This is a genomic window from Dyadobacter sp. HNCC25DJ185 (assembly GCF_056895195.1).
Genome location: NZ_JBXHAR010000001.1, coordinates 1152270 through 1209940 on the forward strand (window position 1 = coordinate 1152270; position 57671 = coordinate 1209940).

General features: G+C 47.8%; 41 protein-coding genes. 12 read left to right on the plus strand and 29 right to left on the minus strand.

From position 1 onward, the window contains the following. Positions 1 to 47: 47 nt before the first annotated feature. Together AC1XUF_RS04795 and AC1XUF_RS04800 are read left to right on the plus strand one after the other, a co-directional pair. A complete protein-coding gene (locus AC1XUF_RS04795) occupies positions 48 to 1895 on the plus strand; it encodes a chloride channel protein (protein ID WP_483340523.1) in 1848 nt (615 codons plus the stop codon). Between the two features lie 139 nt (positions 1896 to 2034). Beyond that, positions 2035 to 2469, plus strand: coding sequence for a MarR family winged helix-turn-helix transcriptional regulator (locus AC1XUF_RS04800; protein WP_483340524.1), 435 nt, complete (start codon positions 2035 to 2037; stop codon positions 2467 to 2469). A gap of 82 nt (positions 2470 to 2551) precedes the next feature. Here the strand turns inward: AC1XUF_RS04800 and AC1XUF_RS04805 are convergent, their stop codons facing one another. The 7 genes from AC1XUF_RS04805 to AC1XUF_RS04835 all read right to left on the minus strand — a co-directional run bounded on the left by AC1XUF_RS04805 (position 2552) and on the right by AC1XUF_RS04835 (position 9926). Then, on the minus strand, positions 2552 to 3388 hold the full coding sequence (locus tag AC1XUF_RS04805; RefSeq protein ID WP_483340525.1) for a DUF4097 family beta strand repeat-containing protein: 837 nt from the start codon (positions 3386 to 3388) through the stop codon (positions 2552 to 2554). Positions 3389 to 3393: 5 nt separating this feature from the next. Continuing rightward, positions 3394 to 4257: a DUF4097 family beta strand repeat-containing protein gene (locus AC1XUF_RS04810; RefSeq protein ID WP_483340526.1), complete on the minus strand. Its 864-nt coding sequence runs from the start codon at positions 4255 to 4257 to the stop codon at positions 3394 to 3396. 24 nt (positions 4258 to 4281) lie between these two features. After that, positions 4282 to 5121 (minus strand): zf-HC2 domain-containing protein, encoded by an 840-nt coding sequence (locus tag AC1XUF_RS04815; RefSeq protein ID WP_483340527.1) that lies wholly within the window; start codon positions 5119 to 5121, stop codon positions 4282 to 4284. Then, on the minus strand, positions 5108 to 5632 hold the full coding sequence (locus AC1XUF_RS04820) for an RNA polymerase sigma factor (protein ID WP_483340636.1): 525 nt from the start codon (positions 5630 to 5632) through the stop codon (positions 5108 to 5110). Before AC1XUF_RS04820 ends, AC1XUF_RS04815 begins: the two co-directional genes overlap by 14 nt. 195 nt (positions 5633 to 5827) lie before the next feature. Beyond that, complete coding sequence (locus tag AC1XUF_RS04825; protein ID WP_483340528.1) at positions 5828 to 6310, minus strand: ferritin-like domain-containing protein; 483 nt, start codon at positions 6308 to 6310, stop codon at positions 5828 to 5830. A gap of 57 nt (positions 6311 to 6367) precedes the next feature. Next, positions 6368 to 7489 carry a hypothetical protein gene (locus AC1XUF_RS04830; protein ID WP_483340529.1) on the minus strand — a complete coding sequence of 374 codons (1122 nt, stop codon included), beginning with the start codon at positions 7487 to 7489 and terminating at the stop codon, positions 6368 to 6370. Position 7490: 1 nt separating this feature from the next. Continuing rightward, positions 7491 to 9926, minus strand: a complete 2436-nt coding sequence (locus AC1XUF_RS04835; RefSeq protein WP_483340530.1) for an ABC transporter permease — start codon at positions 9924 to 9926, stop codon at positions 7491 to 7493. Positions 9927 to 10278: 352 nt separating this feature from the next. Between AC1XUF_RS04835 and AC1XUF_RS04840 the strand changes: the two genes are divergently transcribed. From AC1XUF_RS04840 to AC1XUF_RS04860, 5 genes are all read left to right on the plus strand, one after another. After that, positions 10279 to 10848, plus strand: coding sequence for a Crp/Fnr family transcriptional regulator (locus AC1XUF_RS04840; protein WP_483340531.1), 570 nt, complete (start codon positions 10279 to 10281; stop codon positions 10846 to 10848). A 76-nt stretch (positions 10849 to 10924) separates the two neighbouring features. Continuing rightward, positions 10925 to 11584 (plus strand): metal-dependent hydrolase, encoded by a 660-nt coding sequence (locus AC1XUF_RS04845; protein ID WP_483340532.1) that lies wholly within the window; start codon positions 10925 to 10927, stop codon positions 11582 to 11584. A 310-nt stretch (positions 11585 to 11894) separates the two neighbouring features. Further along, positions 11895 to 12800 carry a helix-turn-helix domain-containing protein gene (locus AC1XUF_RS04850; RefSeq protein WP_483340533.1) on the plus strand — a complete coding sequence of 302 codons (906 nt, stop codon included), beginning with the start codon at positions 11895 to 11897 and terminating at the stop codon, positions 12798 to 12800. Between the two features lie 85 nt (positions 12801 to 12885). Further along, positions 12886 to 13740, plus strand: a complete 855-nt coding sequence (locus AC1XUF_RS04855) for an oxidoreductase (protein WP_483340534.1) — start codon at positions 12886 to 12888, stop codon at positions 13738 to 13740. A 48-nt stretch (positions 13741 to 13788) separates the two neighbouring features. Continuing rightward, the gene (locus AC1XUF_RS04860; protein ID WP_483340535.1) at positions 13789 to 14472 is read left to right on the plus strand and encodes an NAD-dependent epimerase/dehydratase family protein; all 684 of its coding nucleotides are present in this window, start codon (positions 13789 to 13791) and stop codon (positions 14470 to 14472) included. Between the two features lie 4 nt (positions 14473 to 14476). On the opposite strand, the gene AC1XUF_RS04865 is transcribed toward AC1XUF_RS04860, so the two are convergent. The 6 genes from AC1XUF_RS04865 to AC1XUF_RS04890 all read right to left on the minus strand — a co-directional run bounded on the left by AC1XUF_RS04865 (position 14477) and on the right by AC1XUF_RS04890 (position 21160). Beyond that, complete coding sequence (locus AC1XUF_RS04865) at positions 14477 to 15115, minus strand: hypothetical protein (RefSeq protein ID WP_483340536.1); 639 nt, start codon at positions 15113 to 15115, stop codon at positions 14477 to 14479. 182 nt (positions 15116 to 15297) lie between these two features. After that, the gene (locus AC1XUF_RS04870; RefSeq protein WP_483340537.1) at positions 15298 to 15513 is read right to left on the minus strand and encodes a DUF5618 family protein; all 216 of its coding nucleotides are present in this window, start codon (positions 15511 to 15513) and stop codon (positions 15298 to 15300) included. Continuing rightward, positions 15432 to 15635: a hypothetical protein gene (locus tag AC1XUF_RS04875; RefSeq protein WP_483340639.1), complete on the minus strand. Its 204-nt coding sequence runs from the start codon at positions 15633 to 15635 to the stop codon at positions 15432 to 15434. Before AC1XUF_RS04875 ends, AC1XUF_RS04870 begins: the two co-directional genes overlap by 82 nt. 91 nt (positions 15636 to 15726) lie before the next feature. Beyond that, complete coding sequence (locus AC1XUF_RS04880) at positions 15727 to 18882, minus strand: efflux RND transporter permease subunit (RefSeq protein WP_483340538.1); 3156 nt, start codon at positions 18880 to 18882, stop codon at positions 15727 to 15729. Between the two features lie 6 nt (positions 18883 to 18888). Next, the gene (locus tag AC1XUF_RS04885) at positions 18889 to 19899 is read right to left on the minus strand and encodes an efflux RND transporter periplasmic adaptor subunit (protein WP_483340539.1); all 1011 of its coding nucleotides are present in this window, start codon (positions 19897 to 19899) and stop codon (positions 18889 to 18891) included. 1 nt (position 19900) lies between these two features. After that, positions 19901 to 21160 carry a TolC family protein gene (locus AC1XUF_RS04890; protein ID WP_483340540.1) on the minus strand — a complete coding sequence of 420 codons (1260 nt, stop codon included), beginning with the start codon at positions 21158 to 21160 and terminating at the stop codon, positions 19901 to 19903. Positions 21161 to 21379: 219 nt separating this feature from the next. Here AC1XUF_RS04890 and AC1XUF_RS04895 point away from each other — a divergent pair, with 219 nt between their 5' ends. From AC1XUF_RS04895 to AC1XUF_RS04910, 4 genes are read left to right on the plus strand one after another with little or no spacing between them, the layout of a single operon-like run. Then, positions 21380 to 22744: an ATP-binding protein gene (locus tag AC1XUF_RS04895; RefSeq protein ID WP_483340541.1), complete on the plus strand. Its 1365-nt coding sequence runs from the start codon at positions 21380 to 21382 to the stop codon at positions 22742 to 22744. A 43-nt stretch (positions 22745 to 22787) separates the two neighbouring features. Next, a complete protein-coding gene (locus tag AC1XUF_RS04900) occupies positions 22788 to 23162 on the plus strand; it encodes a response regulator (protein WP_483340542.1) in 375 nt (124 codons plus the stop codon). Then, on the plus strand, positions 23159 to 24205 hold the full coding sequence (locus AC1XUF_RS04905) for an adenylate/guanylate cyclase domain-containing protein (protein WP_483340543.1): 1047 nt from the start codon (positions 23159 to 23161) through the stop codon (positions 24203 to 24205). Before AC1XUF_RS04900 ends, AC1XUF_RS04905 begins: the two co-directional genes overlap by 4 nt. 2 nt (positions 24206 to 24207) lie before the next feature. Further along, a complete protein-coding gene (locus AC1XUF_RS04910; protein WP_483340544.1) occupies positions 24208 to 24777 on the plus strand; it encodes an HD domain-containing protein in 570 nt (189 codons plus the stop codon). On the opposite strand, the gene AC1XUF_RS04915 is transcribed toward AC1XUF_RS04910, so the two are convergent. From AC1XUF_RS04915 to polA, 13 genes are all read right to left on the minus strand, one after another. Further along, on the minus strand, positions 24769 to 28005 hold the full coding sequence (locus AC1XUF_RS04915) for a cyclic nucleotide-binding domain-containing protein (RefSeq protein WP_483340545.1): 3237 nt from the start codon (positions 28003 to 28005) through the stop codon (positions 24769 to 24771). The two genes, AC1XUF_RS04910 and AC1XUF_RS04915, sit on opposite strands and share 9 nt — an antisense overlap. Positions 28006 to 28147: 142 nt before the next feature. After that, positions 28148 to 30424 (minus strand): cation:proton antiporter, encoded by a 2277-nt coding sequence (locus AC1XUF_RS04920; protein WP_483340546.1) that lies wholly within the window; start codon positions 30422 to 30424, stop codon positions 28148 to 28150. Between the two features lie 79 nt (positions 30425 to 30503). After that, positions 30504 to 31988, minus strand: coding sequence for a mandelate racemase/muconate lactonizing enzyme family protein (locus AC1XUF_RS04925; RefSeq protein WP_483340547.1), 1485 nt, complete (start codon positions 31986 to 31988; stop codon positions 30504 to 30506). 105 nt (positions 31989 to 32093) lie between these two features. Next, positions 32094 to 33026 carry an RraA family protein gene (locus tag AC1XUF_RS04930; RefSeq protein WP_483340548.1) on the minus strand — a complete coding sequence of 311 codons (933 nt, stop codon included), beginning with the start codon at positions 33024 to 33026 and terminating at the stop codon, positions 32094 to 32096. Between the two features lie 27 nt (positions 33027 to 33053). After that, positions 33054 to 34586 carry a SusD/RagB family nutrient-binding outer membrane lipoprotein gene (locus tag AC1XUF_RS04935; RefSeq protein ID WP_483340549.1) on the minus strand — a complete coding sequence of 511 codons (1533 nt, stop codon included), beginning with the start codon at positions 34584 to 34586 and terminating at the stop codon, positions 33054 to 33056. Positions 34587 to 34607: 21 nt separating this feature from the next. After that, positions 34608 to 38066: a SusC/RagA family TonB-linked outer membrane protein gene (locus AC1XUF_RS04940; RefSeq protein WP_483340550.1), complete on the minus strand. Its 3459-nt coding sequence runs from the start codon at positions 38064 to 38066 to the stop codon at positions 34608 to 34610. Between the two features lie 169 nt (positions 38067 to 38235). Beyond that, a complete protein-coding gene (locus AC1XUF_RS04945) occupies positions 38236 to 39327 on the minus strand; it encodes a FecR family protein (protein WP_483340551.1) in 1092 nt (363 codons plus the stop codon). Positions 39328 to 39459: 132 nt separating this feature from the next. Further along, a complete protein-coding gene (locus AC1XUF_RS04950; RefSeq protein ID WP_483340552.1) occupies positions 39460 to 40074 on the minus strand; it encodes an RNA polymerase sigma factor in 615 nt (204 codons plus the stop codon). A 153-nt stretch (positions 40075 to 40227) separates the two neighbouring features. Beyond that, positions 40228 to 42219: a plastocyanin/azurin family copper-binding protein gene (locus tag AC1XUF_RS04955; protein WP_483340553.1), complete on the minus strand. Its 1992-nt coding sequence runs from the start codon at positions 42217 to 42219 to the stop codon at positions 40228 to 40230. 37 nt (positions 42220 to 42256) lie between these two features. Then, positions 42257 to 43984 carry a 3-keto-alpha-glucoside-1,2-lyase-like domain-containing protein gene (locus tag AC1XUF_RS04960; RefSeq protein WP_483340554.1) on the minus strand — a complete coding sequence of 576 codons (1728 nt, stop codon included), beginning with the start codon at positions 43982 to 43984 and terminating at the stop codon, positions 42257 to 42259. 248 nt (positions 43985 to 44232) lie between these two features. Then, the gene (locus tag AC1XUF_RS04965; RefSeq protein ID WP_483340555.1) at positions 44233 to 45816 is read right to left on the minus strand and encodes a SusD/RagB family nutrient-binding outer membrane lipoprotein; all 1584 of its coding nucleotides are present in this window, start codon (positions 45814 to 45816) and stop codon (positions 44233 to 44235) included. Positions 45817 to 45836: 20 nt separating this feature from the next. Further along, positions 45837 to 49187 (minus strand): SusC/RagA family TonB-linked outer membrane protein, encoded by a 3351-nt coding sequence (locus tag AC1XUF_RS04970; protein ID WP_483340556.1) that lies wholly within the window; start codon positions 49185 to 49187, stop codon positions 45837 to 45839. Positions 49188 to 49647: 460 nt separating this feature from the next. Further along, positions 49648 to 52521: a DNA polymerase I gene (gene polA, locus AC1XUF_RS04975; protein ID WP_483340557.1), complete on the minus strand. Its 2874-nt coding sequence runs from the start codon at positions 52519 to 52521 to the stop codon at positions 49648 to 49650. Between the two features lie 377 nt (positions 52522 to 52898). On the opposite strand from polA, the gene AC1XUF_RS04980 reads away from it, so the two are divergent. Beyond that, positions 52899 to 55043, plus strand: a complete 2145-nt coding sequence (locus AC1XUF_RS04980; protein WP_483340558.1) for a S9 family peptidase — start codon at positions 52899 to 52901, stop codon at positions 55041 to 55043. A 102-nt stretch (positions 55044 to 55145) separates the two neighbouring features. Here the strand turns inward: AC1XUF_RS04980 and AC1XUF_RS04985 are convergent, their stop codons facing one another. The 3 genes from AC1XUF_RS04985 to AC1XUF_RS04995 form a co-directional block, all read right to left on the minus strand. Then, positions 55146 to 56432: an O-acetylhomoserine aminocarboxypropyltransferase/cysteine synthase family protein gene (locus tag AC1XUF_RS04985; RefSeq protein WP_483340559.1), complete on the minus strand. Its 1287-nt coding sequence runs from the start codon at positions 56430 to 56432 to the stop codon at positions 55146 to 55148. A 114-nt stretch (positions 56433 to 56546) separates the two neighbouring features. Next, positions 56547 to 57086: an NADPH-dependent FMN reductase gene (locus tag AC1XUF_RS04990; protein ID WP_483340560.1), complete on the minus strand. Its 540-nt coding sequence runs from the start codon at positions 57084 to 57086 to the stop codon at positions 56547 to 56549. 54 nt (positions 57087 to 57140) lie between these two features. Next, positions 57141 to 57665 (minus strand): DinB family protein, encoded by a 525-nt coding sequence (locus tag AC1XUF_RS04995; RefSeq protein WP_483340561.1) that lies wholly within the window; start codon positions 57663 to 57665, stop codon positions 57141 to 57143. Positions 57666 to 57671 lie beyond the last annotated feature (6 nt).

Sequence of the window (57671 nt, forward strand, 5' to 3'; positions counted from 1 at the left end):
GTGAAATCTGCAAGTGTTTCGTGTAATCTACTCAAAAACAGCATATTGTGAATAAATATCACATCAAGAAATACTATAACTTCTTAAAGTTCAGAAAAGATTTCACCCGGTACAGCCTGAATAAGTTCAGAAGCTATGAAATCGTATTATTCTGGCTCAAAAGCATTTTAAACCGCACGCAGTTTTTGATCTTGTCCGGTGTTCTCGTGGGTACCACCTGCGGCCTGGCGGGTGTTTTGCTCAAATCGCTCGTGCACTACATCCACTATGTGATCACCCATAAAGTGCATTTCGAGGAGCAGGTTTTATTTTACATCCTGTTCCCATTTCTGGGTATTGTGCTGACGACGCTGGTAGTTATATTCATTTTTAAGGGGCAGGATAAAAAAGGTATCCCTGTGATTCTGTACGAGATCGCGCAGAATTCAAGCGTAGTTTCGTCGGTTAAAATGTATTCCCAGATCGTACAAAGCGCTATTACTGTCGGCTTAGGCGGTTCGGCCGGACTGGAGAGCCCGATCGCCGTTACGGGAGCGGCTATTGGTTCCAATTTTGCACAGACCTACAAGCTGGATTACCGTGAGAGAACCTTGTTGCTGGCAGCCGGGGCAACCGCCGGGATCGCCTCAGCCTTCAATGCACCGATTGCAGGGATGATGTTTGCCTTCGAGATTTTGCTGACCGGCGTTGTTTTCTCCGATTTTATCCCGCTTGTCGTAGCGGCGGTCTGTGGCAGTCTCGTTTCAAAAGTGCTGTTACAGGAGGAAGTGCTTTTTCAGTTCAAAACCAGGAATCCCTTCGACTATCATAATATACCTTTTTACCTCATCTTAGGTGTTTTGTGCGGACTTTACGCCCGTTATTTTGTATTGATCGCGCAGTATGTGGACGAGTTTTTCCATAAACTGAAACTAACCCGCATCCGGAAGGCGATGCTCGGAGGTGCCATTCTTTCCTTATTATGCGTGCTGTATCCTCCGTTATTTGGTGAGGGTTATGACACGATCAAGGCGATCACAAATGGCCAGATCCACGGTGTCGTTGAGAATTCTTTCTTCCGTTTTATCAGTTACCGTGAGTGGGTGGTACTGGTGTTTGTAGCGGTGATCTGTTTATTGAAGGCATTCTCGGCATCCATCACGATTTTCAGCGGGGGCAACGGAGGCAATTTTGGCCCTTCGCTTTTCGCGGGCGGATCGTTGGGGTATGTGTTCGCATTATTTTGCGTACAGATCGGAATACCGGATGTTCCCATCAATAATCTGGTCATTGTAGGCATGGCGGGGGTGATGAGCGGGGTTTTATATGCACCGCTTACGGCTATTTTCCTGATCGCCGAATCCACCTCTGGCTATGACCTTTTTATTCCCTTGATGATTGTTTCCATCATCTCATTTTCGATGGCCAAATGGTTTTCTGCTATCTCTCCCGACTTGCGGAAACTGGCCGACCAGGGGAAGATTTTTACCCGCGAACACGACCGCAACCTGCTCTCGTTGCTTCATATTCTCGACCTGATCGACAAGGATATTCAGGTCATCAGCATCCATGCTTCGCGTGACGAACTGGCGGAAAAATTCCGCACCGGGAAACGGAACATGATCTCGGTAATCGACGACAGCGGGAAGCTCGTCGGTATCATTTCCATGGACGACGTACGCCCGTTACTCTTTAATCCGGAAGTCTATGATCTGCTCAGTGTAAGAGGCCTTATGAAGGAACCCTCAACCGTGATCAGCGACCTGGACAGTGTCGTCAGCGTGGTCAAAAAGTTCGATGAAACGGGGGCATGGAACCTGCCCGTCGTAAAGGTTTCCGGCGAATTTGTAGGCTTCATTTCCAAGTCCGGCGTGCTGAACAGCTACCGGCAGCTTCTTAAGGCACATTCAGGATAGAAGTGCCACGTGAAACATTTTTTTAAAATTCCAAATTTTATAATTCATTGTTATTTAATTAAATACCTTTCATATATATTTGCATAATACTTGAATATTCAAGTATATATCAAGCATAGTTCAATCATTTATCAAACTTATGTCAGTCATTACTCCTTCATTAAAATTCTTCCTGAACCTGACGATGGTCCAGTCCCTGATATTCAAGCGGTTCGATACAAAACTGAGCAATCACGGGATCAGCCTGAATGAATTCATGATCCTGTTTCACCTCGGTGAAGCGCCGGACGAAAAGCTGAGAAGGGTAGACCTAGCCGAGAAAATCGGTCTGACGGCCTCCGGAATTACCCGGATGCTGTCACCTTTGGAGAAACTGGGCTTGGTGAAGAGAGAAGCCAACAGCCGGGATGCCCGCGTGAGTTACGTAAAGCTGGCCAACGCGGGAAAAAAGATTTTAAACGAAAGCTCAGCCACCGCCGAAGAGGTCACTGAGCAAATTCTGACTTCGGTAAAAACGAAAAAACTGGATGAATTTTCGAAGATGCTGCAAGAGTTAGGCGCAACGATTAAGTAAGCCCCGGGCCATAAAAAGAGGCGTTACAAGCCTGGTTTTAGCCAGGTTTGTAACGCCCTTCAGAAGCCTTGGACAGGCAGTTTTACTTCGCTTTTCTCACATAGATGTTCCCGTTCATATTCTTCATCATGATCTCGCCGCCGCCGCCGTTGACTTTGCCTTTTACCCAGTCTTCGATCGAGACTTTGTACATGCCGTCTTTCGCGGAACGGGTAGCCTGCGGCGCGCTTTTGTCCACGTCCACGTCAAAGTCGCTGTAAATTTCCCCCCTGTCGGACTTGATTTTTACGTCAAACTTGGCGGTGGCCGGCAAGGTAACATCCACATTTCCGTTCAGCGTCGAGAAGGCCATCGGGGATGTCGTGTCAACAGATTTGAAGGCAACTTTCAATGTTCCGTTGATCGTATTGGCAACTGCCGAGCCGGACACGTTTGTAAGCCTGATATCACCATTTACGTTTTTGACTTCCAGCTCGCCGTCTACATTTTCGACGACAATATCACCGTCGTTAATAGTGCTCACTTTCAGCGCGAATTTGAGGGGTACCTTAATATTCAGGTTAACCATGTTATTACCGACCCGGGAATTTATTTTCACGGTATTGTTTTGCTCGGTTACCGTAATGTCGAGTGCTGCGTTCCTGGGTGAAATCCGCTTCATGCCGCCAGCTTCGGTGTCATTGGGTTTGTCTTTCTTTTCGTCCATTTTAGCGGCTGCATCAATGATCACCTGGTTTCCGGCATAACCGGTTATATGAATGCTTCCGGTGATCAGACCGACGTTTAATGAGCCTGGTTTGGCTGGGTCTGTTAAAGGTATTGTCAGCGTTTCTTTGGATTCGTTTTGCGCCCAGAGCGGTATCTGGCTAAACGTTAATCCGACTAGTATGGCGAGGGATAAAATTGAATTGGTTTTCATTTTGCTTATGATTGTTTTTTAAGATAGATATTTCCGTTAAATGTTTCGAATTTGTAAACCGGGCCACCCTTGCCCACCCGTATCATGGCTTCGGTGCTGAGCTTATATACGGTTTTGTTTTCATGCTTTTCCTCGTTTTTGATCACCTTAGCAGGCAAGGTTTCCACGTCGTTGAAGTCAGTATAGAAACCGCCGTTAAAGGTTTTAAACCTACAGTCCGCCGATAATGCGGCGGGGTAACTGATTTTGATATCGCCATTCAGAGTCTTGAAATCTGATTCTCCCGGAGGTAATATCAGGTAATTGATCTCGACGTTTCCATTTACGGTGCGCACCTGGGCGGCACCTTTGGCATTGGATATTTTGATTGCGCCATTCACATTATGCACGCCGAGTGAACCGGTTACATCCCCGACGGTCACGTCGCCGCCATTGACGGTAGAAACGTGGAGGTTGAGCGAATAGGGGACCTTCACGGTGAAATTGAGTTCATAATGATAGTGAATTTTCGGGCCGTCCCAGTTCCTCCTATTGCGGTTTGGACGTGAGTCGTAAGGGGCTTCCATGTAGGCGATGATACTGTCTGCCTTTTGTTCAAATCCCAGCTCAAATTCTTTTTTGCCTTCATCCAGCACTTCCTGGGTCTTTGCCGAAATGGTTTTGTCGATTTCCAGCAATACTTTATCCCCGTTGTAACCTTGCACTTTGATAAAACCATTGATATTGTAAATGGCAAGTGTGCTGGCAGCTGCACTTTGAGAGAGGCTGAACTCCTTGGTGACATGCTCTTTAAATTCCAGCTTTTGCGCCGTGGCATGGGTACAGCAGAGCACTGCTCCCACCAGTAAGGGGATTGCGAAATACTTCATAGCTAATAAATGGATTTGTGGTTTTTAAGATAAATCCCTGATCGACTGTTCGATTTTATTCTTCACCAAATCGTTGAGCCCTTCTTTTTTGAGGAGTGTCCTGAGCGCCTTGATAGAGCGTTTTTCCTGCATTTTTACCATCACATCGGCCAGCTCCACTTGTACCATCGGCGAATCCTGTATCAGCAGGGATTTTACAAGCCCTTCTCTAACGGCCGGATCGCTCGTATACTGGGTCAATGCTTCAAGGGTTACCAACCTTACATTTACGTTATCATCACTGTTAAGGGTGGTAAAAAGCGCCTCTATCACACGTTCATCGGCATGAGCAATGTCGTTGGTGTAACTCACCGCCCGAAGCCTTTCGGTAGCCGATGGATTTTCAATCAGCGCAAGCATCATGGTGCTCTTCATTTGTTCCACTTCGGATGCCAATGTTTCGACTTGTTCTTTATAAGCGCTGGCTCTGGTGTGTTCAGGGCCTGTTTTGCGTCCAATCACCCATCCCAATCCCACGAGCAGCAAGCTGAATGCCACCTGGAGAGTCCACTGGGGCAGTACGAACTCCCGCATTTTCCCAATGAGGTGGTCCAGCCAAAGTAATTCGCTCTCTTTCTCAGATTCTTTGAACTGGTCCAGCATCTGGTAGAAATTAACGCGCATTCTTTCTTCTGGCTCCGGGACCCTCATTTTTCCCAGGCTTTCCCAAAGTTGCTTATCCATGGCAAATTCTTCCTGGCAGCTCACACATTCTTCCAGGTGGCTATCTACCGCCAGCCTTTCGGCTTTGTCCAGCCTGTTGTTCAGCCAGTCGGTTAATTTGTCCTTTGTATGTTCACAGCCCATTGCTCTATCTTCTTTCATTGGTAAAAAACTTTTTTTTTAACTCACCCAGTGCGCGGTGCACCCTCACTTTCACAGTCCCTTCATTGATATTCAGGACCTTGGCTATTTCGTCATATTTCAGTTCCTGAAACCGGCTCAGAATAAGTACTTCCCTGTATTCCGCGCTGAGCCCTGCCATGGCCCGGTGCAGGAAATCGTTATCCTGTTGCTTCTCAAAATGTTCGTCAGCTAACGTCCCGCCGCCGATCCGGTCGGCCAGTTCGTTGACATCATAATGGTCGCGGGCCTTATTTTTCTTAATCGAATCATTCAAAACATTTCTTGCCAAATGGTACATCCATGTCCTGAATTCACCCTCACCCGTAAATGTATGCTTGTACTTGAGCATGCGGTAAAAAACGTTCTGTACCAGGTCTTCACTCGCATCCGCTTTGTGCGTCATATGGTAAAAGAATGCAAACAAAGGCCTGTTGTAGCGCTCAAACAGCAACCCCATCTTATCGAGGTCGCCGGCTTTCACCCGGAGCATCAGTGAATTGTCTGTGAGCGTGTTCAAATGAATTGCCTGTTTGTTTGATTCTGTTGTGATAACTCGGCGTAAGTGGAAAGGTTACAGTAAATCAGGAATTTTTTTAATGGTTCACGCAATGCACTGATTGGGAAGGGGGATTGGAGCTGTTTTATTTTAGAAATCTAATAAAAAAGCCGGTTTAACCGGCTTTTTCTATGTAGTGAGTGGATACTTAGAGACGTCCCGTTGCCGGTCCCTTTCTTTTTTGATCGAATCGTGGGACGACAGGATTGCGCCTTGCTGGCTCAGAAGCAGTTGCCTGATATCTGCGGGCAGATCTTCGGATCTCAGTGCTTCTTCGTAGGCTTTTTTCGCTGCATCCTCTCCGCCCTCTGCGTTTTCAAGGACTGCCAGTCTGTTATCAAATGAAAATGCGGAGCGGATGTCCATCCATACCCGGTATAATTTCCCCGACGTCATTGTGCCTGTCTCAGGTTCGCCGCCCAACTTGGTTACCTCCCCCTTCAGGTCCAATAAGTGGCCCCGACTTTGGTCTGCCAACTGGTGAAACAAAGCCCTTAAATCATTTTCGATGTCTTTGGTCTCTTCGTACGCCTTCTCATAACCTGCGACCCGATCGTTGTTGATTACGATGAGATCGTTTAAGACCTCGATTAATTCTGAATGTTCTGCCATGACCGGTTGATGTTTGATGATGGCAGTGAACTACAATAACCATTCCTGTCTGGCCGCTCAGCGTACAATGCTGATGGAATTGGAATAAATTTCAAAATCACAGCCCTGGGCTTTGTCATGAATGACTTGTTTCGCCATTTTTTCCAGAATTTCTGTCCTCCTCGACAGCGGGGTACTGGTGTGGTTTTCCCAATACTTTTCTTCGGGGATTAAAATGATCACCACGGAATTTCCTCCGCCAAATTCCCAGTCAAAAGTGATGCGAACATCGCCTTCCCGATACAGAATTGTGCCGCCGCGCCCTTCCTGTGTATACTCTACAACGGGTATGAACTTGGATGCCAGGTCTTTTTTAAACTTGTCCAGGTCGATGCCGTTCTTTATTTCAACCCCATTCGAATCAAACAGGCGGTGCTGGCTGTCGTCTTGTAAAACCGTTACATTGCCTGGCGGATGCTCATAGTACTCGGGCACCACAGGTATTTCCAGTCTGCTAACTTCCAATTTCGGTACTTCCGGAACGACTGGCCGATCAATTAAATGAACCTCCTGGCCTTTGATCGCCCTCTTTACATTGTCCGGAGGATTTGGATATGCATAGCTCGGAAAACCCTCTGTAAACTTAATAAACCGGATCTCATGCGTCCAGCCGCCCGGCCAGTCCGCTACCATGCTGTAAAAACCAGGTTTTAATGGCAGGCTGTCCAATAACATCATGGTACTTCCATTCAGCTTCTCTTTCACCGGACATTGAATAACCGTTTCTCCGGTCGCGAGCTCGGTGAGCCGAAAAGCCCCTGCATCGTAAGCGTATTGAGGCATGTGAAATACGATCTGCTGGCAATCGGGGTAGTGGATAACCCTGACCTGTTCAGGCTTTACAATGCCCATATTCTCAGTCGCACTTTTTCCGCTCCCGGCATCTGCCTTGTCGAAATTTGAGACTTTGGTAAGTACGCATTTGCCGTAATACTCCGTATTTTCCCGACTGGTGGCTGTTGCCAATCGCCTTACAAAATCAGACGGTATCGAGCCGGAAGTGCCATTTCCGATATCCGGGACGATATACCCATCACTGTTCAGCCCGGTACCGTCTGCCGGGAGGTCGCATAGTTCCAGAATGTTTCCTGGCTGAAAAACATGGCAATGCCTGATTACTTCCAAACGGACGGTCTTCATATTATTCGGAGCGCAATGACTTTACAGGGTTCGTTAAAGCGGCTTTGACGGATTGAAATGAAACTGTAAACAATGCTACTGCAATAGATAATAATCCGGCTACTGCGAACATCCACCAGGAGATCGAAATTCGGTATTCAAAATCCTGTAACCACTTGTCCATCATGTACCAGGCCGCCGGCACCGCGATTACCATAGCTATTCCTACCAGCTTCAAAAAATCTTTGGAAAGCAGCGCCACAATGCCGGCGACCGAAGCGCCCAATACCTTTCTTACACCGATTTCTTTGGTACGCTGTTCCGCTGTGAAGGTAGCCAATCCAAATAAGCCAAGGCAGGCCACGAAAATAGTTAACCCGGCAAAAAGGCCTAGTATTTCTCCGGTTTTCTGTTCCGCTTTGTACGTGTCGTTGAACCTTTCGTCCAGGAAAGAGTAGGTAAAAGGCAGGTCGGATTTATAGCTGTTCCATTGCTTTTTCATCGAAGCAAGCAACCCGGCAACTTCCTTTGTCCTCGTTTTGATAATGAGCGAACCATATCCCTGGTTCAACGTCATCACAAGCGGGCTGATTTTCTCGTGCATAGACCTGAAATGGAAGTCTTTAACGACTCCAATGACATGATAGGTCGCCTGGATCCCCTCGTTGTTCCTCCTGGTGATCTCTTTATCCAGTGCCCCATTTTTCCAATTCATGGTTTTGGCAGCAGTTTCGTTGATAATGATACCCAGAGAATCGGTACCATATTCTTTGGAGAAGTTTCTGCCCTCAACGATTTCCATGCCCAAGGTAGGGATGTAGTTATAATCTACCTCGTATCTCAGGGTTTTGACGATCCGCGACACATCATTGTCGGGATTGACCATAAAGTTATTATTATCAGAAGGACCTGCAGGGACAAAGCCCGACATGCTGATTTTCTCAATGCGTGAATCATTGGCCAGTTCGTCACGGAAGGGCTGTACATTCTTGCCCAAGGCCCAGCCGGGGACGATCAACACTTGTTCCTTGTTATAGCCCAATTTTTTATTCTGAATAAATTTCAACTGCTGATAAACGACCGTCGTTCCGACCATCAAAGTGATAGAAATAAAGAACTGGAAAACAACCAGACTGCTTCTTAGCCCAATGTTTTTACCCGAGGAGCCCAATCGGAGAGAAGCATTACCACCTTTGAGAACTGAAATCGGTTTGAAAGAAGACAGAAAAAACGCCGGGTAGCTTCCCGCGAATATGCCGACAAACAGACCGAAAAGAAGCAATCCTGGCAACAGACCGGGAATTGCGCCGAATGTCAGTTTCAGCTCTTTGCCAGAAAGATCGTTGAAAAGCGGCAGCGCGATTACACAAATAAAGGCTGCCAATATCAGTGCAATGCCGGTGAGCAAGAGCGATTCCATCAAAAATTGGCCTATCAGCTCAATCTTTTCCGAGCCCATTACTTTTCGAACCCCTACCTCCCGGGCGCGTTTGGAAGATCCCGCAGTCGACAGGTTCATGAAGTTGATACAGGCGATCAACAGCATAATAATCGCCACCGCGCTGAAAATGTATACATATTTCAGATCACCACCACCAGTGCCCAGATCGTATTGGAAATCGGAATGTAAATGGATATCGGTCAAAGGCTGTAAATAAAGACCTATATCGTTTCCTTTTTTGCGGAATTCTGCCAGTGTTAAGCCCATGGCCTGTTTCAACTGAGGACTCATGTATTTCTCGACGGTCTGGGGAAGCTTGGCCTCGAGCTTTTTGTAGTCGTATCCTTCCGGCAGCAAGAGGTAGGTGAAAAATTCCGAAACCATCCACGACTGAGATTTAGCCTCTGCCAGGGTCGACATGGATGCCAGCATATCGTACCTGAAATGGGAGTTTGCCGGTATGTCCTTCATCACACCGGTCACTTTGTACGTCCCGTCCCAATCTTTAAATTTGATTACCTCGCCTACAGCTTCTTTTTTTCCAAAGAGTTTGGCAGCCAGCGTTTCGGAAATAACGACGCTATTGGGGTTAACCAAAGCCGTTTTGGGCTGGCCTTGCCGCATGGGCAGTGTAAATATTTCAAAGAAATTGGAGTCAACAAACGCAAGCCGGTTATCGGTAAAAAGCTTTTCACCCATTAATACCAGCGGCGAGCCACCCTGACGAAGGCGTGTCGACGCCTGAACTTCGGGATAATCCGCCTTGAGTGCAGCTGCAGTAGGTGGCATCACGTGCGACTCATTCAATTTTCCGCCTTGCATAATGCCTTTGAAAACAACACGCACAATGCGGTCGGCTTTTTCGTTGAAGCGGTCGTAACTCAGCTCATCGAGTACATAAAGGCTGATGAGCATACAGGAGGCAAGACCAATTCCGAGCCCGGCAATATTAATGGCAGAAAAGGCACGGTTCCGTAAAAGGGTTCTCCAGGCGATCTTGAAATAATTTCTAATCATGATTCGGGTTGATTAATTAGGCAAAAACTGATTTTATTTTTATGGCTAACAGAATGGTACTTTGTAATACCTAGTTCTGGGTATAAAAGGTATGCCAGTTTGGAAAAGTTTCATTATCTGGCATTTATGATTGATCTTCAAAACTCGATTGTTCACTATCGAACACATTTTGTGCGTAATTGACCGGCTCGAAGGCTGAAATCCGCTTCTGTTACAACGATTCGCAGAGCCCGGGCCGGTCTGGCTTTCAGGAAATCTGTTTTGACTTGAACGGCGGAGGCCGCCAAATACTTGGACCGAAACTTGCGGTTCGGAACAGTGTCCCTAAATTTACATGTTAACAGCCTTCCCAATGAACGAGCTCGAACATTATCTCCAGACTTATTTTGATTTTGATCAGGCCGAGCTGAATAAAGTAGCTGCTTTTTTCAAGCCGGAAATAGTCAGAAAAGGAGAGTACTATCTGAAAACCGGGAAACCGTGTAATAAACTGAGCTTTATCCGGTCGGGTATTCTGAGGGTTTATGTGGGCCTGGAAGACAGGGAGGTGACACAATGGATTTCGACCCAAGGCTATTTTATCTGCGACTTGTCCAGCCTTGTTTTCGGTAAGCCGTCGCGCTGGAATATACAGGCATTAACCGATACTGCTGTTTATACCATTGATAAGGCAGATTACGATCGACTGGGCGATTATATCCCCAAATGGCCGGTTACCGAAAAGCTTTTTATTGCGCATTGCTTCACAACACTGGAAGACCGGGTGTTTTCATTTTTATCGATGACCGCGGAACAGCGGTATAACATCCTGTTTGAGAGTAACCGTGAATTATTCAATCAGGTACCGCTCCAGTACATTGCGTCTATGCTGGGCATGACACCCGAAACCATCAGCAGGATCCGCAGAAAACAGCTCAATTGATTTCTTGATATAGATCAAGTGGCCTTCGAACAGGGGTTGATACTTTTACAAAGTCATTAATCAACCAGCTTGTTATATGTTTTTAGGTCATTATGGTTTAGCATTCGGAGCGAAGAAGGTAGCTCCCAGGGTCTCGCTTCTGACACTTTTTGTGGCTGTCGAGTTTGTCGATATTTTGTGGCCGTTCTTGCTGCTTCTCAATGTAGAGCAGGTTAAAGTCCACCCTGGAATTTCGGAGGTAACCCCTTTCGAGTTTGTGCATTATCCTTACACGCACAGCCTGGTGATGGGAGCGGTCTGGGGATTGTTGTTCGCCCTGGTTTATTGGCTATTCAAGAAAGATTTGCGAAGTGCTGTGATTGTCGGATTGGCTGTACTGAGCCACTGGTTTCTGGACCTGATCGTTCACATTCCCGACCTCCCGCTGACACCCTTTGGCACAGAGAAAGTCGGGTTGGGCGTTTGGAATTCGATACCGCTGACACTTTTGATTGAAGGGATTATTTTCTTTGGCGGTATTTTTATTTACTTAAGAAACAGCCGTGCATTGAATAGTAAGGGCAATTGGGGCCTTTGGCTTCTTGTGGTGTTCTTCGTCGTTGCGAATCTCTACAACATGTTCGGCCCGCCGCCGGAAGATTCCATTCCTGTATTGTTTGTTTCCTTTACAATCCTGCAACTGATCGTCCTTTCGCTGGCCCATTTGGTTGATAAAAATCGGGAGATGTTAAGCTAACCGCTGAAATTATATCGTGAAGTCAGTTTACGAATTATTTTGTGTAGGTAATATGACTTTGCCGTCCATTTTCAACACACAATTTTTTAACCAATAAAATGACCCCGGTGGGGAAAACTGCGCGCGTAACCTGAAAGTGAGCAGAGTCAAAAACCGGATTTCCTGGGGTGTTGTTGCCAAGACAAAGTTTGGCCAACAACACCCCAATTGAATGATTTTCAAGTAGTCAGGAACGAGATTATATTGCAAGAAGTTAGCGTTAATCCTGCTGATACCAGCAATTACTATTTGAATTTCGTAACTTTGCCCTATGGCAAATATAGAATCACTCGAAGAATTTTATCAGAGCAAGTTCAACTGGCTTCCCGAAAACCTACAGCAGGATATCGGCCATTTCAACGTGTTTTCTCTCGGAAACCACCCAGGCGCCAGTGCCGTGCCGGTCCGGTACAGCAGGAGGGACTTTTATAAAATATCCTTGCTGAGAGGCAAAAATATATACCATTACGCGGATAAAAGCCTGGAAGTAGACGGGCCTGCCCTGATGTTTTTTAATCCGCAGGTCCCCTATAATTGGGAATCGGGATGCGGCGGCGACGCAACTGGCTACTTTTGTATTTTTAAGGAAGCCTTTTTTCAGGAAAGGATGCGAGGCGGGGTGGGTGAGCTCCCTATGTTTGCGATTGGCGGAAAGCCATCCTATATATTAACGGAATTGCAGGATGAACACGTTAGCCGGATCTTCCAAAAAATGCTCGCGGAAATTGATTCCGATTATCAGTATAAGTACGACCTGATCAGGAATTATGTAACAGAGCTGATCCACTATGCATTAAAAATGCAGCCTTCCGAGTCGCTATACCAGCATCCCAATGCCAATTCCAGGATCACTTCTGTTTTTACCGAGCTGCTCGAACGCCAGTTTCCGATTGAATCGCCGTCCCAAAGATTTGTAATGCGTTCTGCCAATGATTTTGCGGAACAACTTTCTGTTCATGTCAACCATCTGAACCGGGCGATCCGGGAGACAACCGGCAAAACCACCACCGCGCATATTGCCGAGCGCGTTGTCAGCGAGGCGATGGCGCTGCTCAAACATACCAACTGGAACATTTCCGAGATCAGTTATAGTCTGGGTTTCGAAGAACCGGCCCACTTCAACAACTTTTTCAAGAAACAAACCAGCCAAACCCCGTCCTCTTTCCGTATTGTTTGAATTTTGTAAGCATCTGTTTGAACGTTGCAACAGCTACCAGGGTTTCCGCAGCTAGTTTTGTCGTGTTCATAAACAGTCAAAAACAATGGAAACTCAAAAAGTATGGTTTGTAACAGGCGCTTCAAAAGGCCTGGGACGCATTTTAGTTCAGAAATTGCTGGCAAACGGGATGAAAGTGGCCGCTACCTCTCGGACAGTCAGTGATTTGCAAACTGCTGTAGGCAACGAAAGTGAATGGTTCCTCCCTTTGCAGGTTGACCTTAAAAGCGAACCCAGTGTACAGGAAGCGATAGAAAAAACGGTTGCGGCTTTCGGCCGGATAGACGTGGTCGTGAATAACGCAGGTTATGGCCTGATGGGCAGCATTGAAGAACTGACCGATGCGGAATCCAGGGAAAATTTCGAAGTGAATGTTTTCGGAACATTGAATGTCATCAGGAAATCGATGCCATACCTCCGCAAACAGCGTTCCGGGCACGTATTTAACATTTCTTCCATTGGTGGCTTTGTCGGCGATTTTCCAGGTTTTGCCATATACTGCGCTACCAAATTTGCGGTAACGGGGTTAACAGAATCGTTGGCGGCAGAAATCAGGTCATTTGGTGTAAAAGCGACGGTCGTTTCACCAGGTTATTTCAGGACCAGTTTTCTGACATCCGGTTCGATTGTGGTCCCTCAAAATGAGATCGACGATTACAAGGAAGTGCGGGAAATTCAGAAGGCGCACCAGGCAGATATCAACGGTAACCAGCCCGGCGATCCCGAGAAAGCGGCTGAAGCATTGATCCGGATTGCCGGCGAGAAAAATCCTCCGCTCAATCTTTTTCTGGGACAAGATGCATATGATCTGGCCATGACCAAAATCGAAACGGTTAGAAATGACCTGGCCAATTGGAAAGAATTGACAATTTCGACCGGGTTCGATGTGGAAAAGGCGTAATATCAATATCTTGCAGGCACTGAATCCTCAACATTACCTGGCATTAACATGGTTTTAAATGATAAAATAAGGGCCATCATTACGGGCGTTACCGGTATGGTTGGTGAAGGTGTTTTGCTGGAATGCCTGGAAGATCCGGGGGTAGAGTCGGTTTTGATCATCAATCGCAAACCTTCCGGATTCTCCCATGCTAAATTAAAAGAGATTGTCCACGCCGATTTTCTGGACATCACGCCGATCGAAGATCAGCTGTCGGGATATAATGCCTGCTATTTCTGTCTGGGTGTATCGTCAATCGGGATGAAAGAGCCGGAATACACGAAGATGACCTATACTTTGACCATGCATGTCGCGGAAATCCTCAGCAGGAAGAACCCTGATATGACGTTCTGTTATGTATCTGGTGCCAGTACAGACAGTACGGAGAGAGGCAGACAGATGTGGGCCAGGGTGAAAGGTAAAACTGAAAATGACCTGATGAAACTTCCATTCAGACAGGTTTTTGCGTTCCGTCCGGGATTTATGAAGCCTAGACCAGATGCCAAAAATGCCTTGCCATATTACAAGTATTTCAACTGGCTGTTCCCCGTCTTGAAAAAGTTTTTTCCAAATACTGCTTCAAAACTGAGCCAGCTCGGACAGGCGATGATAAAAGTCACCCGATATGGTTACGATAAGAGCATATTGGAAGTAAGAGACATTAATGCGCTCGCCGACAGGCAATATATCTAAATGCCTAGTTCCTCTTCTCATAGAAGAAGTTATCGCCTTTGAGTAGCGGATGCTCGCCCGACAGACCGTTTGCAACGGGTGTTAACTTCGTATTTTCTGTGAATATCTCGGTAATCCAAGGTTCTATTTTAAATTCGAGGTAGTTGGCTTCTGCTGTGATTGGGTACGAAGAGAGTCTTTCGGGTGTGAAATTAAAGGATAGTACGATCTCAGTTGCCTTTGCTTTCGGGACTTGTAAAACACCATCTTGATCAAATCTGGCGCGTTTTTCTCCGTCTGCCGATCTGATTGACGCTTCAAAGTGAGGAAATGCCTGCGGATTGACATCAACAATTTTGATGGTCAGCGAATCACCCGGAACGATCCGGCTGGTGACTAGCTTGAAGTCAGTTTTCGGTTTCTCGCGGCTGTTCAATACGATTGTACCCTGATCAAAACTCCAGGTGCCTGTTCCCTGGCGATCCATTGCGCCGTAAGAAAGAAATATTTCAAAAGTACGGTCAGGTTTAAGCAGGATTGCGGAAGCGGTTTCCATGACGCCCTGTAAGTGGTACTCGCCGGGGATGGAGTCCGGCGATATTTGCGCAGATACAAACGTTTTCAGAAGGAGTGGCAAAGCAAGTAAGAGAAGAAGTATTTTCATTTTCGTTAGTTTTAAGGTGTATAGCTGACGAAACCTGTACGGGAAATCCGCTTATGAAATATAGCTAAAATGACAGGCTTTGCCTGTTAATAATTATTTTAAGGTAAATGTGGCCGGCAGCAACAAAGAAAGAGGGCAGGAACAAAGCGATTTGTCCTGCCCTCTTTCAGATACTTTGTGGTTTATTTTACCAATGACCTCGTTTCTGCCCAGGCCATGATTTCTTCTGCTGTTTTGAGCCCCCATTGCGCTACCGCTGGAGTCCCGTCGTAACTCATTGAGAGGTGAAGCAAATCGTACGCACTTACAAAGTGTTTCAATACTTTTTTATCCAGGACCGATAACTGGTCTTTGTACCAGGATACTTCTTTTCGTCCTTTCTTTTTGTCACCCGGCAATGAATCCAGCGCGACAGGGACCCCGGTGTAAGCGCAGCATGACCTGCCAGCTTCACATATTTTTCATCCTGATCATAATCGCCGTCCTTGATTGCCTTTTCCGTGTAAAAGGTTTTTTGCATGAGCAGCGTAGCGTTTCGCTACCTGGATCGCATTCTTCTTTCCCATATTAGTGTGCCGGATTGGTTTTGATATCCGTCAAAAATAGGGTTTTTAACCCCTATTTTCCAGTTCAAGGGGATCGCCTGCGGCCTTTGGTTTTCTGTTTTTTTCGGCCCAGAAATAGAGCGGCGGAAGCAATACGGGAGCGAAGAGCAGTGTACTGGTAAGCCCTCCGATGATGACGGTTGCCAGCGGACGCTGTACATCGGATCCGATACCCGACGAAATGGCTGCCGGCACCAAACCGATGATCGCGACGATCAGGATGGAAAGCATGGCACGCAATTGTTCTCCCGAGGCTTCCCACACGTTACGTTCGAGGTCGTTTTTACGCAACTCCACAGCACGGTTCAGGGCTGAAACCAGCAATACACCCGCCATAACCGATATCCCGAATATGCTCACAAAACCTACACCCGCCGAAACATTGAAATAATAGCCTCTCAAAAGCAAAGCGACAATTCCCCCCGCGAGCGCAAACAGGATGCAGCTCATCGTGACCAGTGTATGGGACAGATTTTTGAAAAGCATAAAAAGGAACAGGAACACCATGACGATCGTCAGAGGGATCGTAAATGCCAGCTGCTTTCCAGCCCGCTGAAGGTTTTCGTACTGACCTCCGTAAATAATGCTGTAACCCTTCGGGACCCGTACTTTTGCATTCAGTTTTTTCTGTAGTTCGGCCACAAAACCGCCCTGGTCGCGACCACGGATATTGGTGCGTACAGTCACCATTCTCTTGCTGCCGTAGCGGTAAATGTTAGTCTGCCCTTCCATAAAGTGGATGTCCGCGAGCTGGCTCATGGGGATCAGCGCGCCGGACAGGGAAGGTACCTGTACATTTTTGATCGCGTCGATCGAATTGCGGTATTTAGGCAAAAATCGGATGACGATGTCGTACTTTTTGGTGCCGTCGTACAAGGTAGAAATGGTTTTGCCACCGATGGCCGCTTCGATCATGTTTTGAATATCGGCCACGTTGATCCCGAAACGCGCTGCGGCTTCCCGGTTGATATTAATGGCGAGTTGTTCCTGGGGCCCTTCCTGCTCAATATTCACGTTATCGGCCCCTCTGGTTGCCTTCACGATTTTTGCAATATCATTTGCCTTTTTACGCATCATATTTAAATCATCGCCGACGACAGACACAGCCAGGTCTGCCGCGCTGCCTGTAACGATTTCCATTACCTGATCAATAATGGGCTGACCAGATGAAAAAGATACCGCCGGCAACTGTGTCTGAAGATCCTGTTTGATTTTCTCTACCAGTTCCTTTTTTGAAATGGTTTTGCTCCACAAATCGTAATCTTTTAGTCCGACGAGAATTTCGTTCCGGTTGGCAGGAAACGGGTCGGTGCCATCGTCATTACGCCCGGTTTGAGTGATCACAAACGAAATTTGCGGGTATTTAGCAATAATGCTGCGGATTTTTGGCGCGTAGCTTGCGTTTTCCTGAATGGTAATACCGGACGGGAAGTTGCCACGCAGAAAAATCGATCCCTCATCCAAAGTAGGCAGGAACTCGGTACCCAGCTTCAGCCCGAAAAGCACAAGAATGGTAACAATCGTGAAGCCAGTGAGGACGGTGATCCTGTAGTGTCTGATAAAACCCGCCAATGAGCGCTTGTAGAATCTGGTCATCAGTTCAAGTACAGGGTTTTTATGGTCTTTAACTGGCTTATCGGGATCGGAGAATGCCTTATTGTAGGCAAAAGAGATCAGCACCGGAATAAATGTAAGTGCCGCCAGCATGGAGCCGATCACCGCAAACGCAAGTGTCAGGGCCATTGGCGAGAACAGCTTACCCTCAACGCGTGTCATCAGCAGGATGGGCATATAAGCCAGAATAATGATCGTTACCGAGAAAAATATTTCCCTGCCTACTTCCTGGGCGGAAATCAATGTCATCCTGACGATCCCGTGGCGCTTTTCTTCCGGCGTTGCCATGCGGTACCTGCGGATCAGGTGTTCGGCCATCACACAGGCGCCATCCACAATGATACCGAAATCAATGGCGCCCAGTGAAAGCAGGTTCGCAGGGATGCCAGTCAAACGCATCAGTATAAACGCAAATAGTAAAGAGAACGGAATGGTCAGTGCCACGACGAGCGCGCTGCGAATGCTGCCCAGGAAAAAGATCAGTAAAATGACTACAATGGATATACCTTCAAACAGCGTATGGGCCACGGTTTCGAGGGAATGATCGATCAGGAAACTACGGTCGTAGAGCGGTGCCAGATGTACTCCTTCGGGCAGTTCACTGGCTTCAAGGTCTGCCATTTTCTCTTTCAGCACCTTCAGTACCTCGCTTGGGTTTTCATATCTCCTGAGCAAAATAATGCCCTCAACGCCGCTGCTGACGTCTATTTTATCCTGGGTGATGGTGTAGCCCATCACCCCGCTGGGCGGCGGCGGTGTGATTTCCACGGTAGCTACGTCACGTACAAAAACAGGGACACCGTCGTCCGATTTTAATACGATATTCTGGATATCCTGCTCGTTTTTTATCGCGCCCAACCCCCGGATTGCGAACCCTTGCCCGCCACGCGAGATCACATTTCCACCTGTATTCTGGTTGTTGACATTGATCGCATCCACTACGTTTTCCAGCGATAAACCGTATTTAACCAGTTTTTCCGGGGATGTAATGACATGATATTGTTTCAGCGGACCTCCGAATGTGGTGACATCCGCAATACCAGGTACCTGAAGCAATGCAGGTTTGATTACCCAATCCTGCAGGTCACGAAGTTGCGTAGGACTGTAACTGGGCGGTGCTTCAACCACATATCGCAGGATTTCACCGACTGCCGTGGACAACGGCGCCAGTTCGGGCGCCACTCCGTCGGGTAATTCCGCGGACGCAATGCGCTCGGTTACTTGCTGACGGGCAAAATAATCGTCGGTGCCGTCTTTGAAAGTGAGCTGGACAACCGATAGGCCGAAAATGGTTCTGCTTCTCCTGTCCAGTACATTCGGGGTGTTTTGAAGTGCCCGTTCAATAGGAACGGTAACCTGCTGCTCTACTTCTTCCGCCGCGCGGCCGGGATACTGTGCCACCACGATTACGTTGGTGTCGGCAATATCCGGATAGGCTTCAATTTTGAGCTGGGTAAAACACCAGTATCCAATGCCCATCAGCGCAGCACTGATCGCTATCACAGCCCATCGGTTGCGCAAGCTGAAATTCAATAGGTTCGAGATCATCTTATTTTAGTATCCGAATGATAAACCTTTCAACTGCATGACGCCTTTCGTCACGACTTCATCCCCGTTTTTCAGACCGCTGAATACGATAATCCGGTCGCCGATCTGATCTCCAATGCTAACTTCGCGCCTTTCGAAACTATTAGTTCCGGCTTTGATAAATGCATAATTTTTTCCCTGGATCGTGATCAACGCATCTTTGCTGACGCTCAGGTTTTTACCCTCGCTTAAACCAAACGCGACGGTACCATACATGCCCGCTTTCAGCCTCCCGTCGTTGTTATTGACACTAACCCGGAGTTTGATCATCCTGGTGACCTGGTCCACCATGTCGGTGATATCCTCTATTTTTCCAGTGATATTTTCGTTGGGGAAAGCCGTAAAGCGGATCTTGCATTCGCTGCCTTTCTTGACTTTATTTACCTCGCTTTCGGGGATATCGCAAATCACGTAGGTTGTTCCTGCCGGTGCGCTCCGGAGTTGTTTCGGCTCAAAGCCGCCTGCCTTTAATTTGGCTTCCTGCTCAATGATCGCCGACCTTTCGGTAATGAGGTTGGTTTCTTCCATAGCAAGGGCAGTTTCCGATTCGAGCAGGTCTTTGCCCGTTGCCGCGCCGTGTTCCTGTAGGTCTTTGATCCTGGCCAACTCCGTTTTCCGCTGCCTTACATTGACGTTCTGTATCTGGTTGATCATGGTCAGATGCTGTAAAAGCTGCGAATAGGTTCCGGAAAGGTCCGGGTTGTCAAACAGCACAATATTCCCTGAAGCACCTTCCTGGGAACGAAGTACTGTCGCCGAAACGACCGCCGGGGCAGTCACGTCCGCCATCAGTGAAGTCGAGGATATTTTCTCGGTTTCAAAAAAACGGCTGCTTTCCTGCCGGGGAAATGTGATCTTCGTGCCTGAGCTGTTGACAACCGGGGTTGTGTTATCTTGTTTAGCCTGCTGATTTTCTTTGGTCTTGCAAGCTGCCACTAATGTCATGGCAAGGCAGCCGCATATGATTAAGTTCTTCATTTTATTGTGCGATTTGATTGATCAGTCCGGATGAATAAAGCAGGTCTATATAACTTTGGCGATATTGCTGCAGCAAAGTGTAGTACTGCTGCTGCGTGTCGAGCCAGCTTCTTTGCGCTTCCAGAAAGTCAATAATGGTGGTTCCACCGCGGAGGTAAGAATATTTAACACTGTTCAATATGGTCTGAGACTGGGTGAGTAACTGATTGAAATTCTGTACGTTCTGTTTTTGAGTCTGATAAGTGTTATAGGCGATCAGGATCTCGCTCTGGATCCGTGCTTCCGTTGTCTTCAAATCCTGCTCAGCCTGTTGTTTGATCACCTGCGACTTTTTGATTTCTCCCTGGTTTCTCGAAAATAACGGAATTTCAATGGTACCATAAATGCCCATGTAATGAATTTTGTTCTGGGGGTTATAGATCAGGCCCAGCTCCGGGGTAGGCAGTGCCGCCGATTTTTGAAGCTTGATGTTAGCCTCTGCTACGTCCATGGTCGATTTCATGGCCTGGATATCCGAGCGGTTTAAGAGCGCCTGTTGCACCATGCTGTCCATTTGCTGTGGGAAAGCAAAAGCAAATTGGTCGGTCGTGTCGATCTGCACCGAGTCCTGGGTGCCCATCAAAAATTTAAGATTCGTGATTTCATTCAAATAATCCCTGGTGGCCGATTTGAGCTGGATCTGGTATTGATTGGCCAGCAACTCGGTCCTCGCCAGGTCCGTGGTGGTGATCACCTGGTTTTTCAGCCGCAACCTGTTGACGTAGGCCAATGAATCAATGTTGTTCTTGGCCGTATTGAGCAGGTCCAGTTGTTTTCGCGCCGCCCAAACGTCCAGCCATTTCTGTGCTACCGACCGGAAAAGCTGCCGTTCCGTCTCAGCGTACTGTTTCTGGGTAAGCCTGACATTTTGTTCGGCGTAGTTGATCTTGTTCTGCCGTTGTACAGGCAACTGAAAGGGTTTGGTAACCTGCCACCAGATCTGACGGTTCAGGCCACTGTACCAGGAAGAATTCTCGGGAAACCGCGACGGTTGTATCAGTTGCAGGGACTGGTTGTTGAGAATAGGGTTCGGCCTCAAAGCGGCGGTGACAATGTCTGCCTGTGAGATCTCCGTATTAAACAGTTCTGTTTTTAATACCGGGTTGTTGGACTTCGCGGTTTGCAGCGCTTGTCCCAGTGTGTAGATTGTTTGGCCCCATACTGCTGGTGAATACCAGATCAGGAGGATCATCATGAGGGGCATTTTTACTTTTAACGACATGACCTGTTAGTTTAGATTACTGTCACAAAGGTTCTGTAACTGATTAAAAAGCGTATTAAAAGCAGTTTATAATTGGATTAAAAAACGGTTAGAAATAAATTAGAGAGGGCCGATAGACATGTCACGAATCGACCGCCTGTCGTAGTTATTTAACGGAAAATATTTACTTTGGTAATTATTTGGTGCTTCACAAAAACAATAGCGAATTTCTAAACCTGCATGGGATATTTTCTGGTTTCATTATTCCTGGTCCAATACATTCGTTCTACACTACAGACCAAAGCCTCGAACCCACAGCTGGATAAGAGCCTGGTCCTTTTCAGGAATATTTCAATCGCATTGATTGCTACCTATTACCTGGCCGAACAGCCGGACTGGTTTGATTGGGTCTGGTATATTTTTCTTACAGCTCAGCTTGTTTTCTGTTACCGCAGAGAGGAAGTGCAGCCGATCAGGACAATGATCCAGGGTATCATTCCATATCTGGTACTCTCGGTCGTAAATGACCTGATCAAACTGAGCGCCCCCAAATTTTACAAAGAGTATGGGGATTACTTTCAAATCGCAAGCTTTTTTGCATTTGCCTTGTGTTTTGTCCTTTGGTTTTATGCCAGGAAACAGCAGAGGGTCCTTATAAAGGAACGTGAGGACCGGATGCGCGAAGAGCAGGCAAGCAGGGCACAAAAAGAGTCCTTGGAATATCTGGTCAAAGAGCGTACCCTGGAACTGACATTGCAGAAGGAAGAACTGCAAAAGACGATCGAAGAGCTCAAATCTACTCAGAACCAGCTCATACAAAGCGAAAAAATGGCCTCGCTGGGAGAACTGACGGCTGGTATCGCGCATGAGATCCAGAACCCGCTCAATTTTGTGAATAATTTCTCGGAGGTGTCCGTAGAGCTTTGCCAGGAGCTGGAAGAGGAAATCGATAAAACAGACATTCCCGACGATGACAAAGATTATATCAAGGGCATTATCGGCGACCTCAGCCAGAACCAGCAGAAGATTACCCACCACGGCAAACGTGCCGATTCCATTGTGAAAGGGATGCTGCAGCATTCACGGGTTTCTTCGGGTGAAAAAGAGCCGGTCGAAATCAATGCATTGGCCGACGAGTATATGAGACTCGCATACCATGGCTTGCGCGCGAAAGACAAAGAATTCAATTCGGCCCTGGTAACTGATTTCGACCCTACGATCGGGAAAGTGAATGTGCTCCCTCAGGACCTGGGCAGGGTATTTCTGAACCTGTTCACCAATGCATTTTACGCTGTGGCCGAAAAGAAGCGAAAGCTGGCCGAAGAGGGCATACAAACTGATTACAAGCCAGAGGTAAAAATCAGCACAAAGAAATTCGATAACAAGCTGTACATCAGGGTTACGGACAATGGAACTGGGATGCCGGAACATGTGAAAGCCAAAATCTTTCAGCCCTTTTTTACTACAAAGCCGACAGGGCAGGGCACCGGGCTGGGCCTGTCGATGAGTTATGACATCATTACAGGAGGGCATGGCGGCACGCTGGATGTGGATTCGGTACCTGGTGAGCGCACTGAATTTAAAATAACGATACCAATCAGCTAAGTATGCTGAGTAAAACACCAACCCCCCAATAAATGAGGCCGATATGAAGATATTAGTTGTTGACGACGAGGAGGATGTGAAATCGCTGTTTGAGCAGAAGTTCAGGCGTGAGATCCGCAGCGGACAGTTCGAGTTTTCCTTTTCTTTTTCGGGAGAACAGGCATTGGCCTACCTGGCCGAGCACCAGTCGGAAGTGGTGATGATACTGTCGGACATCAATATGCCTGGCATGAGCGGTATCGAACTGCTGAAAACAATCCGGAGAGACCATCCTCAGGCTCCGCCGCAGGTCATGATGATCACGGCCTATGGGGATAGTGCCAACCATGATCAGGCCATGCAGCTTGGTGCAGATGACTTTTTAACTAAACCAGTCAACTTTGTTGAACTGAAAGAGAAATTGCTAGAGATCTTATGAAAGCCAAAATACTGGTGGTGGATGACGAAGCGGATCTTCAGCTGCTGATCAAGCAAAAATTCCGAAGGCAGATCCGGGAGCAGGAATATGAATTTTTGTTTGCGGAAAACGGGGTAAGGGCATTGGAAGTGATCGAGCTGAACCCCGACGTGGATATGGTCCTGAGCGATATTAACATGCCAGAAATGGACGGGTTAACGTTACTCGTCAGAATCGGCGAACTGAGCCCGATCCTGAAATCTGTGATTGTATCGGCTTACGGGGATATGGACAACATTCGGTCGGCGATGAACCGCGGCGCTTTTGATTTTTTAACTAAACCCATTGATTTCAAGGATCTTGAAGTAACAATGGAAAAAACGCTGCAGTATGTGGCCCAATTGAAGGAAACACTGAAAGCAGTTCGCGAAAACGATATCCTGCGGATGTATGTGGATTCATCGGTACTGCAATTTATGACGCAGGAGACGTTTGAGAAATCACTCATGACCAGTGAAAATATTGAGGGGACTGTGGTTTTTATGGACGTTTGCGGCTTTACTTCCATTTCCGAAAAAGAACCGGCAGACCTCGTTGTCAAGCTGATCAATAAATATTTTGATGTGATGGTGAAGGAGATCATTGCTCAGGGCGGCTTGGTAGACAAGTTTATGGGCGATGCCGTGATGGCCGTTTTCCGGGGGGATTATCACCTGGACAGAGCGATCGAGTCCTCATTGGCGGTCAGAAACCACATCAATAGCTTTCAGGAAGAGCTTTCGGACCAGAAGGGCTACCATCCAAATGTTTCTATAGGTATCAATTCAGGAGAAATGGTCTCCGGAAACATCGGCTCGGCCGCATTGAAACGGCTTGATTATACGGTTATAGGTGATGTGGTGAACGTGGCCCAGCGTTTGCAGGCCATTGCAAAACCTGGTCAGGTAGTGGTGGCCGAAGCAGCTTATTTGCAAATCAAGGAGGCTTTCAAGTGCAACCCGGTTGGCGAAGTAAGCCTGAAAAACAAATCCAATCCGGTTATGGTATACGAGGTTCTTGAATAAATATGCAAGTTGAATTAGCCGAAAAATACATTATTGAAGAGTTAAAGGCCCGTCTGGACCCCAATCTCTTTTACCACGGATTGCATCACACACTGGATGTTGTCAGGACAGCACTTGAGCTTGCTGCGCTGGAGAAGGTAACAGACAGCGAGTCGCTTGGCCTGATCAGGACAGCCGCGCTGTTCCACGACAGCGGTTTTATGAATACTTACAGAGGGCATGAAGAAGAAGGATGTAGGATTGCGGAGGAGGTACTGCCCGATTTCGAATATGCACCAGAACAGATAGCTGCGATTTGCGGGATGATCATGGCAACCAAGATCCCTCAAAGCCCTCAGACGCTCCTGGAACGCATCATCAGCGACGCCGACCTGGATTACCTGGGACGGGAGGACTTCGAGCCGGTCGCCGCAACCTTATTTGAGGAACTGAAGGCCCGGAATATGGTGAGCGACTCAGCCACCTGGAACCAGGTTCAGGTACGTTTTATCGAAGCGCATCTGTATTGGACCAAATCGCAAAGGAACCGACGAAACGCGTTGAAAATGCAGCATCTTGCCGCTCTAAGATAGCCGCATCTTCTCGTTCTGTACTCTGATCCGCTGGCAGAGGATGCGCAAAACATTGCGGAGGATTTCATCCCTTTCTTCCATTAATTCAAAGAAGTCTTCCTGGTCGATACGAAAAATGAGCACGTCTGTTTCGGCGACAGTGGTGGCCGACCGGGGTTCGGTATCCAGCAGGGCCAGTTCCCCGAAAATCTCTCCTTTATCGAACAAAGCCAGCTGTTTTTTGCCATCATAGATGCCCACCTGGCCGGTATAAATGATGTACATAGAATCGCCAAGGTCGCCCTTTGCAAAAATCTCCTGGCCGTCGCTGTAAGAAACTTCTTTCATGATCGGTGCGATCGAGCTCAACACATTTTCTGGCGTCTGGGCGAAGAGCTGTGTGTTTTTTAAAACGATAACCCGCTCCATTTCGGAAATCTGCTGTGTGGTTTCGATATGTTTCATGGGGATTCTGAGTGTAAATTTGAGTTCGGGACGGAGGGCCAGTTCAGCGTATTTTTCCTGCACTGCCTCTCGTACAAGTAAGGAGCGATGGTCTGTAAGTGATTCTAAAAGTACAAGGTCGCTGTCCCGGGCATGGATGTTCTTTACAGCGAGCGCAATTGTCCAGGTTGTGAAGGATCTTTCTTTCCGGGTTAAGATGTAGCTCATGATCGAAATATCGCCATCCTGCTCTTCCATATATTGGCGCAATGCCTCCCGTTTCCGCTGTATCGGTATGTCTTCAAACAATGCGTGGAGGGAAGGATAAAGCATACGGGGCAAAAGGCTCTCGATCATTTCGAGCGAATTAGCCCTTTTTTCCTTCCCTGCGTGCCGGATTCCCTTCCAGGCATTCTGGACGGCGTCCTTATCATATTGCATCATGAAAAGGTAAAACAGCCTCTGGCTTGTCAGGTCAAGCTCATATTCGAGCGCATCATTCCAAACCTGATCCTGATTTGTTTCGTCCATGCCATTCAGCAGTTGCGAGGCATGGGTCAGTTCCTTTTCGACGAAACCAGATATAACTTCCTTATAATCAGCAATGAGTGAGTAGTTGGTCAAAACTTTTAATGCCGAGAGGTGTGTAAAAGTATCAATAGAGGCAATATTTACAATACTAACGTGCTTATTCAAAAGTTTACCATGGTAAATATTTTTAATAAGGTCGAAAAGTATTTGCAGTATAAATTCATGTTTATTTTTTTCGGCCACTTTGATGAGCGTCTGTATACGGTCCCCGGCAATGTCGTTCTGCAGCCATTCCTCGATAATGCGAATACCGGAGTCCCCGGATTTGATCAGTGCTGCTACCGTTGACCGCGAGAGTGTACCGGTCAGCATGGGTTTTAATTCCCGTAACAGCTGCGCTGAGCCAACGCTGGCGGCTACCTCCAGTGCATGGTTGCGGACCTTCTCCGTGCCTGTTTTAAGGCAATTTTTTACTTGCTCCTCATAAGAAACAATACCGACTGTCAGTACACAATCCAGCGCGGCCATTTGGTAATCTTCCTGGCTGGAGGTGAACAATTTCCGCAGGGTACCGTGAATGAGCGGCAATGCTTTTGCGGATTCGAAACAGCCGAGTATGGAACCCTTTACAATGTCAAGATCATCGTGGCCCAGGAATTTGGCCAGTTGCTCGTCGGATAAGCGTGCTGTCGAACAGGCGATACGTACGGCGAGTGTCTGGCAGGCTGTGTCGGGTTCTGCTTCGACGTATTTAATGAAATGGTCGGACAGCTCCGGTTTTTCGATACCGGCCAGTGTCTGCAATGTTTTCAGCCTTACCGCAATGGCTGGATTTTGCAGGAGCATATCCACGTTTTTACGAAACAACGATACTTTGTTTCGCGAGAGCCAGTCGATCGCGTTGAGCACCTCTTCTTTCCGGTCGCTTTTCAGGTTTTCAGCGATGATGGGGAGTGCTTCGGCAGGGGAGGCCATCTCACCGCTGCGGATAAATCGTTTGCTGATCGCATTCTTCAACTCCTGCCTGTAGTGGCCATAGGCTTTCCTGAAAATAATCAAAGCCGCAATGGCAAAGAGCAGCGACAAGTCAAAAGTGAGGCTGATGTTGCTTAAATGACGTGTGTAGACGATCCAAAGCAATATCCCCGCGATGAGCATACCCATTGGCTCAAAAAGCCCTTTCGCCAGCGTATGGCCTTTCAAACGGGTTTTTGTTGACAATGGCTGGAAAAGGACCAGGAAAACCGGGTCGAAAATGGTGCGCCTGACTAGTTCGAAAAGGAGGTAGGCGGCGCAGTAGTAAACCAGCAGGGAAGGTTCGTCTTTCCTGAAATAGGAGGAGATCAGTAGTCCAAGTGATATGACAACTGTCGTGAGCGGTAAGAGGTAAAGGGTTACTTTCACACCGAAACGCTCCACTGTTTTTCCTGAAAAGATCAGTTTTACAAAAGTCGATATGACATACGTGGCTGTCAGCAGGGTACCTACAAAGCCGATTACGTCGTGCTGGCTGTGAAATTTATACTTCACATTGACAAAGAAATGGTATTCGATCCAAGTTGCAGTAGCGGCGATTGCCACCATTCCCAGGCACAGCGATGTCAGTAATTTGTTACCGCCAAAGTATTTTTGAATGATCCTGGAATCTGATTCCTGTGCCTGACGGGGACGCGAATGATGCGGATTGGGTATTTCGGTGTAACGGAAAGTCAGGATCTGGGTGTAAAAGGCCAGCGCAAAGAACACCAGAGAGATGATCAGCAGGATCATCAGCACGGAAGGAGAGTGGATAAGTACTGCCAGTACGGCTCCCAAAGCTTTGGCGGGCATATCACCGGAGCCAATGACGCTGAATAATCGTTTGCTTTGCCTGACATCGAAAACCAGCGCAGATAACCCCCAGAATTCCAGGTTGATAAGCAGATAGATAATGCGATAACCCACCATGATCGCAATGGCAGTCGCAATGCCGTGGCCAAGCCAGAGCAAACCCATGACTACCACGACCATGAGCAACGAGGAAAGCATGGTGCCCAGGCTCAATCGTTTCAGTACCAGGTGATGCTCAAAATGTTCGTAGATTTTACCCGCAGCCATCACGGCCAATGCGGCGGCGATATAGGCAATCGGCAGTGAATATTCCGGGTGATTTTCGAGCAGCAGGACGTTGGCGGAAACGTAAACAAGGGTAGTGCCGACGTTGATGAAGAAGTTATGAAAAAAGAAAAGGATGGTTTGCGGGTTGATCGAACTGGTAATTCTATTATTCTTCAAAAAGGATATCATAAGGTGGAATGCTAGCGTCGCTTATGTAAAATAAACACTTATTATTCCTTTTTTAAAACTTCCAGTCCGCCCCGGCCCTACAAAGTCTCGAAGACCTGGCAAGCGCAGGGCCGATGGGTGGCCCGTTCGCTCAACCTCGTATAATCAGTACCGACGGGGAATTGGACAGCCAGATGCTGTGTGATTCAACTGCTTTTTTCCAACTCTCGAGGCTGATCACCATCAGGTCTTGCTCCTGTAAAAATTCCTTGTCCAATGCTCTTTCGAAATGCAGCGCGATCTTTTCGGGAGCAATTTCCTGGATTGCCGTTAACGTATCATGCACATCGGCATGTTGCATTACCATTTCGGAGGGATCCATGATGTTGACGTTCAAATCGCCCACGGCGATCAGTTTTTGTGCGAAGTGAAGTAAGAATTCATCTTGTCGTGAGAACACAGGAATGAATATATTCTCAATTTTTCCCAGGTTTTTTTCAATCAGTATTCCTACCGGAACTTTTACAGATTTGATGATATGCGTGGTTTTTTCGTCGAAAACATCGGCATGGAACAATTTTTCCTTGCCGGTAATGGTGTCGAACAGCCTTTCGCGGCTGATGATCTTAGAAGTAAAGCCAAGGATTTTCCCCAAAAATGTCCCTTCGAATACGGAACGTCCGATACCGATCATGAGCATGTCGTATTCGCCGTTGTTGGCGGTTTCAATGATATCGTGCTCAATGTGCTGTGACGGCCTGAAAAGAGCGTTAAAGGAAATTCCAAGACGATGCGCCTCTTCGGTGATCGGGCGAAATGTTTCGTATTGGTATTCCTCCGTATTGACCTGGTTGAGGTAGCTGCTTGGTGAAAGATGCAATGCGGTAATGGATTGCTGATCTGCATACTTATGGACCAGTTTGTCGGATAACCTAAGCATTTTCCGGCCGCCCTGGGGACTTGCGAATGCGATCAGCATCGCAAACCTGGAAGGTTCGATCTCCCGCTCGAATTCTTCCCATTTCGTTTTTGGAAAAAATTTGTCAATGATGTCCAGTGCCGGGCCTGTCATACAGGTAGTCACCAGTGCCATGATCACCATCATAGCGAAGATTTCGGGCGACAACACCCCGATGTCATACCCAATGTTGAGCACGACCAGCTCCATCAATCCGCGGGTATTCATCAGCGAACCGATGATCAGGCTGTCGCGCCAGGATTGTTTCACAAATCTGGCTGCAATGGCGCTACCTGCAAATTTGCCCGCCACAGCAGCCAAAATGATAAAGCCTGTGACTTTCCATAGGTAGGCATCGTTCAAAAGCCCGATCTGAGTACGCAAACCAGTAAATACAAAGAACAATGGAAGCAGGAGCACCATGGAAACGTCCTCGACCTTTTCAATAAAAATATTTCTGAATTTCTGGTTGGAAGGCATCACAACTCCTGCCATAAATGCCCCGAACAAAGCATGTATGCCAATGGCTTCGGCACAATAGGCGGATAAGAGCAGGATCACAAAAAAGAGCGCAACCACTGGTTTGGTGAGGCCTTCCTTATAAGAGTAGTGGTCACCAACTCTTTTCAAAATTGGTTTCAGCACCTGCAGCATCACGAGAACGTATACAGCCGCGAGGATAATGGTGTAAATGGAACTGACAAACGACCCTGCTTTCACGATGGCAATCACAGCCGCCAGGATACACCATGCGGTGATATCGTCGGTAGCTGCACAGGTGATCACCATAGTACCGAGTTTGGTTCGCGACAGCCCTCTTTCCTGGACGATGCGTGCCAATACCGGAAAGGCAGTGATACTTAAAGCAATACCGATGAACAGTGAGAACGAAAGAAAACTGATGCCGGCAGGTGCGAACCTTTGATAGATATATAACGCCAGTCCCACACCCAATGCGAAGGGAAGGATGATGCTCGCGTGGCTGATCACGATTGCTTCCTGTGCCTTGGACTTAAGAGTTTTAAGGTCAAGCTCCATCCCGATAATGAACATGAAAAGTATCAATCCGATCTGGCTCAGAAACTGCAGGTTTCCAAGTGATGTTTTCGGAAACAGAAAAGCGGAGAATTCGGGATAAAACATGCCCAGCAGGGATGGGCCCAGGAAGATACCTGCGGCAATTTCGCCAATGACCGTGGGTTGACCGATGGATTTACATAGCAAGCCAAATAACCTGGCCGCAACAATAATGGTAATGATCTGAAGCAGGAGCGTGGCAAGGGGATGGGTAATATTGTGCTTGAAAGTATCCAGAAACTGGTCCCAGGACGATCCCTGACTTATCACGTTAGAAATATGTTTATCGGGGGTTTCAAGCAGAGTGCCCTGGTATACAAAAAAATAAAGCAGGGCGGAAAGGGCACCTATTGTAACTACATAGAAAAGTACGTTGCGTAGGTTCTTCATCATTACAGATCAGAGTGAAGAAGCAAAATACTCAAATAACGGCGACTTGGCAAGTTAAAAAACCGCCAAGCCGCCTGAAAAGCTAGCTCCAGAGCCTGTCGTGTGAACGCTTTTCGTTCCAGTCGGGGGTTGGGGCGAAGTAGGACTTGTCCTTTGGATTGAGGTGTTTTTTGACTTCCTCATCCACGAGCTCAATGCCGAGTCCGGGTGCTTCCAGGGGTACCGGCGCGTAACCTTTATCGATCAGCTTGCGGCCGTCGGTGGTTTTCACCAGGCTTTCCCACCAGGGCACGTCTACCGAGTGATGTTCTAGTGCAAGGAAGTTCTGCGTGGCAGCTGCGCAGTGGACATTGGCCATAAAGCTGACGGGCGTCCCGGCAAAGTGCATCGCCATGGCAATGCCGTGGTCCTCGGCAAAGTCGCCAATGCGTTTTGTTTCCAGTAACCCGCCAGACGATGCAAGGTCCGGGTGGATGATATCAACGGCGCGCTGCTCGATCAATGCTTTGAAGCCTTCTTTCAGGAAAATGTCCTCGCCGGTTAGGGTAGGCGTTTCCAGCGCATCGGATATCGTTTTCCATTGGTCGGTGTATTCCCAGGGCACCATATCTTCCAGCCAGGCCAGCCGGTATTTGTCCAGTGCTTTACCCAGCCTGATGCCGTTATTGAGGTCAAAATGGCCGTAATGGTCGGTAGAAAGCGGAATTTCGTATCCTACCACGCTCCGTACATCTTCCACCACTTTCGCCATTTCTTCCAATCCCTTCGGTGTGATCTGAATCGCGGTAAAGGGATGTTTGGTATTCGCATAAGAATTGTAGTCGCCGGCCCATTGGGAAAAGCCTCCGCCCCAGACCTTGTTATTGACGACACTGTTTTCATTGTTCCGGAGCATCCCAATGGAAACGTCCATTTTAAGCCAGGTGTAGCCCTGGTCTTGCGTACGAAATTTGATCTTTTGTTTGAATTCATTAAGATCATCCGATTCTGGCGTATCGGCATATAACCGCACTTTATCGCGGTAGCGACCGCCCAGCAGCTGCCAGCATGGAACTCCGTAAGCCTTTCCGCAAAGGTCCCAAAGCGCCATTTCTACGCCGCAAACCCCACCGGCCTGGCGACCATGGTAGCCAAACTGTTTGATGGATTTGAACAACATCTCGACATTACATGGATTTTGCCCCAGCAAATGACTTTTCAAGAACAATGCGTAACGCTCGTCAGCGCCATCGCGCACCTCGCCCAGGCCATATATCCCCTGGTTGGTATCAATGCGGATGATCGGTGTGCGGCCCACATTCTGCACAATGCAATACCGTAAATCCGTAATTTTCAACTCCGAAGGTTTCGAAGCACGGTTCACTTTGGAGGTAGCCTGCGCAATGGTATCCTCTGTGGACATGGACATAAAACCTCCTAACGCAATGCCGCCGACCGCGGTTTTTCGGAGAAAGTTTCTCCGGCTGTCTTTGGTGATCGGATTGTTCATTTCGGCTACCGCAGCTGCTATTTCTTGTTGCTCAAGTTGCTTGTTGGAGGCTATGATTTGTTTGAGAATGTCTTTCATCGTTTAAATTTTTTTTAAGTAATGATTTGTTTTCCTTGTCATGCTAAGCGGCCCGGCCGCCCGGTCCGCTTAGCATGACAACTTTAAGTGCCCAGCAGCCAATAATTAGTAATTCCGGTCTTTGAGGTAATCGTCCAGTTCCTTCTTCGTCATCGGCAGCTTGCCGGGGTAGTTATTTACCCAGTTCAGGAAATCCTTCTGGATCGCGTCCGACCATTTGGTATCGATCTCGCCCGGCGTGTATTTGCCTTCGCGCAGCCTTAAATGACCAAATTCATCGCGCAGGGCAGTTACTTCCGAAGTGAGCACCAGCTCTTCCACCAAATGCGCCGGAATGAAAATGGTACCGTATTTTTTTGCAAGCACCACGTCGCCAGGCAGCACTGTCGCGCGGCCGATCCGGATCGGCGTGTTGATGTTCGAAAGCATCATTTGCTGGATGTACGACGGGTCGTTTCCTTTGGTCCAGGCATTGAAACCCTTGATCTCGCTTAAACCCTCCACATCGCGCACCGAGCCATAAAAGATCACCCCGCGTTTGGATTTAGCGTAAATGGAGTTGCCGAGGTTGTCGCCGATCAAGGTTCCGTCGGCAATTTTTCCGTAGCCGTCTGCTACATACACGTCGCCTTCTTTCAGCACGTCGATCGGCCAGGAGTTGGTGCCGCCCGTCTGGACGCGTCCTTCTTTTTTGCCGGTTTCCTTCACCAGCTCTGCAAGGTCTGGGCGGAGGGGTACATACTGCGCGGTTACGACGCGGCCAGTCATGGCACTGTCGCTGTGGATCAGCTGCCAGTCGCCCTCGAACTGGTTATGATAACCTTTGTTACGCAAAACGCCCCATGCTTCTTCCATGGAAATGTTTTTGAGCCGCGCCAGGATCGCGTCGGAAACACGCGGTCGCCCGTCGGCGGAGCGTTCCCCTTTCCAGGCTGAGGTGTAAGCTTTGATCTGGTCCGGAGTGGGGGAGATGGATTGGGCCTGGGCTGTAAGGCCCAGGACAACCATCGCCCCGGCAAGCAAATTTGGTTTAAGCATAGAAGAAAAGTTAAGGATTATTGATTCTTATTTATCCCAAAAAACAGGCGTTCCCAACTCGTCGGGGCCCATTCTTGCGATGGCCTCCTTGTAATTGGCTTCATTCACCGACCTTTCGCGCACCGGGTATACCAATCGTTTTATAAAGTCTTTTACTGATGGATCTTTACCCGGGTAATTGTTGACCGGCAGCATTGGAAACCCGCTTCTGCGGAAGTTGGCCCACGCTTCTGAGCCGTTCAAAAAGGACGAAACCCAGTACTGGTCGTTGATCTGTTCCAATGCGTTTGCCGGGACGAACGGGTTTGCCGCCAGGTATGCGTCCTGAGTTGCTTGCGGAATGGTCGCCGACACGTCGTAGGTAGCCAATTGGGCCATATGGGCTTTTACGCCCGTTTCGTATAATGCTTTCACGTCGCCCGTAGCCCAGCCGCGCTGCACAGCTTCCGCCAGCAACAGCGAGGTTTGAGAATAGGTGATGAAAAATTCGGGCGCATCGATTTTTCCCAATGTTCTGCGATTGATCTGTGAATACTTGAACGCGGAACCGATTTTGCCGGGAAACCCTGGAACACTGGTGATAGTCGATTCATTGTATCCGTAAGGCATGCCTTCCTGGTCGGCCGGATTCGTGTCTTCGGCGCCAACTGTCGCCAGCGGGTTCCCCGGTGCCTCATATTTAACGGCGATCATTTTAAGACGTGGGTCAGCCGTGGTTTTCAGGAAATCGATAAAGGCCTTTCCCATGTAGACGTTTCCGCGCTCTGTTCCTTGAAAATAGCCCGCAAGCGGATGGTTGAATGTGCTGTTAAAGGCGATCAAGGCATTGTCTGCGTTGGAACTTTGCAGGCCGCCGTTAGCCGGGTCTACTGCAATCGTAACGTATTGTTTTGCTTTGGCCTGATCAATTTTCGAATAGCGCATCGCTGCGCGCAGCAACAGTGAGTTGCCCAGCTTTTTCCATTGTGCGATATTGCCTTTGAAAAATAAGTCCCCGGTTTCAATTGGTTTTGAAGCATCCAGGGCCTTAGTCCCTTCAGTCAGTTCTTTGAGTATATCCTCATAAATCAGCTTCTGGTCGTCGTATTTTGGTAAATTAATGCCCTCCAAAAATGCTTTTCCAGCTTGAAAATAGGGGACGTCGCCATACGTATCTACCAGAACCATAAAAACATATGCCTTCCAGACCCGGGACATGTTGTATAAATTAGACCGGGCTGCATCGTCTTTAGTTTCGGCAATTACGGTCGTCAGCAAGTTGACCGGGCCATTTTGAAGATAAAGTGAATTGAAATTGGCATTGGAATTAGGGTCGGATAGCACATTGTGGTTGCCGCCCTCCACTACGCCGGTAAATGGCGTATTGATTTGCTGGACAATCTGCATCTGGTAGTGCTGCGTGGCGATGGCCGATGAAAACTCAGCATTGGAGAAGAGATAGATCGGGTCAATGCTGGTCGCCTGCACCGGGTTTTTATTAACATCTTCGAAACCTTTGTCGCAGGAGCTCGCTGCAAAGAAGGCACTCGCAGCCGTCAGATATATGAATAGTCTTTTCATAGAATGTAAAGTAAAATGGGTTTATAATTTGACATTCAAATTGATACCGTAGCTTCTGGTAGTCGGAAGCGTATGTGTTTCGATACCCTGTAAGTTATCAGAAGCAGATACCTGCGCCTCCGGATCAATGTTATCAATATACTTTTTGATCATCAGCACGTTGTTGCACATTGCTGAAATGGTCAGACCCTTGATAAACGTTTTTTCTTTTACAAAGCGGGAGAGGTCGTAGCCCACCGAGATCGTTCTCCACCTTACAAAGGCGCCATTGTAAACAAAGGGCGAAGCAAGGTTGGTACTGCGGTAAGCCGTGTAGAACTGTTCTGCTTCCACCCGGGTGTCGTTGGCCGAGCCATCAGCTTTCACGCTTTCGAGCAACACGCCGCCCTCACGTCCAACCAGAGACGATTTGGACAATCCTTCGCGAAGAAAGTTCAGGTTAGAGTTGGAAAGGATTTTGTTGCCCGCCTTGAAATCAATCTGAGTGCCGATGCGTATCCCCTTGATGTTGAATGTGTTCACCCACGCACCGACCCATTTTGGAATGGCACTTCCGAAAGTGGTAAGGTTACCTTGCTGGGGCAGGCCGCCCGATGTGATGATCCGGCCCTGTGCATCTCTCTTGTAGTCGAACCCGCGCAAAGATGCGAGCGGTTTTCCGACCTCGTGGGACACGGTACCGAAAAATTCTCCCGTGCCTACGTCAAATCTTGGCTGACCAGCGGCCAGCTCGATCACTTTGCTGATATTATAGCTTCCATTAAAGCTGGTTTCCCAGGTAAATCCGTCCGTTTTTGCAGGTACAAGAGTCAGTAAAAATTCAACACCTTGATTGCGCAGCTTTCCCACATTCACTTTGGTCTGGCTGAAACCAGAGGCATTGGAAATGTCGACATTCAGGATTTCATCGACCGTATTTTTGCGGTATAATGACACATCGAGGTTCAGGCGGCTATCAAATGTTTTCATTTCAAGACCGACTTCCGTTTCTTTCACTTTCAAGGGCCTCAGGTTCGCGTTCGGGCTGACAGTCGACGGCAGGTTACCCAGGGCAGTTCCGTTAAAAGGGTTTGCATTAATACCGTAGTACAGATTATTTGAATAGGGGTCCGTATCGCCGCCCACCTCAGCATAAGCCGCACGAAGTTTGCCGTAGTTGAGCCAGTTCGGCGTATTTGCGAATGCCTGGCTAAATACGAAACTACCGCTCACTGACGGATATAGGTAGCTGTTCGACTGCGGGTTTAACGTCGAAAACCAGTCGTTTCTGCCTGTCACGTTCACAAACAAAAAGCCTTTGTAGGAAAATTCAGCCGCGCCGTAAATAGAGTTCACTTTCTTTTTGCTGTAACTGTAATTCGGGTTTTTGACCTGCCCGTTGGCGATGGTATAGAGATCGCGGACATAGAAGTTGGTCACTGCGGTAGATACGTTGTCGCTTACCTGCAGCATCTGGTTGCCTCCCAGGGTAATGTCTATGCCAAAATCGCCAAAAGTGTGGTTCGCACCGATGAGAACATCCATGTTGCGCTCCCGGAAGGTTGATACATCCTGGTAGTAATAACCATTGAATCCCGTTGTTACGGCACTGATAGAGCGTGTTCCGGTAGGACGGTTGTAGTTATACGGACGGGTATAGTAGTCCTGCCCGATACGGCCCTGAACAAACAACCAGCTTGTAAAATCGTAGCGCACCGATGTGTTTCCGAAAATACGGTCACGCTTCACATTCTCAAAGCGGTCGTAGGCCACCCAATAGGGGTTATTGCGGTTGGTAAAACGTGCCAGAGGCATTTCATTTCCGTTTGCGTCCTTGCGGTTTTTCAGCCATTCGGTATCAATGCTCGTTGCCATGGTATAAATGGTCGTGTTAGCATTCATATCCTGGATACCAATCTGCGGCGGATTCTTGTTGTACTCGTTAGAATAATTGGCGTTCAGCTGTGCCGATAACTTTTTGGAAAACTTGTAGTTCAGTCCAAGGTTAAAAATCCGTTTGTGGTAGTCGGAATTTGGCATGATCGCATTTGCATCGGTATTGGCAAATGACAGGCGGAAGTTACCCTTTTCATTGCCACCAGAGAGTGCTACGGAATTGGTAAAGCTAGTGCCGGTGCGATAAAAGTTTTTAATGCGGTCTTTGTGGGCGACATAAGGCTGGGTGCTCCCATCAAATTGAGGAGTAGGTTTCCCGTCGAGTTTTTCGCCAAACGAAAAAACACCTGAGCTCTGCGCCTCTGCCGTATTGGTTGGACGTTTGCCGAACTCTCCCTGCCCATATTCGTATTGAAAATCAGTATAATCCAGAGCCTGTTGTGCCTGGAAATTGGAATTCAGCTCCACGCCGATACCGGTGCTTTTGTTCCCACTTTTGGTAGTAATGATGATCGCACCGTCTTTGGCGCGAAATCCATACAATGCCGCAGCTGCCGCGCCTTTAAGGACGGTCATCGACTCGATATCGTCCTGGTTGATGCTCTGCAAACCGTCGCCGGAATCAGACGAACCACCAGTCGGGTTCCCAGTACCGTTACCGTTCGATCCGCCCGCAGAAACGCTGCTGTTGTTGATGGGGACACCGTTGACAATGATCAGGGGAGAGTTGTTGCCGCCGAAGGACGACTGGCCGCGTATACGGATCTTCGTGGACCCGCCGGGACCGCTCGCCGGTGGCGTTACATTCAGTCCCGCTACCTTGCCTTGCAAACTGTTTCCAAGGTTGGTTGTCCGGTTCGTCTGCAATTCTTCTGTGTTGACGGTTGCCGTTGAATAACCCAGTTTTTTGGCGTCCCTTCTGATACCCAATGCCGTTACCACTACCATTTCCAGGTTCCGGACGTCCGGCTTCATGCTCAGGTCGTAGGTCGATTGGCTTCCAATATTCACTTCCTGCGGCATATACCCTACATAGGAGAAGATCAGCGTACCACCCGCATCGGGTATGCTCAGTTGGTAGGTTCCTTCCGTGTTCGTGGCGGTTCCGATTTTGGTTCCCTTTAAAACGATGCTCACACCGGGCAGGGGTTCACCTTTTTCGTCTGAGACCTTACCGGTCACTGTTCGGTCGATATTGGAAGGAATGTTCATCGGTGCCGGGGCGAAACTGCCGGGTTCGGCAGCATTTTTCGTCAGGACAACCTGTTTTCCTTCAATTTTGTAAGTGATATTGATTGGCTTGAAAAGCTCGTCGAGCACGTCTGCCAGCGGACGTTCAACTGCGTTTACTGACACTTTTTGCTGAGGCCGGATTAACGAAGAATTGTAGGTAAACTTAATCTGTGTAAGCTTGTTGAGCTTGTTAAGTACCGTCTTGATTTCCTGATTATTGACTTGCAAAGTGATCCGCTGGTTCAGTATGTCCTGTGCTCCGGCGGTGCCTGCCGAAGCGACGCTGGTGAAGATAAAGGCAATTAATAGTTGGTATAATGATATTCTCATAGCCCGATAGAGAAGCCTGGACAAGTGTCGGTGTTTTTTCATACTTTTGGTAGTTTTGTTCAGTATTGGAAAAGATGGGACAAAATCCTCCTGTACCTTTCAAAAAGGTCTGTTACGGAGGTCGGGAGCCGGTGATGGCGCAATCATCACTGGCTCTTTCATGAAAATTTCAGGTTACGTACTTTATTTCATAGGCGGGAAGAAGGTTTGTTTAAATGCATCCTTTGGAACTGATTACGATATGACCATCCACCATGTCATAGCTCGCCCCGATGGCCTGGCAAATAGCGCTCAGGCGTTGTTTAAGCGTCTCGTCGTCAAACTGGGCACTGATGGCGCAGTTGGCTAAAATTTCGGCGTTGTAGACAATCACGATGCCGTATACTTTTTCCAGTGCCTGCAATACATCGGTTACCGGCTTGTCATCAAATAGCTGCTCTTTCCTGACCACCGATTCCGAAAGCAGCTGCGGCTGCTGAACGGCGCCTTTCTCGAGGCGATTTTCTTTTCTGATAAAAACAGCCTGCTGGTTGGGCGCTAGCACAACACCCGCTGTTTTGAGAGCTGCTTCGTCCCGGGTCGTTTCATATTCCTTTTTGGGATAAACCGAAACCCGTCCGGTTTTTACAACAACGAGTACCGTGTTGTCCTCGTCAAATGCTTTTACCCTGAAACTGGTGCCAAGCACTTTCGTGACCGTTTCATTGGTATAGACCAGGAATGGCTGATCGGAATTTTTGGTTACGTCAAAAAATGCTTCCCCCGTCAGATAAACCCTTCTTTCCCCTGTATTGAAGGTCTTGGGATAGCGGATCGTGCTGCCTTTTGAGAGGGTGGCTACGCTATTATCACAAAGTAGCACCGTCATTTCCTGGCGGGTATCGTTCACCCTAACATACATGACTGCCGGACCTTCTTCCATCTTTGCCGGAGCAGCCGGCGTTTCCGCCAGGGGGCCTGGCGTGTAGTAGTGCCAGGCGAATCCGGAAACGAGAACAATTGCCGCTGCGGATTTCCAGATCGCGGGCCAGTAAAACCTCCGAGTTACCTTCCTTGATTCTGCGATCCTGGTAAGTTCGTCTATCTCGGAGCGGATCTGCTCCTCGGAGAGGTTGTCTTTGTAAATGTCTTGTATCGAGAGCACAAGCTCGCGTGCACGCTTCACGATACTTTCTTTGTCAGGGTTTTCTTTTGTCCATTGTTGCCAGAACGAAGCTATTTCGGGAGTGGGGGAGATTACCCATCGCCGGAACATTTCATCCGAAGCAAGCTCATCGACAGATTGGTTTCGATAATTAATCATTGGTAAATGGATGCTGTCATAGTGATTCGGCTAATTGCAACGGGCCTTTGTATGTATGTCAGCTTTTAGCGAGGATATAACCAAAAAAATCAAAATTTTTTTGGAATAGTGATAAGCTAGGGGGCTTGATGCCTAGAAGCAGTACCCAGAAATCCCCAGGATCCAGAAGAACTCGGCAGGGATCCAGATTTCACGGATCTCTTTGAGGGTACGATAAAGAAGGTTCGAAACACTCTGACGGCCCAGGCCCATGACCTGTGCGATTTCATCGTTTTCGAGGTTTTGATAAAAGCGAAGATAGATCACTTCCTGCTGTCGCTTGGAAAGTAGCGAGATGATCTGTTTTAAACGTCCGTTCTGGTAAGTGGCATTTTCACCTTCAATAATGCTGTTTTCAACAGAAGGGTCGGTGTCTTCCGGATCAAGAAATGCGGATTGTGGTTCTTGAAACCGTTTGAGCCGAATGCTTTCTTTGATCAGCCTGTGCCTCAGTGCTTTGAGCAGGTACGACTTTACAAAGGCGGTTTCGGACAAATGATTACGGCGTTCCCAGAGGTCGAGGTAGAGTTCCTGTATTGAATCGCGGATGAAGTCCGGATCGGTAGTAAACCTGGTAGCGTAGTTGTAAAGGGCGCGGTAATGAACCTGGGCGAGTTGTCCCAGAGCAACGGAATCCCCGCCTTTGAACCGTTGCCAAAGCCGGATATTGACGTCATAAAGTGGCGATATGTTGTCGTCCTGGCCCAAATGGTAGTAGTGGCTTTATTTTATTTAATCAACGAATTGTGCTAATCAAAGCAGCCCGCACTTTTAATCTCCTTGTAATTGCAGCTTATTTATTTCGGTGAAAAAAGGGAAACCGTCCCGCCGGAAATGCTCCTTTTGGCGGGACGGGTTACGTTACTTGACGACTTTCAGTTTTCCCTGCATCAGGGTGTAGTGACCGGGGAAAGTACAAACGTACTGATAGGTCCCGGGCGTTTTTGGCGCGACGAAATAGATCGACTCGGTTTTCTCCGGCTCGACAATGTTGGTGTGGAACAAAACATCGTCAGTCTTAGGCACATAATTCAATTCCGAACCTTTCAAACCCAGGTTTAACCCGGCTTCGCCCACTGCATTGAGTTTTCCCGGCTTGGTAATCACCAGGTTGTGCAGCATGTCGTCATTGTTATTGAAAACGACCCGGATGCGGCTCCCGGCTTTCACCTGAATCTCGGAAATATCGAATTTAAGGCCTGGTACCGTTCCAATGGTAATGGTTTGATCAGGGCCGCTGGTCCAGCTGGCAGGCATTTCGGTTACGCGTTTTGCGGAAGGCGCCGTGTTTGCGGCTTCGGTGGTCGCCATGTTGTGGGCGCTGTGATCCACAGTTGCTTTCACTGTAGTAGTGAATTGCGAGGGATTCACCGGATTTCCAGACGCGATCTCGTTCAATGTATAATAGCCGATCGAGTGGAGCAGGGAATTTCCGTCCGACGCCTTCACGCCCTCTGCTTTTAACTCATGAATATAGCCTTTGCGCAGCGCTGCCGGGTCAACCACCAGGCGGACGCGCAAACCATCTTCCGAAACCACAATGCCCTTTAAAGGCACTTCCTGCGTATTGATGATCGGGCTGCCGTAGGTCTGGTGATATTTATATGTAAAACTGTTCAGCTTGTACGAATCCTGATCGGCCGCGGCTTTTTTGTCGACAGCCGTCGTGAAGGTAATCTCGAAACCATCCGGCATCGAACGGATGGTCTTCATCTCAAATGGCATTTTGCCGGTCCAAACCAATCGTTGTATTCCAAATTCCGATTTTCCGGTAGCCGACCAGCCACGACTGGTTTGACCTACAAAAAGAGAGCCGTCCAGTCCCCATTCTAGGCGCAGGATACCCGACATAAAACCTTCGCGAAAGGGGAAAACCGTTCCCTGCCACACACCATTTACTTTTTCAAGGTCAACCCTGGTAATAATGCTGTGTCCCTGGTCGCCCACGAACATTTGTCCTGCAAAAGGCCCGAAAGTACCGCCGGTAATGTCTTCTTTAAAATCGGAAGTGGAAATACCGACCAATGTATGCGGGAACCAGACTGCCGGCGGTTTCAGGCCTTTTACACGTTTGGCGACATCATAAAGCGGCTCGCCGGTGTTGGGAATGTCCTGTGGGGTCAGGTTTACGGGCGAACCCTCTTCCTTGCTCCACTTCAGCCCTGCAGGATTACCCGCGAAATCGCCTTTTTCCAAATGGGTCATCCGGCCCGAACCAACCCAGTCGCCCTGGTTTTCGGTGTAGAAAATATCTCCTTTATAAGATCCGAAGCCTGACGGCGAGCGGAGGCCGGTGGCATAGGGCGTCAGTTTGCCGTCCTCGCCGAGTTTCAGCATCCATCCACGCCATTTGGACTGGCTCGCGCCGCGTCCTATCCAGTCGAGGTTAAGCGTGACGAGCAGCTCACCATTCGGCATCGCTACCGGTCCATAGGAGTATTGATGGTAATTGCCCGACAGCGGCCATTTCGCGAAGGAATCATATACATCCGCCACGCCATCATTATCGGTGTCAACCAACCGGGTTACTTCCCCGCGCTGGGAAACGAGAAAATCCTTGCCGCGATTGAGCAGACCCAGCGGCTCATGCAGACCGGACGCGAAACGGTGGAAAGAGGGTTTACCATCCCCTTTGAGGTACGGGTTACCGATCATCCAGACTTCGCCACGGCGGGTTGAGGTGGCGAGGCGGCCATCGGGCAGGACCTGCATGCCGCCTACTTCCATTTTGATGTTCTCGGGGATCGGGATGGTAATGATCCTGTAAAAATCGTCTTCCTTATTGGGTTTCGATTGGGCGTACACATTCGCGCAGCCCAGGGAAATGAGAGAAGCTAAAAGAATATTTTTCATTGATTAAAATCGGAATGTCTTGAAAATGAAGGAACAACTACCAGAACATCGAATAAACCGTGGTACCGGCGATCGGCAGGATCAGCTCGCTGGTTTGTCCGGACGGGCGGATTAATGCTTTCGCTTTCTTGTCTACCATGATATAAAGCTTATCGTCGACCTGGTAAAGTCCTTTTTCTATTTCCACGATCTGCTTCCCGCTCGCAAGCAGCGAATAAAGCGGTGTCTGGGCTGTGCCTTCCACTTTGATGGTGCGGGTGATGCTGCTGCCCGCCGAAACCAGCTCGTCGGACACCGTTGCAGTGCCCACCGAATATCTGAAAACCGGGTAACCCTGTGACTGGATCTTGTAACCCGCAAAGTTAATGTTGGAAGAATCGGGCCAGGTTGCATTCGCGTTGTCCAATGTTGCGAAGCTGCTCCTGCCCGAAATATGCACATTCAATCCGGCGGGGAAGAGCAACTGAGGCTCGCCGCGCTCGTACCACATTTCGGTTACGTCGGCAAATTGTCCGCGCCAGGCTTGTAATAGTGCGCCGCGGTTAAGGTCGACCGTGTAGTTCCAGCCGTCGGGGCTGCCTACCGAGATACAGTGTGTACGCTTGTATTTTTCGCCAGGTAACAGTATAAAAGACCGCACCATTTCGGGACGCATGTCCGGCGTCACGCTGATATAAGGTTTCGGTTCCGGCTCGGGCAATGATGAAAGCACATGCAGGTCGTAAGGGCGGATACCCGCTTTTTCGACGCGGAGGCCCAGCGCGGGCTGCCGCCATGGAAATCTGGAATAATAAATTTTGATGCGGTGCTTTCCCTGCGTGAGGTTAACAGTTCCGGTATGGGTTTCCTGGGAAGTGCTTTCGCCACTCGCCAGCACGCTTTTTCCATCCACATCGACGGTGAAGACCGGTCCGGAATAGATGCTGGTAAAAATGTAGTCGCCTGCTTCTGTTACTTCTGCATCGGCTTCATACACGAGGTGAAATTCACGCATACCGTTGGTCACTTCCTGCGTCAGGATGGCGGATTGTCCTTCATGGTCGAGTTTGCTGTATTCCTTGCTGTCCCATTTGTCGGAGTATACTTTGTAAGTCAGATTGCTCAATGTGAGGGGCTTGCGGCTGGCTAGCAGCTGGTAGCCAATGTTCCGGAATGCAATGGTACCCTTTGTTACCTCCAGAGAAATTGGCTGGCCGTCGGCAGCCGGTTTGGAATTGGGAAGATAAATGGTTTCCAAAACCGTCACGCCATTTAGCGTCAATGTATTCAGACGGGCGGAGTTGGGCAAATTTGCTACCGAGGCGTCATAAGCCAGTTCGAGCGTCTGCCAGAGGCCGGGAGCCTTTGCAGCGTTCTGGCTCGGGAATTGTCCCACGTACCCGGAAGTAAGCGTGCCTGTTGTTTTTTGTTTGCTGCTATCCGAAATGCGGACTTTCTGGCCGCCGGGCAGGATAATGCTGCCTTCGGCGTCGGGCGAAACCATGAATTCGAGGTAAAGGCGAAGGTCGCTGGCTTTCAGCTTGGTCGTGATCACGCTGCCCGCATTTCCGACGAGGACACCCTCACCGGCCGACGTTTTTGGCTTGGTAACACCCGACGGGTGAATGGAAATGCTACCCTGCACTGACCAGTTGGGTTTGGCGTTTTCGAAGGAGCTGAGATCTTTTAAGGAAAGAGGGGAATAGTTCCCTTTGACCGTTTGCCCCAACACGATCGCGGGGCTTGCCAGAAAAAGGAGGCAGGCTTTTAGAAAAAAGTGACGCATTGGATATATTAAGTGTAATGTTTACAATTAAAAAGCGAAGTTCGCGCTTTTTTCTACTAATATACCGCGATTTATTTGGAATTATTTTGACCAGCCGGATGGCACGATGGTGATAGCGTTGTGTGCTGAAATCTCGTTGAGCGTTTCAAAGGATTTATCCGCATTGCTTCGGCACAGAACGTTCGGTTAAACACAAAGCGGCCGCAGGATGTGCTCCCGCGGTCGCCAATGATATCCATTAAATCAGATTACTTAATCAGCCACATCGCTCCGTTGATATCGTCGTTCCCACCGTACTGGCTGGTAAGAGCAGCTTTGTAGTTTACCGTGTTAGCAGTTTTTTCGCTTCCGGGATACTGAAATCTAAGCGCAATACGCTCACTATTTCCCGTCCCTGGTCCTTTTGTGAAATTAGGAACACCGGTTCTTCTCCATGTGTAGTAAGATTCCAGTCCGGAATGCCTGAACAGGGCCAGGTACCGTTGTTCCAATATTTGTCTCAAAGCATCTGTGGCAGTCGCAGAATATTTAATCAAGGGCTGGGCATAGTAGCTGTCAAAGTCGGCTTTGATCGGGTAGGTGTTGTACACCGCGGTAGAGCCAGGGCTTCCCGTGACAAGGAACGAAGCTGTGAATGTGCCGTTCGCAGGAATGGAGTAAGAAGCCCAGGAAGCCATAATTCCCTTTTTGTAATAGGCTTCGGCATTTCCTGACGGCCCCGAAGCAACCCAGCCTCTGTTGATTGCTTCGGCGATGTTGAAGCACATTTCAGGGAACCCGATCTGAATACTTGGTTCTCCAACATAGGTTTCGTAGAAATGTTTGCGGCCGATCAGCGAATATTCTCCTGCGTTTGCGCGAACGTACATCGTGCCAAGGTCCATTCCCGGATCAGCTCCGACAAACGCATCAAAACTGGTTGGGCTAATGCCTGAGGCTACCCGCGCAGCTGCAGGCTCAGTGGTAATATACACCCGCGGATCTTTGAATTTGGTTAGCAAACCCACATAAGTTGCGGAGCAGTTTTCGCGCAATGCGTTAAAACCAAAAGAACCTGGATTTTCGGGGTATTTATTAGTTGGGAAGATGTAGTTAAACTGTAAATTATCCTCCGGTCCTTCCATCAAAGGATATTTGGCAGGATTACCCAGGATAGTCGCAAATTGGGATTTAACGTTCAAATCCGCATCGTCAACATGTTTGCTCAAATGGATGAGCAGCCTCAAACGATATGTATTGACCGTTTTCTGCCATTTTTTCAGGTCATTGGAAAAGTAAATGTCGCCTGCCAGTGAATTGTCCAGCGCCGCAATAAGCGTTGCAAGGTCCGTGTTTGAATCGTCCAGCCATTTCAGGCTTTGCACAAATACGGCCTTTTGTGAATCATATACCGGGTTAAGGTTTTTAGAACCCAAAAGCGCTTCGGTCATCGGCACATCTCCTGACTGAAGGCTCATCCGGCTGAAAAAGTAGGCACGAAAGAATTTACCCAAAGCTCCGTACGGATTGACTGCCGCCGTATAAACTTTTGCAGCTTCTTCTTCCATCTTCACGACATTCTTTAGAGTGGAGTACTGATCATCCAATGAACCGAAATTATACTCATTGTTTCCATAATAATCGTAGTTCTGAAGAAAGTACTGAGACCATTTCTCCTTATCGCCCGCAGGCTCATCGTACATGCTGTTCAGAATCCCGTTCAGCAACAGCGACGGCGGAACGGTTGTAGGCTTATTGACATTTTGATTAAGATCAGCAAAATCGCCTTCACATCCTGACAAGAGTGTTATTACCAATAGTGGTAAAAAACGCAGTATGAATATTTTTTTCATAATTAAGAGTCTTTTTTAAGTTAAAATGCCAGGTTTACATTCAATCCGTAACGGCGGGTTGTAGGCGACTGCAAACCGGTACCAGTCTGAGAATAGTTGTATTGATCCAGGTCCACATCTTTGAAACGCTTGTCTTTGTAGAAATAAAGCAGGTTTCTTCCCACCAATGATACAGTCACTTTTTTGAACGCTGACTTAGCAAGGTATTTTGAAGGGATGCTGTAACCAAATGTAACTTCGCGAAGCTTAGCATATGTTTTGCTCATGAGGTTTGACTCAGTGACACCATAGTACGAGCTTACCCATGATTGTACAGACTTAGGATTTGTATTCGGTGAGAACTGAAGTTCGCTATAGTTCAGGATTTCGCCGGTTTGGGAATCAATGTTGATGGCCTGTCCATTAGCAACAACCACACCTTGTCCAATATAGCTTCCTTTGTAGTCCCCGTCTCCTGCATGCTGGTCGTCCAGATCACGTGCCACACCCAAAGCGCCAGTTGCAGTTTCAAGGTTACGGCCACCGCGCATAGTTTTGTTATGCATATAATCGGAAGTTTTTCCGCCAACGCGTCCATCAAATTGGAATCCCAGTGAAAATCCTTTGTAATTCAGCTTGTTATAAACGCTCCATGCAAATTTAGCATTCAGATAACCGAGCATTTGCGATACAGGATTTGAACGTGGGGATCCTGAGCTGTTATAAATAACGTTACCATCATGATCCTTTAAGAAAGCGCTGGCGTAAAATTTGTCGACGCGATCGCCTTTGTGGAAATAAGTATCGTAAACCGTTTGCCCCTCAGGTAGTTCGGCGTAAACTTCTTTGAATGTACTGTAATTAACCAGCACATCCCAGTTGAAGCCTTCTTTGCGGATCACATTACCCGTCAAGGAAATTTCGTAGCCCGTTTTTTTCGTTTTCAATGCATTCAGGTAGTAGTAAGAATAACCGGTTGCAGTAGAAATCGGGTTTTGAAGGATCTTCGGACCATCCATGTATTGGAAACCTGTCAGGCTCAGCCCTAATCTGTTTTCCAAAAACTTCAGGTCAACGCCACCTTCGAAGTTGACACGGTTGAACGTTTTGATATTCGGATCATAAATGTTGCTGGTGTAATAAGCGGCGGTCTGGCTGTTGTAAGGCTTCGCGGTTGAATAAACGGACGACAAAGAATAATCAGGACCGCCGTAAGGTGACCGATAGTTGCTTCCATAATCCAAAGGACTGTCAAATAAGGAGTTTCCTGATGGTCCTGCGCCAAATGCAGTAATCGAATTGAACGGTGCCATACCAATTTCTGAATTGGTCGCATCTCCGTGAATGGCTGCGAACGAACCACGAATTTTCAGGAAAGAAATGGCATCAGGAATACTGATGTAGTCCGAAATAACAGATGCCAGAGAAACGCTTGGATAAAAATAGCTATTGTGATTGCTTGGCAGGGCAGAAGATTTATCCACACGACCTGTCAGGGCCAGGGTTGCATACTTTCCGAAGGAAGCGTCCAGCGAGCCATATCCACTGAACACGCGCATCGAAGAAGAAAAGCTGCTTGCCTGAATCGCATTGAGGGAGTTACTGAAAGCGTAAACACCCGGTACGCTCAGATAATCTGTTGAGGTAAAGCTCGAATTATAAGTAAAGAGCCTTGCGTTTCCACCAATAAAGCCAGACAGATTTACGAAAGAGCCTACGTTATAATTGTAGTTCAACTGGACGTCGGTATTGTTCTCGAAAAGGTCACGACGGTCTTCGCGGTAGTCACCTTTGTTTTGATCCCGTCCATATGGGTGAGCAGAGTAGGGCATTTTCTCAGTACGCAGCAGATTGTACGTGGTGATCTGGGTACGTGCGTTTACGTTCAGGTTATCATCGATTTTGTAGTTACCCGAAACGTATCCAAATATGTCCGTTTTGTAATGACCTCTTTTCCATTCATTTACCTGGAACCATGGATTGTGGTAGCGTTGGTACTCAGCGAAAACAGACTGTGTCCCAACTTTACCTTCCTGCCAGATTCCTTTGATATCCGGCGCGTCAACGTCCCAGTCGGCACCCGTCCACACGGCAACGTTATAAATCAAACTGTTTGGTCCGTAATCTACGTCGGGAAAGTTTGGAGAATACTGGCGGTTGAAGTTAAGGCTCGCATCGATTTTCAACTTTGAAGTCGGGTTAAAAGAACCGTATACATTAAAGTTGGTGATGTTGACCTTGTTGTTTGGAATGATACTCTTCTGATAAGAGTGCGATACCGAAAACCGCAGATTGTAATTATCACCGCTGGTGCTCAATGACACGTTATTGGTGCTTTGGAACCCTGGTTCAAGGAAACGTTTCAGGTTATTTTTTCCTCTGGCAACATAAGGCGTGGGCTGGATGTGGCCCGTGTAAACAAATCCGCCAGGGAATGTTGTCTTATATTCCGTATTAGGGTCATACTTTCCGTCATATTGCGGAATCAGCTGTCCGCGGAACTTAGGTCCCCATACGTCGTAGTCATTATCATTAAGTCCTCCTCCTTTGCCGTCACCAAAAGCGTAAAGCTGGTTTTCGCCGCCACCGTATTCGTCCTGCGTTCTCGGGAATGCAAGGAACCCATTATCTACGGCATTGGTGGAATTGAGTTCTACTGACCAGCCCTTCTTCTTATTTCCTTTTTTGGTCGTGATCAGGATCGCACCGTATTGTGCACGGCTTCCGTAGAGTGCAGCAGCGGTTGGTCCTTTCAATACGGTGTAGGTGTCAATATCGTCCGGACTGATGTTCCATGTGTCTGAACTGATCGGCACGCCATCAACTACATATAAATTGATTTCATTACCTCTCAAAATCACGGTCGGCTTTCTTAACATTTCAGCCGAAGGCCCTACCGAGAGACCGGCCACTTTTCCTGTCAGACCAGTTACAGGGTTCTGATCTCTGGCCATTACCAAATCTTCACCTTTTACTTCCTGTACGGCGTAGCCTAATTTTTTAACTTCTTTCTTTACACCAAGGGCGGTTACCACAACTTCGGAAAGCTCTTTGGTATCCACTATTAATTGTACATCAATCAGGCTTTTGTTGCCAACTTCAATTTCCTGGGCCACAAATCCAATGGCAGAGATAAGCAGGGCAGCGCCTCCGGAAGGAAGGCTGATAGTGAAATGTCCATTGGCATCGGTGTTTGTGCCTTTGGTGGTGCCTTTAACAACAATGGAAACGCCGGGTAACGGCTCCGACGTTCCGGAGGAGGTAACATTGCCCTGAACCGTGCGGTCCTGAGCTGTGACCTGAAGGGAAATGGCCAACGACATCACAAGAGCGGTCATGACAAGTATCCTTCTGAGAAACAAGATTTGTCTCAATCGTAAAGATAGTTTCATAAAAAGAGTGGTTTGAAAGGTTTTTGCAACGTTTGTTTACCAATACTGAATAATTAGCAACACATACTATTAACAATCTCCAAACTTATTTGTTTAGTATTACTGAATTATTAAGCCATTGTAAACAAATAAATTTAGGGACTATTGAATGGAATACCAAAGGTTCTTATTGTATTATTTAGGGGACAATAGGCTATAAAAGAATGATTTATAACCGAGGTGCACTTTCTTGTCAAGTAACTTAACAAATACAAGGCGAGTAAAGTATGTGTTTACCTTTTGAGCAAGCAAACGTGCGGGGCCTTTGGCAGGGTTAAAGTCAAAAAAACAATTGATTTGTGAAAAACGCCCGTGGCTGAAGATGTAGTTTTTTTGCGCTCTTGTTGCGATTTTTGAAAATGGCAGAAGCACGTCGGAGCTTCTGCCATGGGTACCGTAGGGAAAGAAAGCAATTGGTTCCTTAATGCGCTTCAAGCCAATTGGCGCCCACCCCGATTCCCGTTTCCATTCTGACTGCCATCGGGATTGCATTGCGCATGAGTTCGTCGACTTTCTCCTTTAGAAGCGGGATTTCATCCCGATGCGCATCAAACACGAGCTCATCGTGTACTTGCAGGATCATGCGGGATTTTAGTTGTTCTGCCGCCATCCAGTGATGAATATTGATCATCGCTACTTTAATCATATCTGCAGCGGATCCCTGGATCGGGGCGTTGATTGCGTTCCGTTCAGCATAACCCCGATTGGTCTGGTTCCGCGAGTTGATGTCGGCTAAATACCGACGCCTGCCCAGGATGGTTTCCACATACTCTTTTTCTCGGGCATTGTTGATGATCCGGTCCATATAACCCTTCACAGCGGGGAATTCTTCAAAATAAGCCCTGATAATTTCGCTCGCTTCCCCTCGGGCTATACCAAGGCGCTGGGCGAGACCGAATGCGGAGATTCCGTAAATAATGCCAAAATTGACCATTTTGGACTTTCGGCGCATATCGGAGGTCACCTCTTCCAACGGGACCTTAAAGACTTTGCTTGCAGTAGTCGCATGAATATCGCGTCCCTGGTTGAAAGCTTCCAACATGCTCGCATCACCGCTGAAAGCCGCCATAATGCGTAGCTCGATTTGCGAATAATCGGCGGACAGTATCTGAAAATCGTCGGTATCCGGTACGAATGCCTTGCGTATTTCTCGTCCGCGAATGGTACGTATGGGGATGTTCTGCAGGTTAGGGTTCGTAGAACTGAGTCGCCCCGTTGCAGCGACTGCCTGGTTATAGGAAGTATGGATCCGGCCCGTGCGCCGGTTTACAAGCAATGGCAATGCATCAACATAAGTCGATTTCAATTTTTGCAATTCCCGGTAATCCAGGATTTTTCTTGCGATCACGTGGTTTGCTTCGAGGTCCGAAAGAATATCCTCGCCGGTCGCGTATTGCCCCGTTTTGGTTTTTTTCGGTTTTTCAATCAGCTTCATTTTTTCGAAAAGGACTTCGCCGAGCTGCTTCGGTGAACTGATGTTGAACGACTGGCCCGCTGCTTCGTATATTTCGGATTCAGTGATACGCAAATCTGTTTCCAGCACGCCGGACATTTCTTTCAATGCGCCGATATCGAGTCTTACCCCCGTATTTTCCATGGCAGCAAGCACTTTCAGTAAAGGCATCTCCACTTCGTAAAACAATTTGGATGCATTGACTTTCGGAAGCTCTCTTGAGAAGATCGCATTGAGCTGGAAAGTGATATCGGCGTCCTCCCCGGCATATTGGGTGATCTCAGGAATGGCTACATCCCGCATGGTACCTTGCTTAACCCCCTTTTTCCCAATGAGCGTTGTAATAGAAACAGGATCGTAGTTGAGATAGGATGCTGCAAGTATGTCCATTCCATGCCTTTTGTCGGGCTCCAGCAGATAGTGCGCCAGCATGGTGTCGCTCAGCTTCCCTTTTATTTCAATGCCATAGTTTTTCAAAACAAGCAGGTCATACTTAATATTCTGGCCAATCTTTTCAATGTTCTCGTTCTCAAAAACTTCCCTGAAATACTCCACAATTTCAAGCGCTTTGGGGCGGTCTGCCGGTACCGGGATATAAAAGGCTTCACCTGCGAGATAGGAGAAAGAAAGTCCCACCAGCTCGGCATCAATGGTATCCAGAGAAGTAGTTTCAGTATCGAAGCAGAAAGAGTCCTGTAAACCAAGGTAATACGCCAGACTTTTGAGCAACTCCGGAGTGTCAACCGTGTGATAACGGTGAAAGGTATTGTCGATCGTCCTCCTGGTAGTCGGTATGCGCAGGTCCTCATAAGCCTGTTCAGACGCATCCCCGGTGGCGACATTTTCGCTGATAACAGCTGGCTGACTGCCCACTTCCTCGGTCGGATTCCCGAACAGGTCCAGCTGGCCTTTTTTGTCTTTTGCGACAGGGCGTGTGATTGCGGTAGTAACAATAGGCTGGTTGATGCCCAGCACACGCTGTTTTAGCGTTTTAAACTCGAGTTCGTCAAACAACTCAATGATCTGGTCTGCATTAGCAGGGCAAATGGTCAGGTCTTCTGCATCGAATGGAACGGGTACCTGGCAATCAATGGTCGCAAGTTGCTTGCTCAGGATCGCCTTATCAAAGTTTTCCCGGATTTTTTCACCTAGTTTTCCTTTGATTTCCCCGGCACGCGTGATCAGGTTTTCAATGGTATCATACTCTTCGATCAGTTTCTGGGCCGTTTTTTCGCCCACACCCGGTATGCCCGGGATGTTGTCGACGGCGTCGCCCATCAGTCCGAGTATATCAATCACCTGGTCGATCCGTTTGATCTGCCAACGCTCCAATATCTCGTTAACGCCCAGCACTTCTGCGCCCTTGCCTAAAAACGCAGGCTTATACATGTACACATGCTGCTCCACCAGCTGGCCGTAATCCTTATCCGGCGTCATCATGAAAACCTCGAACCCTTCCCGCGATGCCTCTTTCGCAATGGTACCGATGATATCGTCCGCCTCATAACCGTCCAGTTCCAATACCGGGATGCACATGGCCTTGAGCAGACGTTTTACCAAGGGTATCGCCACGGAAATATCCTCTGGTTGCTCCTGGCGCTGGGCCTTGTAAGCCTCAAACTGGACGTGCCTGAACGTGGGCGCTGCGGTGTCGAATGCCACGCCCAGGTGTGTGGGTTTTTCCTTCTGCAACACTTCCAGGAGCGTATTTGTAAATCCGAAGACGGCACTGGTATTCAATCCTTTGGAAGTAATGCGAGGCGCTTTGATGAATGCAAAATGAGCGCGGTAAATCAACGCCATCGCGTCAAGAAGGAATAGTTTGTGAACGGGTTTATCCATGAGGCAAGTAATTATCGAAAGCCAAATATAACGTATGTAGGTGACTGAAACGGATTACAGAGGGATTTTTGTAGATTGCTTTTCAGTGAAAATGGAGCAGTCTTTTTGTCCTATTAATATTATAGATTCTCTTAAAATGGTCAATAAGTTACGGGCTTTTTAAAACATTGTATCTGGCTTATATGATTAGCGCATTTTATATATATAAATGAAATAATACAATCAGTTCTTTCAATACATTTAAATCTTTTTATATTAATTCACCTATTGATACTTAATTATACAATTTATTATACTCATACATTATTTACATTTAATACTAAATGTATGTATAAAAAGTATTTATCATTTAGTACATTTAATAAACAAATTTTCCTATGAGAATTATTTTCATCTTGTTAGCTGTTATTATTTTTTCTTGTAATCAAAATAAAGAAGTGAAAGAAGCATACAAATGGCCGGAAGCAAAGCCTCCAGTTGCCGCAATGAAAGACCATGAAACCGGAATGCATGGTGATAAACGCAATGACGAATATTATTGGATGGCCGATTATTTTACCAAAGGGCCGGACAGTACCAAGGTAGTGGACTACCTGAACGCCGAAAATGCGTACACCGACACGATGATGGCGGCCACGAAAAAATTCCAGGAAGATCTTTTTGCCGAAATGAAAGGCCGGATCAAAGAAAAAGACGAGTCGGTTCCCGTGTTTTCTAACGGCTATTGGTATTATACCAGAAACGAGGAAGGGCAACAGTACTTCAAATACTGCCGTAAAAAAGGTACTCTTGACTCGGCTGAGGAAATTCTGCTCGATGTCGACAAAATGGCTGAGGGGCATCCTTACTATTCCGCAACAGGGTTCAGCGTCAGTCCAGACAATAAATTACTGGCTTTTGGGGTGGACACCGTATCGCGAAGAGAGTACACCATGTACGTCAAAAATCTGGAAACAGGCGAAATACTGAGGGATGCGATCTATCCGACAGACCCGGGCTACGAGTGGGGTAATGACAACAAAACATTGTTTTATACGGCCACAAACCCTAAAACGCTGCTGAGCGAGAAAATCAAGAGACATTCCTTAGGAACGGACGCGAAAAAGGACGTGGTGGTCTATACCGAAAAGGATAAAAGCAATTACATCGGGGTTGGTAAAACGAAGTCGGAAAAGTACATCGTCATTTCCTCCTCCGCGACCATGTCATCTGAGCATCTGATATTGGACGCAGATAAGCCCGAGGGCAAATTCGAAGTCTTCCAGCCCAGAATGAAGGACGTTAAATATGATTTTGACCACCAGGGCGACAAATTTCTTATCGTAACCAATAAGGATGCATTGAACTTCAAACTGATGGAGACCCCTGTCAACAAGACGGGCGTTGAAAACTGGAAAGAAGTGATCCCTACCCGGAAAGACGTTTTGCTCGAAGACATTGACGTTTTCAAGGATTTCCTGGTCGTCACGGAACGCAAAAACGGACTTCTTCAATTGCGGATCAGAAATATCAGGACTAATCAGGAACATTATGTGGATTTTGGAGAGCCGGCTTATGCTGTATACGCTTCGGCAAATCCCGAATATGACAGTAAGAACCTGAGATATGTGTATACCTCGCTGACAACCCCCAACTCCGTTTACGATTACGACATGGAATCGAAGAAAAAGGATTTGAAAAAACAGCAGGAGGTTGTGGGTGGTTATAAGCCCGACGAATATGTGACCGAAAGGCTTTATGCTACTGCCCGCGACGGCGTAAAAGTGCCTGTTTCGCTGGTTTACAAAAAGGGGACTGCCAGAAACGCGGATACGCCGATGCTGCTATATGCGTACGGCTCGTACGGTTACAGCATGGACGCCAGTTTCAACAGTGCGAGGTTAAGTTTACTGGATCGCGGGTTCATTTTTGCGATTGCGCATATTCGCGGCGGACAGGAAATGGGCCGTCAATGGTATGAGGATGGAAAAATGTTCAAAAAGAAAAACACCTTCTTCGATTTCATTGACTGCGCGGAGTACTTAATCAAGGAAAAATACACCTCCCCGACCCATCTCTTCGCTGAGGGCGGCAGTGCGGGAGGTTTGTTAATGGGCGCAATTTCCAATCTGCGGCCTGATTTATGGAGAGGTATCATTGCGGATGTTCCGTTTGTAGACGTGGTCACAACCATGCTGGATGAAAGCATTCCGTTGACTACCAATGAGTTTGACGAATGGGGTAACCCAAAGAACAAGGAATCATACGATTATATGAAGTCCTACTCGCCTTACGATAATGTGGAGAAGAAAGCCTATCCAAATATGCTGGTTACTACCGGCCTGCACGACAGCCAGGTGCAATACTTTGAACCAGCTAAATGGGTGGCCAGGTTAAGGACGCACAAAACGGATCACAACGTGTTGTTGTTGAAAACGAACATGGATGCAGGCCATGGCGGCGCCTCGGGAAGGTTCGATTATTTGAAAGAAGTTGCTTTGAGGTACGCTTTTATGTTCGCGCTGGAAGGGATTGATAAGTAACATCGCATCCAGGATCGTCACGATGGACGCAGCCGAAGTGCAGCAGCACGCCAGAGGTGCACTATGCAAAAGGGACTGCGCCCATCATGACATCTTAACTTACTACAATTGCCCGATCGACCCTTCGATGTCGGCTATAATGTCATCGATATGCTCGATCCCAACGGAAATCCGCAATTGCGTAGGGTGAACACCTGCCGAAAGCTGCTCAGCATCAGATAATTGCGAGTGTGTTGTGGATGCGGGATGGATGATCAGCGTTTTTGCATCGCCCACGTTGGCCAGGTTGCTGATCAGTTTCAGGTTGTCCACAAATTTCTCAGCCTGCTTCCTGTCACCTTTTAATGTGAAAGACAAAACGCCGCCGAAGCCCCTGGTGAGGTATTTTTTGGCAAGCCCATGATACTTGTTACCTTCTAGCCCAATGTAATTTACACTTTCGACGGCCTGGTGATTTTCAAGCCATTGTGCCAGTTTAAGCGCATTTTCATTGATGCGTTCTACGCGCAAAGAGAGCGTTTCCAGACCTTGCAGGAACAGGAATGAATTGAACGGAGACACCGCCGGGCCCCAGTCCCTCAGTCCCTCCACCCGCGCACGGATGATGAACTGGATATTTCCAAATGGTCCGCCAATACCGAATACATCATTGTAAACGAGGCCGTGATAGCTTGGGGAAGGGTCGGTAAACTGCGGGAATTTGCCGTTGCCCCAGTTATAGGTTCCTGCATCGACGATCACTCCACCAATAGAAGTGCCGTGCCCGCCAATCCATTTAGTGGCAGATTCCACAATCACATGCGCACCATATTTAATAGGCTGAAAAATCGCGCCTGCTGCACCAAAAGTGTTGTCCACGATCAATGGGAGGTCGTATTTGGTAGCAAGGGCTGAGAAGGCCTCGAAATCGGGGACACTATAACTTGGGTTGCCGATTGTTTCGAGGTAGATTGCCTTGGTCTTGTCATCAATCAATTTTTCGAAGCTGCTGACATCGTCGCCGTCTGCGAAACGGGCTTCCACACCGATGTTCTTGAATGAATTCTTAAACTGGTTATAGGAACCTCCGTAAAGAAACGACGTGGTAACAAAATTGTCGCCAACTGTGGTGATGTTATTAATTGCCAGGAATTGGGCCGAATGCCCTGACGCGGTGGCCAATGCGGCCACTCCGCCTTCCAGTGCGGCCACCCGCTTCTCGAAAACGTCGGTGGTGGGATTCATGATCCTGGTGTAGACATTTCCGAACTCTTTCAGCGCAAACAAGTTTGCGGCATGCTCGGCATTATTGAAAACGTAGGAGGTTGTCTGGTAAAGAGGTACAGCACGCGAATTGGTTACGGGATCGGGTTCCTGTCCGGCGTGGAGTTGCAAGGTCTCAAATTTCATTTTTTAAATCGTTAAATAGGTGGATAAAGCCCAAATGTATCAAATTAAAAACCATAGTATATCAAAATAGTAGTCTTTTGTTTGCCGTATAATAAATTGAACTTTATTGATAAGCTAATGACGGACATCCGAGATGATTTCCAGTAGATTATCACATTGTGCCTGTAAGGCGTACATTGTTTCAGGATCAGTTACCCTGCCGGAGTTTAGCTTGTGTTTGACATTGGGTATTGATAAAGAGGATTGTTCGTTACGCCTGGTACCCAATGCGGTGAGGGTGAGCAGGAGCGAAGCCAATGCTTTATCGCCGCCACTGTTGAGGGGGGATGCACTGATGACGGCCACTGGTTTATCGTTGAAATCTCCTGTTGCTACCGTCCAGTCCAATGCATTTTTCAGGGTGCCCGGAACACCAAAAGCGTATTCGGGTGTGCAAATGATCACACCGGATGCTTGCTGGACGGCGGTTTTAAATCTCAAAACCGAAGTTGTATCGTCAAGGCCTGGACTGAAATGCGGGATTTCGTCCAGGCCCTCAAAAATATCGAACACCACGTGCGACGGAAGCAAGTCCCTGAACGTGCTTAGCAGAATAGTGTTGGTGGAGTCCGGGCGAAGGCTGCCGGAGATTCCGAGGATGCTGATGTTTTTCATGGCCCAATTTACAAATCGGGCAAACAATCCCGGTCATGGTATTAACGGTAGTTGCTACTTTGCCATGACGTTATAAAAGTTGTAGTCTGTCATAGGTGCATCTGTGAAACCAAGGTTGCGGCCCATGGTTACGATTTGGCCGCGATGGTAAGTACTGTGGTTCATACATTGCATAAGGTATTCAAAGTTAGGAAGCTTACACTCAAACCATTGACTTACGACCAACGTTTCGGTTTGCAGCGCCTCGGCGGAAAGATTTTCGACGAATTCTGCAACCGTCTCAGATTGAGCTATAAGCGCATCAAATGTCTCGTCCAGGTCTCCATCAAAATCTACGCCGGTGTCGTGATGTTCAGGATTGATCACGGAATACCAGTATCGCTGGGTCTCCAGGATATGGACTAGTGTGGATCTGATGGTCGAAAAGCTTGAAATGACCTCTTTTTCAAGGGTTTCACGCGGTTTTTTTCTCAACCAGTTGATCAGGGTACAATTGGCCCAATGATTGTAATCGGCATAATTTTTCATCAGATATACCAGACTGTTTTCAATCACAGGAGTTGTTGTTAATGCAGGCATAGCTCG

Coding starts and splice junctions, on each gene's coding strand:
- AC1XUF_RS04800 (WP_483340524.1), top strand. CDS start 2,035: ATGTCAGTCATTACTCCTTCATTAAAATTCTTCCTGAACCTGACGATG.
- AC1XUF_RS04805 (WP_483340525.1), bottom strand. CDS start 3,388: ATGAAAACCAATTCAATTTTATCCCTCGCCATACTAGTCGGATTAACG.
- AC1XUF_RS04810 (WP_483340526.1), bottom strand. CDS start 4,257: ATGAAGTATTTCGCAATCCCCTTACTGGTGGGAGCAGTGCTCTGCTGT.
- AC1XUF_RS04815 (WP_483340527.1), bottom strand. CDS start 5,121: ATGAAAGAAGATAGAGCAATGGGCTGTGAACATACAAAGGACAAATTA.
- AC1XUF_RS04820 (WP_483340636.1), bottom strand. CDS start 5,632: ATGCTCCGGGTGAAAGCCGGCGACCTCGATAAGATGGGGTTGCTGTTT.
- AC1XUF_RS04825 (WP_483340528.1), bottom strand. CDS start 6,310: ATGGCAGAACATTCAGAATTAATCGAGGTCTTAAACGATCTCATCGTA.
- AC1XUF_RS04830 (WP_483340529.1), bottom strand. CDS start 7,489: ATGAAGACCGTCCGTTTGGAAGTAATCAGGCATTGCCATGTTTTTCAG.
- AC1XUF_RS04835 (WP_483340530.1), bottom strand. CDS start 9,926: ATGATTAGAAATTATTTCAAGATCGCCTGGAGAACCCTTTTACGGAAC.
- AC1XUF_RS04840 (WP_483340531.1), top strand. CDS start 10,279: ATGAACGAGCTCGAACATTATCTCCAGACTTATTTTGATTTTGATCAG.
- AC1XUF_RS04845 (WP_483340532.1), top strand. CDS start 10,925: ATGTTTTTAGGTCATTATGGTTTAGCATTCGGAGCGAAGAAGGTAGCT.
- AC1XUF_RS04850 (WP_483340533.1), top strand. CDS start 11,895: ATGGCAAATATAGAATCACTCGAAGAATTTTATCAGAGCAAGTTCAAC.
- AC1XUF_RS04855 (WP_483340534.1), top strand. CDS start 12,886: ATGGAAACTCAAAAAGTATGGTTTGTAACAGGCGCTTCAAAAGGCCTG.
- AC1XUF_RS04860 (WP_483340535.1), top strand. CDS start 13,789: ATGGTTTTAAATGATAAAATAAGGGCCATCATTACGGGCGTTACCGGT.
- AC1XUF_RS04865 (WP_483340536.1), bottom strand. CDS start 15,115: ATGAAAATACTTCTTCTCTTACTTGCTTTGCCACTCCTTCTGAAAACG.
- AC1XUF_RS04875 (WP_483340639.1), bottom strand. CDS start 15,635: ATGCAAAAAACCTTTTACACGGAAAAGGCAATCAAGGACGGCGATTAT.
- AC1XUF_RS04880 (WP_483340538.1), bottom strand. CDS start 18,882: ATGATCTCGAACCTATTGAATTTCAGCTTGCGCAACCGATGGGCTGTG.
- AC1XUF_RS04885 (WP_483340539.1), bottom strand. CDS start 19,899: ATGAAGAACTTAATCATATGCGGCTGCCTTGCCATGACATTAGTGGCA.
- AC1XUF_RS04890 (WP_483340540.1), bottom strand. CDS start 21,160: ATGTCGTTAAAAGTAAAAATGCCCCTCATGATGATCCTCCTGATCTGG.
- AC1XUF_RS04895 (WP_483340541.1), top strand. CDS start 21,380: ATGGGATATTTTCTGGTTTCATTATTCCTGGTCCAATACATTCGTTCT.
- AC1XUF_RS04900 (WP_483340542.1), top strand. CDS start 22,788: ATGAAGATATTAGTTGTTGACGACGAGGAGGATGTGAAATCGCTGTTT.
- AC1XUF_RS04905 (WP_483340543.1), top strand. CDS start 23,159: ATGAAAGCCAAAATACTGGTGGTGGATGACGAAGCGGATCTTCAGCTG.
- AC1XUF_RS04910 (WP_483340544.1), top strand. CDS start 24,208: ATGCAAGTTGAATTAGCCGAAAAATACATTATTGAAGAGTTAAAGGCC.
- AC1XUF_RS04920 (WP_483340546.1), bottom strand. CDS start 30,424: ATGATGAAGAACCTACGCAACGTACTTTTCTATGTAGTTACAATAGGT.
- AC1XUF_RS04925 (WP_483340547.1), bottom strand. CDS start 31,988: ATGAAAGACATTCTCAAACAAATCATAGCCTCCAACAAGCAACTTGAG.
- AC1XUF_RS04930 (WP_483340548.1), bottom strand. CDS start 33,026: ATGCTTAAACCAAATTTGCTTGCCGGGGCGATGGTTGTCCTGGGCCTT.
- AC1XUF_RS04935 (WP_483340549.1), bottom strand. CDS start 34,586: ATGAAAAGACTATTCATATATCTGACGGCTGCGAGTGCCTTCTTTGCA.
- AC1XUF_RS04940 (WP_483340550.1), bottom strand. CDS start 38,066: ATGAAAAAACACCGACACTTGTCCAGGCTTCTCTATCGGGCTATGAGA.
- AC1XUF_RS04945 (WP_483340551.1), bottom strand. CDS start 39,327: ATGATTAATTATCGAAACCAATCTGTCGATGAGCTTGCTTCGGATGAA.
- AC1XUF_RS04955 (WP_483340553.1), bottom strand. CDS start 42,219: ATGAAAAATATTCTTTTAGCTTCTCTCATTTCCCTGGGCTGCGCGAAT.
- AC1XUF_RS04960 (WP_483340554.1), bottom strand. CDS start 43,984: ATGCGTCACTTTTTTCTAAAAGCCTGCCTCCTTTTTCTGGCAAGCCCC.
- AC1XUF_RS04965 (WP_483340555.1), bottom strand. CDS start 45,816: ATGAAAAAAATATTCATACTGCGTTTTTTACCACTATTGGTAATAACA.
- AC1XUF_RS04970 (WP_483340556.1), bottom strand. CDS start 49,187: ATGAAACTATCTTTACGATTGAGACAAATCTTGTTTCTCAGAAGGATA.
- polA (WP_483340557.1), bottom strand. CDS start 52,521: ATGGATAAACCCGTTCACAAACTATTCCTTCTTGACGCGATGGCGTTG.
- AC1XUF_RS04980 (WP_483340558.1), top strand. CDS start 52,899: ATGAGAATTATTTTCATCTTGTTAGCTGTTATTATTTTTTCTTGTAAT.
- AC1XUF_RS04985 (WP_483340559.1), bottom strand. CDS start 56,432: ATGAAATTTGAGACCTTGCAACTCCACGCCGGACAGGAACCCGATCCC.
- AC1XUF_RS04990 (WP_483340560.1), bottom strand. CDS start 57,086: ATGAAAAACATCAGCATCCTCGGAATCTCCGGCAGCCTTCGCCCGGAC.
- AC1XUF_RS04995 (WP_483340561.1), bottom strand. CDS start 57,665: ATGCCTGCATTAACAACAACTCCTGTGATTGAAAACAGTCTGGTATAT.